The 57671-nt window shown below is 43.1% G+C and carries 55 protein-coding genes (1 of these 55 running past the window's edge); 31 read left to right on the top strand and 24 right to left on the bottom strand.

What is annotated here, in order from left to right; translation table 11 throughout:
• The 4 genes from AC2A4J_RS17130 to AC2A4J_RS17115 all read right to left on the bottom strand — a co-directional run.
• Window positions 1–96, bottom strand: the start of a protein-coding gene (locus AC2A4J_RS17130; protein ID WP_484176881.1) for an imelysin family protein. 963 nt of this gene lie to the left of the window's left edge; only the first 96 of its 1059 coding nucleotides appear in the window; the start codon lies at window positions 94–96; its stop codon lies off the left edge, out of view.
• The gene (locus AC2A4J_RS17125) at window positions 96–1475 is read right to left on the bottom strand and encodes a di-heme oxidoreductase family protein (protein ID WP_484176880.1); all 1380 of its coding nucleotides are present in this window, start codon (window positions 1473–1475) and stop codon (window positions 96–98) included. The genes AC2A4J_RS17130 and AC2A4J_RS17125 overlap by 1 nt, the downstream gene beginning before the upstream one ends.
• Window positions 1476–1565: 90 nt before the next feature.
• Entirely contained in the window at window positions 1566–2816 is a 1251-nt protein-coding gene (locus AC2A4J_RS17120; RefSeq protein WP_484176879.1) for an imelysin family protein, read from the bottom strand.
• A 147-nt stretch (window positions 2817–2963) separates the two neighbouring features.
• The gene (locus tag AC2A4J_RS17115; protein WP_484176878.1) at window positions 2964–3548 is read right to left on the bottom strand and encodes a hypothetical protein; all 585 of its coding nucleotides are present in this window, start codon (window positions 3546–3548) and stop codon (window positions 2964–2966) included.
• 333 nt (window positions 3549–3881) lie between these two features.
• Here AC2A4J_RS17115 and AC2A4J_RS17110 point away from each other — a divergent pair, with 333 nt between their 5' ends.
• Window positions 3882–5072 carry a BaiN/RdsA family NAD(P)/FAD-dependent oxidoreductase gene (locus AC2A4J_RS17110; protein WP_484176877.1) on the top strand — a complete coding sequence of 397 codons (1191 nt, stop codon included), beginning with the start codon at window positions 3882–3884 and terminating at the stop codon, window positions 5070–5072.
• Window positions 5073–5156: 84 nt separating this feature from the next.
• Complete coding sequence (locus AC2A4J_RS17105) at window positions 5157–5708, top strand: histidine phosphatase family protein (protein ID WP_484176876.1); 552 nt, start codon at window positions 5157–5159, stop codon at window positions 5706–5708.
• 28 nt (window positions 5709–5736) lie between these two features.
• On the opposite strand, the gene AC2A4J_RS17100 is transcribed toward AC2A4J_RS17105, so the two are convergent.
• Window positions 5737–5889 carry an NAD(P)-binding domain-containing protein gene (locus AC2A4J_RS17100; protein ID WP_255824969.1) on the bottom strand — a complete coding sequence of 51 codons (153 nt, stop codon included), beginning with the start codon at window positions 5887–5889 and terminating at the stop codon, window positions 5737–5739.
• A gap of 58 nt (window positions 5890–5947) precedes the next feature.
• A complete protein-coding gene (locus tag AC2A4J_RS17095) occupies window positions 5948–6931 on the bottom strand; it encodes an NAD-dependent epimerase/dehydratase family protein (protein WP_255824968.1) in 984 nt (327 codons plus the stop codon).
• Between the two features lie 147 nt (window positions 6932–7078).
• Between AC2A4J_RS17095 and AC2A4J_RS17090 the strand changes: the two genes are divergently transcribed.
• Window positions 7079–7633: a TetR/AcrR family transcriptional regulator gene (locus AC2A4J_RS17090; RefSeq protein ID WP_255824966.1), complete on the top strand. Its 555-nt coding sequence runs from the start codon at window positions 7079–7081 to the stop codon at window positions 7631–7633.
• Between the two features lie 257 nt (window positions 7634–7890).
• Here AC2A4J_RS17090 and AC2A4J_RS17085 read toward each other — a convergent pair whose 3' ends face one another.
• Window positions 7891–8751 (bottom strand): NAD(P)-dependent oxidoreductase, encoded by an 861-nt coding sequence (locus tag AC2A4J_RS17085; protein WP_484176875.1) that lies wholly within the window; start codon window positions 8749–8751, stop codon window positions 7891–7893.
• Between the two features lie 122 nt (window positions 8752–8873).
• Window positions 8874–9803: a LysR substrate-binding domain-containing protein gene (locus AC2A4J_RS17080; RefSeq protein ID WP_484176874.1), complete on the bottom strand. Its 930-nt coding sequence runs from the start codon at window positions 9801–9803 to the stop codon at window positions 8874–8876.
• A gap of 112 nt (window positions 9804–9915) precedes the next feature.
• On the opposite strand from AC2A4J_RS17080, the gene AC2A4J_RS17075 reads away from it, so the two are divergent.
• From AC2A4J_RS17075 to AC2A4J_RS17065, 3 genes are all read left to right on the top strand, one after another.
• Entirely contained in the window at window positions 9916–11910 is a 1995-nt protein-coding gene (locus AC2A4J_RS17075; protein ID WP_484176873.1) for a CocE/NonD family hydrolase, read from the top strand.
• Between the two features lie 28 nt (window positions 11911–11938).
• Complete coding sequence (locus AC2A4J_RS17070; RefSeq protein ID WP_484176872.1) at window positions 11939–13456, top strand: BCCT family transporter; 1518 nt, start codon at window positions 11939–11941, stop codon at window positions 13454–13456.
• 195 nt (window positions 13457–13651) lie between these two features.
• The gene (locus tag AC2A4J_RS17065) at window positions 13652–15064 is read left to right on the top strand and encodes an 8-oxoguanine deaminase (RefSeq protein WP_484176871.1); all 1413 of its coding nucleotides are present in this window, start codon (window positions 13652–13654) and stop codon (window positions 15062–15064) included.
• A 175-nt stretch (window positions 15065–15239) separates the two neighbouring features.
• Here the strand turns inward: AC2A4J_RS17065 and AC2A4J_RS17060 are convergent, their stop codons facing one another.
• From AC2A4J_RS17060 to AC2A4J_RS17040, 5 genes are all read right to left on the bottom strand, one after another.
• The gene (locus AC2A4J_RS17060; RefSeq protein ID WP_484176870.1) at window positions 15240–16160 is read right to left on the bottom strand and encodes a DMT family transporter; all 921 of its coding nucleotides are present in this window, start codon (window positions 16158–16160) and stop codon (window positions 15240–15242) included.
• A 56-nt stretch (window positions 16161–16216) separates the two neighbouring features.
• Window positions 16217–16366, bottom strand: coding sequence for a hypothetical protein (locus tag AC2A4J_RS17055; RefSeq protein ID WP_484176869.1), 150 nt, complete (start codon window positions 16364–16366; stop codon window positions 16217–16219).
• A gap of 263 nt (window positions 16367–16629) precedes the next feature.
• Window positions 16630–17259 (bottom strand): OmpA family protein, encoded by a 630-nt coding sequence (locus AC2A4J_RS17050; protein ID WP_484176868.1) that lies wholly within the window; start codon window positions 17257–17259, stop codon window positions 16630–16632.
• Window positions 17260–17377: 118 nt separating this feature from the next.
• Window positions 17378–17800, bottom strand: a complete 423-nt coding sequence (locus AC2A4J_RS17045; RefSeq protein WP_484176867.1) for a VOC family protein — start codon at window positions 17798–17800, stop codon at window positions 17378–17380.
• Window positions 17801–17893: 93 nt separating this feature from the next.
• Window positions 17894–18211: a hypothetical protein gene (locus tag AC2A4J_RS17040; protein ID WP_255824929.1), complete on the bottom strand. Its 318-nt coding sequence runs from the start codon at window positions 18209–18211 to the stop codon at window positions 17894–17896.
• An 86-nt stretch (window positions 18212–18297) separates the two neighbouring features.
• Between AC2A4J_RS17040 and AC2A4J_RS17035 the strand changes: the two genes are divergently transcribed.
• Window positions 18298–19326, top strand: a complete 1029-nt coding sequence (locus tag AC2A4J_RS17035) for a nucleoid-associated protein (protein ID WP_255824928.1) — start codon at window positions 18298–18300, stop codon at window positions 19324–19326.
• Between the two features lie 42 nt (window positions 19327–19368).
• Here AC2A4J_RS17035 and AC2A4J_RS17030 read toward each other — a convergent pair whose 3' ends face one another.
• The gene (locus AC2A4J_RS17030; RefSeq protein WP_484176866.1) at window positions 19369–20013 is read right to left on the bottom strand and encodes an HAD family hydrolase; all 645 of its coding nucleotides are present in this window, start codon (window positions 20011–20013) and stop codon (window positions 19369–19371) included.
• A 150-nt stretch (window positions 20014–20163) separates the two neighbouring features.
• Complete coding sequence (locus AC2A4J_RS17025; protein WP_484176865.1) at window positions 20164–20355, bottom strand: hypothetical protein; 192 nt, start codon at window positions 20353–20355, stop codon at window positions 20164–20166.
• 163 nt (window positions 20356–20518) lie between these two features.
• Between AC2A4J_RS17025 and AC2A4J_RS17020 the strand changes: the two genes are divergently transcribed.
• Complete coding sequence (locus AC2A4J_RS17020) at window positions 20519–21001, top strand: DUF2947 family protein (protein WP_255824925.1); 483 nt, start codon at window positions 20519–20521, stop codon at window positions 20999–21001.
• Window positions 21002–21059: 58 nt separating this feature from the next.
• Here the strand turns inward: AC2A4J_RS17020 and AC2A4J_RS17015 are convergent, their stop codons facing one another.
• Window positions 21060–21707, bottom strand: coding sequence for a tRNA-uridine aminocarboxypropyltransferase (locus AC2A4J_RS17015; RefSeq protein WP_484176928.1), 648 nt, complete (start codon window positions 21705–21707; stop codon window positions 21060–21062).
• Between the two features lie 366 nt (window positions 21708–22073).
• Between AC2A4J_RS17015 and AC2A4J_RS17010 the strand changes: the two genes are divergently transcribed.
• Both AC2A4J_RS17010 and AC2A4J_RS17005 read left to right on the top strand, forming a co-directional pair.
• Complete coding sequence (locus AC2A4J_RS17010; protein WP_484176864.1) at window positions 22074–22838, top strand: DUF1499 domain-containing protein; 765 nt, start codon at window positions 22074–22076, stop codon at window positions 22836–22838.
• An 82-nt stretch (window positions 22839–22920) separates the two neighbouring features.
• Window positions 22921–23508: a TetR/AcrR family transcriptional regulator gene (locus AC2A4J_RS17005; protein WP_255824841.1), complete on the top strand. Its 588-nt coding sequence runs from the start codon at window positions 22921–22923 to the stop codon at window positions 23506–23508.
• A gap of 5 nt (window positions 23509–23513) precedes the next feature.
• On the opposite strand, the gene radD is transcribed toward AC2A4J_RS17005, so the two are convergent.
• Window positions 23514–25271: a DNA repair helicase RadD gene (gene radD, locus AC2A4J_RS17000; RefSeq protein ID WP_484176863.1), complete on the bottom strand. Its 1758-nt coding sequence runs from the start codon at window positions 25269–25271 to the stop codon at window positions 23514–23516.
• A gap of 118 nt (window positions 25272–25389) precedes the next feature.
• Between radD and AC2A4J_RS16995 the strand changes: the two genes are divergently transcribed.
• From AC2A4J_RS16995 to AC2A4J_RS16935, 13 genes are all read left to right on the top strand, one after another.
• The gene (locus AC2A4J_RS16995; protein WP_484176862.1) at window positions 25390–26082 is read left to right on the top strand and encodes a 2OG-Fe(II) oxygenase; all 693 of its coding nucleotides are present in this window, start codon (window positions 25390–25392) and stop codon (window positions 26080–26082) included.
• 126 nt (window positions 26083–26208) lie between these two features.
• Window positions 26209–27198, top strand: coding sequence for an oxygen-dependent tRNA uridine(34) hydroxylase TrhO (gene trhO / locus AC2A4J_RS16990; RefSeq protein ID WP_484176861.1), 990 nt, complete (start codon window positions 26209–26211; stop codon window positions 27196–27198).
• 164 nt (window positions 27199–27362) lie between these two features.
• Window positions 27363–28424 carry a putative periplasmic lipoprotein gene (locus AC2A4J_RS16985; protein ID WP_484176860.1) on the top strand — a complete coding sequence of 354 codons (1062 nt, stop codon included), beginning with the start codon at window positions 27363–27365 and terminating at the stop codon, window positions 28422–28424.
• A 192-nt stretch (window positions 28425–28616) separates the two neighbouring features.
• On the top strand, window positions 28617–30926 hold the full coding sequence (gene dnaX / locus AC2A4J_RS16980; RefSeq protein ID WP_484176859.1) for a DNA polymerase III subunit gamma/tau: 2310 nt from the start codon (window positions 28617–28619) through the stop codon (window positions 30924–30926).
• Between the two features lie 17 nt (window positions 30927–30943).
• Window positions 30944–31270, top strand: coding sequence for a YbaB/EbfC family nucleoid-associated protein (locus AC2A4J_RS16975; RefSeq protein ID WP_255829029.1), 327 nt, complete (start codon window positions 30944–30946; stop codon window positions 31268–31270).
• Window positions 31271–31279: 9 nt separating this feature from the next.
• Window positions 31280–31873, top strand: a complete 594-nt coding sequence (recR, locus tag AC2A4J_RS16970; protein WP_484176858.1) for a recombination mediator RecR — start codon at window positions 31280–31282, stop codon at window positions 31871–31873.
• A gap of 1 nt (window position 31874) precedes the next feature.
• Entirely contained in the window at window positions 31875–33017 is a 1143-nt protein-coding gene (gene rnd, locus AC2A4J_RS16965) for a ribonuclease D (RefSeq protein ID WP_484176857.1), read from the top strand.
• A 28-nt stretch (window positions 33018–33045) separates the two neighbouring features.
• Entirely contained in the window at window positions 33046–33339 is a 294-nt protein-coding gene (locus tag AC2A4J_RS16960) for a YcgL domain-containing protein (RefSeq protein WP_484176856.1), read from the top strand.
• A gap of 17 nt (window positions 33340–33356) precedes the next feature.
• Window positions 33357–33836, top strand: a complete 480-nt coding sequence (locus tag AC2A4J_RS16955; RefSeq protein ID WP_255829033.1) for a YcgN family cysteine cluster protein — start codon at window positions 33357–33359, stop codon at window positions 33834–33836.
• 57 nt (window positions 33837–33893) lie between these two features.
• Window positions 33894–35765, top strand: coding sequence for a VWA domain-containing protein (locus AC2A4J_RS16950; RefSeq protein ID WP_484176855.1), 1872 nt, complete (start codon window positions 33894–33896; stop codon window positions 35763–35765).
• On the top strand, window positions 35758–36558 hold the full coding sequence (locus AC2A4J_RS16945; protein WP_484176854.1) for a class II glutamine amidotransferase: 801 nt from the start codon (window positions 35758–35760) through the stop codon (window positions 36556–36558). Before AC2A4J_RS16950 ends, AC2A4J_RS16945 begins: the two co-directional genes overlap by 8 nt.
• 316 nt (window positions 36559–36874) lie before the next feature.
• Window positions 36875–39628, top strand: a complete 2754-nt coding sequence (locus AC2A4J_RS16940; RefSeq protein ID WP_484176853.1) for an AAA domain-containing protein — start codon at window positions 36875–36877, stop codon at window positions 39626–39628.
• A 119-nt stretch (window positions 39629–39747) separates the two neighbouring features.
• Window positions 39748–39996 (top strand): hypothetical protein, encoded by a 249-nt coding sequence (locus AC2A4J_RS16935; RefSeq protein WP_255828987.1) that lies wholly within the window; start codon window positions 39748–39750, stop codon window positions 39994–39996.
• Window positions 39997–40148: 152 nt separating this feature from the next.
• On the opposite strand, the gene AC2A4J_RS16930 is transcribed toward AC2A4J_RS16935, so the two are convergent.
• From AC2A4J_RS16930 to cysK, 3 genes are all read right to left on the bottom strand, one after another.
• Entirely contained in the window at window positions 40149–41156 is a 1008-nt protein-coding gene (locus AC2A4J_RS16930) for a CobW family GTP-binding protein (protein WP_484176852.1), read from the bottom strand.
• 108 nt (window positions 41157–41264) lie between these two features.
• Window positions 41265–41705, bottom strand: a complete 441-nt coding sequence (locus tag AC2A4J_RS16925; RefSeq protein ID WP_484176851.1) for a hypothetical protein — start codon at window positions 41703–41705, stop codon at window positions 41265–41267.
• A 190-nt stretch (window positions 41706–41895) separates the two neighbouring features.
• On the bottom strand, window positions 41896–42861 hold the full coding sequence (gene cysK / locus AC2A4J_RS16920) for a cysteine synthase A (protein WP_484176850.1): 966 nt from the start codon (window positions 42859–42861) through the stop codon (window positions 41896–41898).
• Between the two features lie 264 nt (window positions 42862–43125).
• Between cysK and hrpA the strand changes: the two genes are divergently transcribed.
• The 4 genes from hrpA to AC2A4J_RS16900 all read left to right on the top strand — a co-directional run bounded on the left by hrpA (window position 43126) and on the right by AC2A4J_RS16900 (window position 51767).
• The gene (gene hrpA, locus AC2A4J_RS16915; RefSeq protein WP_484176849.1) at window positions 43126–47001 is read left to right on the top strand and encodes an ATP-dependent RNA helicase HrpA; all 3876 of its coding nucleotides are present in this window, start codon (window positions 43126–43128) and stop codon (window positions 46999–47001) included.
• 69 nt (window positions 47002–47070) lie between these two features.
• Window positions 47071–48021 carry an MlaA family lipoprotein gene (locus AC2A4J_RS16910; protein ID WP_484176848.1) on the top strand — a complete coding sequence of 317 codons (951 nt, stop codon included), beginning with the start codon at window positions 47071–47073 and terminating at the stop codon, window positions 48019–48021.
• Between the two features lie 463 nt (window positions 48022–48484).
• Window positions 48485–49465: an ABC transporter substrate-binding protein gene (locus AC2A4J_RS16905; protein ID WP_484176847.1), complete on the top strand. Its 981-nt coding sequence runs from the start codon at window positions 48485–48487 to the stop codon at window positions 49463–49465.
• Window positions 49452–51767 (top strand): EAL domain-containing protein, encoded by a 2316-nt coding sequence (locus AC2A4J_RS16900; protein WP_484176846.1) that lies wholly within the window; start codon window positions 49452–49454, stop codon window positions 51765–51767. The genes AC2A4J_RS16905 and AC2A4J_RS16900 overlap by 14 nt, the downstream gene beginning before the upstream one ends.
• 9 nt (window positions 51768–51776) lie before the next feature.
• Here AC2A4J_RS16900 and AC2A4J_RS16895 read toward each other — a convergent pair whose 3' ends face one another.
• The 4 genes from AC2A4J_RS16895 to dusA all read right to left on the bottom strand — a co-directional run bounded on the left by AC2A4J_RS16895 (window position 51777) and on the right by dusA (window position 55705).
• Window positions 51777–52895 (bottom strand): PQQ-dependent sugar dehydrogenase, encoded by a 1119-nt coding sequence (locus AC2A4J_RS16895; RefSeq protein WP_484176845.1) that lies wholly within the window; start codon window positions 52893–52895, stop codon window positions 51777–51779.
• 190 nt (window positions 52896–53085) lie between these two features.
• Entirely contained in the window at window positions 53086–53607 is a 522-nt protein-coding gene (locus AC2A4J_RS16890) for a sugar O-acetyltransferase (protein WP_484176844.1), read from the bottom strand.
• Between the two features lie 116 nt (window positions 53608–53723).
• Window positions 53724–54674: a transaldolase gene (gene tal, locus AC2A4J_RS16885; RefSeq protein ID WP_484176843.1), complete on the bottom strand. Its 951-nt coding sequence runs from the start codon at window positions 54672–54674 to the stop codon at window positions 53724–53726.
• Window positions 54675–54679: 5 nt separating this feature from the next.
• Window positions 54680–55705, bottom strand: coding sequence for a tRNA dihydrouridine(20/20a) synthase DusA (dusA, locus tag AC2A4J_RS16880; protein ID WP_484176842.1), 1026 nt, complete (start codon window positions 55703–55705; stop codon window positions 54680–54682).
• A 184-nt stretch (window positions 55706–55889) separates the two neighbouring features.
• Here dusA and AC2A4J_RS16875 point away from each other — a divergent pair, with 184 nt between their 5' ends.
• The 4 genes from AC2A4J_RS16875 (at window position 55890) to AC2A4J_RS16860 (ending at window position 57595) form a co-directional block, all read left to right on the top strand.
• The gene (locus AC2A4J_RS16875; protein WP_484176927.1) at window positions 55890–56369 is read left to right on the top strand and encodes a Rha family transcriptional regulator; all 480 of its coding nucleotides are present in this window, start codon (window positions 55890–55892) and stop codon (window positions 56367–56369) included.
• Window positions 56370–56507: 138 nt separating this feature from the next.
• Window positions 56508–56690, top strand: a complete 183-nt coding sequence (locus AC2A4J_RS16870; RefSeq protein WP_484176841.1) for a hypothetical protein — start codon at window positions 56508–56510, stop codon at window positions 56688–56690.
• Between the two features lie 113 nt (window positions 56691–56803).
• Window positions 56804–56998, top strand: coding sequence for a hypothetical protein (locus tag AC2A4J_RS16865; protein WP_484176840.1), 195 nt, complete (start codon window positions 56804–56806; stop codon window positions 56996–56998).
• Between the two features lie 171 nt (window positions 56999–57169).
• Window positions 57170–57595 carry a GIY-YIG nuclease family protein gene (locus AC2A4J_RS16860; RefSeq protein WP_484176839.1) on the top strand — a complete coding sequence of 142 codons (426 nt, stop codon included), beginning with the start codon at window positions 57170–57172 and terminating at the stop codon, window positions 57593–57595.
• Window positions 57596–57671 lie beyond the last annotated feature (76 nt).

The following is a 57671-nucleotide window of genomic DNA, read 5'->3' as shown; positions in this document are numbered from 1 at the left end:
GATGCCATCAAGTGGGCCTTGCCACTGACCAGCAGACGCTAGTAACGGTGTGGACGCGCTAATGGCTATGGCAATTAGTTTTGGAAAATATTTCATTACAGCGACTCCAAAAAATAGATGAGTTTTTCACGTTGTTCTTTATTTAGATTTTTGTAATATTCTTTGCTCTGATTCGCTTCTCCACCATGCCAAAGAATGGCCTCTTCGATGGTTTGAGCTCGGCCATCGTGTAGAAAACTCACACGGCCTGACACTTTTTCTGATAGACCAATTCCCCATAAAGGCGCTGTTCGCCACTCGCTTGGGCTTGCGGAAAAGCTTGGAAATCCACCTGCGAGCTCAGGCCCCATATCGTGCAACAACATATCGGTAAAAGGGTAGAAAGTGCGATTATTTAAAACGGCAAATTCTGAGCTATTTCCTGTTTCCATCTTTGGGGTATGACAGCTTGCACAGCGGCCATTATCAAAAAAGCGTTTGCCCTCTAAAAATGTTTTATTGGTTAGATTGCGCATTGCAGGAGGGGAAGACAATGATACAAAAAGGTCAACGAGTCTAGTTTGCTGTTTATCAACTTCTAAATTGTCTAAATGTGAGCTATTGCCATTTGGGCTTTGCATGCAATCGCGTTGGAATTCAGTGCAATCACCTGATGGTTTTGGATTGAGAGGGGTAGATAATCCCAAATCCGAATTAAACGCTGACTGATTTTGGGCACTAACGCTTGTGGCTGTTGCTTTGTAGCCAAAACGGCCAATAACTTTTTCTTTGTCACTCAGCACCCAGCTTACGCGGCCACTAATGCCGTCGTTGTTTTTATCATCTGGATCGGCGCCAGATATAATGAGTTTGTCCGGAATATTATCTAATAACCCCATACCAACTAAGGCGGGTGATACCAGCATGGTAAAGCCAGTGCTGTCTTCGAAGTCGCCATAGTTCAGTATGGTCCAATGAAGGTTCGGCTTTCTAAGTATAACCTCAGTACCATCGTTTAGTGTTTCTGTGTGTGTGCTGTAAGTGAGGTAATAATCGCCTTCAGGCAAAATGCCAGGCGAACTTTGGCCTTGAAATTGATGTCCGTAGCGTTTGTCACCAACAGGAGAAAAGATTTTATTCGTTTGGATGTTGGAAGCAGGATAAGACTTTCCAAGCTTAATTAAAAAAGAAGGTACGGATGTGCCGTTGATATTTGCTTCTGGAGCATGGCCGCGACCACTATTCAAATGGCAGTTGTTGCATGAGCGAGTGTTGAATAGTGGGCCTAAGCCATCGCTAGCGGTAGTCGAAGATGGGGCTGGAACCCACAACTTTTGAAAAACATTTTTACCAATATGGAAGTCTAGTTTGTCTTCAACCGTAATACTGGCAAGAGGTGTGGAATAATCACTGGCAATAGCTGTGTTCTGGAAACAAAAAAAGCTGGCGTAAACGCCAGCTACTAAAAAAATACCATTTTTTAAATTTGCAGTCATAAATAGACAAATACCATTAACTGACTAAATGACACATCTTCCATGGCATCTCATTCGTTTATTTTATAGTGGAGCAGTTAAATCTGCTCTCTATTGAAATACGGCGCTTGGATTGTCCAAACTATCAGACCCTTCTAGAGCAATGCCTTCAAGGTTTAGTTCATGAATAACGTCTTCCGTAGAGCGGGTTTCATTAACCAAGGAATCTACAAAAGTTTGCACGAGCTGATTGCCTTTAGTGTTATTCATGGCGATTAAAACATCAAACGTTTGACCTTTTGCTGCCGCATCGACCATTGCTTGAGCAGCGGCTTCGGTTTGATTAAGGTTTTGTTTCATTTCCTTATCTAGCTGTGGGTTTTGTTTAGCCACCAAGTTAGATAAAGATGCGCCTTTAACCCAGCTACCATCGACACGTTTGTATTCACCTAGGTAAGCATTTTTGATGCCTTTAGCATCATAGTAATGTGACCAATGGGTATTGTCTGAGAAACAATCATGTTCTTCTTCTGGATCGTGTAGCATCAAACCAAGTTTGGTTCTTTCGCCACCCAATTCACCGTATGCCAAACTGCCCATGCCGGTCAGAATAGTAGAAAGACCTTGCTCTGGTGATTGCTCTAATAATGCAACACGAGCTGCGCCGCCTTGCTTCCAATTGTTCGCCATTTCTTCTAGGTCAGAAATAAGCAAATCAGTAGCCGCTACCAAGTAGTCACGACGACGATCGCAGTTACCATTTGTGCAGTTGTTAAGATCGAAATCGGTAGCAGGGCGTTCGCCAGCACCTGGGTTTGTACCGTTTAGATCTTGACCCCATAGCAAAAATTCAATGGCATGATAACCACTGGCAACGTTTGCTTCTACGCCATCAGCTTCTTGAAGGCTGTCGGCAATCAATTCAGGCGTAATGTCAGTTGTATCTACTTTTACACCACCAATTGTTAAGCTTTTAGAAGCGATAACATTTGCAGCATAAAGAGGATTTAGATCAGATTCTGTACCGTAGCTGTCTACCGCTACATAATCGATCAAGCCTTCGTCTAGTGGCCAAGCATTAACTTTACCTTCCCATTCATCCACAATTGGATTACCGAAGCGATACACTTCGCTTTGCTGATAAGGAACGCGAGCGGCAACCCAAGCAGTTCGAGCGGCTTTTAAGTTTGCTTCTGTTGGATTAGCTAAAAAAGTATCAATAGAGGAGCGAAGCGCTTTGGCTGTTTGTAAAGAGTCACCGTAAACAGCTTCTGCAATATCAGCATAGTGAACGACAACGGAATTCGCTGTGACTGCTGTAGATTCTTGTTTTACGTTTGCTGGTCCGCAAGCGGTAAGCATCGCACCGGTAACGCAAATGGCGATGGGGGTTAACAATCGTTTCATGTCTGAAGCTCCAATATTATTTTGTGCAAGTATAATATTGGAAATGAAAACGATTATCAATGAGTAAGTTTGCACATTTTTTACATGAATAGTGCGGAGGTGTTAATTGCCGCACTGGTATTGAAAAGTATTGCCTGTCGTTTTTTGTAGATCGTATTCACAGGCTTTGTCTCTTAAAAGGCTCTGCCCCTCCCAAGAAACACTCATGCTAATAGGTGATTTGTTCTTATAGCTAGGAATAAATCGATAAGCCGCCACCACATCAATACTACTATTTGCTCCCAACTGAACAGATTGCCCAATGAGTCGCTGACGAGTTTCTGTGTTGTACAAAGTGTAATCTGTTGTGTATTCCTGATCACCATTCTCGTGAGAGAAGTTTAACCAAATTTTACGGTAAGTTTGCGGCTCAGATGTCGGGTTAGTAAAGCGTAATTTAGTATAGATAATTTGAGAGCGAGATAAGCTCGTCTGTGCATTTTGACTTACTTTTAGATACGAAGTGTTTGATTCCTGCCAAGGCATGTTCGTACCAAAAGAAGCATCAACAATCTGAATCGTTTCTTTTGCAAAGTGCGCTTCTGCAAATTGAAGCAGATCCTTTGCTGGCGCGTACAAAGCCAAGGCAATAACACCCAGAAGTGCCACTTTATGAATTGTATGAGTAGGGCTTAATAGCTTGATCATATCCACATCCTTAAAATATCTTTACTGTTTATTTATACAGTACTGTATATCCAAACAGTAAATTTGTATAGCGTCTTTTTCAAAAATAGTTTGCAATTCTCAAAAAAATTCTTGATTTTGATCTAGATGGGATTTTTTGAATATTTAAAAAATAATGTTTGATTTTATTTACTTGATTGAATTTAAAGGGGATTTTAATGATTCCCACAGCCTTCTTAACGGTTTCTGTGGACAAGATTTCTTTGTTCTTTTTTTGTCGGCAGATGATAGAAAACTCACCGTATTCGATGGTAATAAATGTGTCAGACACTATAATGCAGCCACAAATGAGTAATGAGGTTGGTTGTGGATAACGTTGATGTGATCGTAATTGGTGCCGGAGCGTCTGGTTTAATGTGTGCAGCAACAGCTGGCTACCGTGGGAAAAAAGTAGTGGTGTTGGATCACGCAAACAAAGCAGGTAAAAAGATTCTTATGTCCGGTGGTGGGCGTTGTAACTTCACCAACATGGATGCGGCACCTAAGCATTTTTTATCTGACAACCCCCACTTTTGCATTTCTGCACTACGTCGCTTTTCATCTCAAGACTTTGTTGATCTCGTGGATCGCCATGGTCTGGATTATGTAGAGAAAACACCGGGACAATTATTTTGTGAACATTCCGCAAAAGATCTACTTGATATATTGCTGACAGAGCTTGAATGGTCTGGTGCAGAGCTAAAGTTAAACACAAAAATTCATAATATTGATTTTCAAGACGGACAGACCGTTGTCAAAACTAATCAAGGAGACTTTGCTTGTGAATCTCTTGTGGTTGCCACAGGTGGTTTATCAATTCCTACCATGGGCGCGACAGGTTTTGGTTACGATATAGCCAAGCAAGTTGGACATGATATTTTATCGACACGTGCTAGCTTGGTACCTATTACTGTACAGCCAGATCGTAAAGCACAATTTTCTGAGCTATCAGGTATTGCCTGTGAAATATCCGCAACGGCAAATGGCGTCACTTTCCAAGAGCCAATGTTGTTTACTCACCGTGGCGTGAGCGGTCCATCCATATTACAAATCACCAATTTCTGGCAACCAGGTGAAGCCCTTAGCATTAATATCGCTCCGACCTTGTCGTTAGTCGACTTACTTGATGTTCGCCAAAGTACTCCGAAAAAGAGCTACGAGGGTTTCTTGTCTAATGTTTTGCCAAAGCGATTGGTAGAGCTAATAAAAGCCGAATTCCCTTGGTTGACTGAACGCAGCGCACAAACCTCGAACGAACAGGTCGACAGTTTGTTCAATTATCTCGCGAACTTTGACATCGCACCGAATGGAACAGAAGGCTATCGCACCGCGGAAGTTACCCTTGGTGGTGTTAACACCAACGAAGTGTCTTCGAAAACTTTTGAATCACAAAAACAAAAAGGTCTCTACTTTATAGGTGAAGTCCTAGACGTGACTGGCTGGCTTGGCGGCTATAATTTCCAATGGGCCTGGGCGAGTGGCTTTTGTGCTGGGCAGTATGTTTGATGGTTTACCGATATATAACTTAATTTATTGAACTTATTGTTGTGCCATTGCGTACAGTTAAGAAAGGCTGTGAGGGTGGTTATGATGCGATGGTTTATGTTGTTGATGTTATGTGTTTGGCCGTTAGTCAGCTGGGCAGATGCGACCGCTTGGCAGGCATGGCGTGATGGAAAGGCGGTTTTTATCATGCGACATGCTTTAGCTCCTGGTGGCGGTGATCCCAGTGGGTTTGCTTTAGAGGATTGCAGTACTCAACGCAACCTCAATGATATAGGACGAAAACAGTCCGTCGCTTGGGGGGAATATATTCGAAGCCAACATAGCGGCCCGGTTCAGGTTTATAGCAGTCAATGGTGTCGTTGCTTAGAAACGGCGCAGCTGATGTCGCTGGGTGAGGTGGAATCATTGCCAATACTGAACTCATTTTTTGCAGGCCAAGGAGATAGGGTTGCTCAAACAGAAGGTGTACTGCGGATGTTTTCCCATGAGTCTGTGGGTAAACCCACTATATTGGTCACGCACCAAGTGAATTTCACCGCCTTAACACAAATCTACCCAAGTTCTGGTGAAGCCGCCATTCTTGCACTGCCTCTCACGATGCCAGTGAAAATTTTGGCTCGCATTGAGCCAAGATAAATGTGATGGACGACTGTGGCAGCGGGCGCTACTTTATGATTTTATAAACCGCGGCAATGTCTTCTTCCGCAAAGCCAGCTTTTATGGCTTGTTTGAACGCTTCATTGGCAATCGTGGCGGTTGGCACAGGTTGCTCTAGTTGATCGTCTAGGGCGACAGCAAGGTGCGTGTCCTTTTGCATATGCTTAAGCTGATTGAAAGCTGCTGACCACTGCAAGAAACCAACTCTGCTCGTTATATTACGATAGCTGCTTGGTCGACTTTGTTGTTTTTAATTCATCTAGTCCTGCTTGAAATGTCATCATTGGACGATAGCTTAAGTCTTGTTTAGCTTTGGTAATATCTAGGGTAACCTCTACAGCGCTTGTGGCGTATTCTTGGAAAGTAACAGGAAGTGGACTGCTTTTTGGGGCTAGACGACGGCGTAAGCTGTCTAACTTTGCAATTACGAGAGGGATAAAAGCAGGGATGTTTTTATCTGGCACAGTTAGCCCGTGCGCTTCGATTATGCCGGAAATGGTCTCTCGGAATGGTCTATCATCGCCATCGCTAATGAAATAGATTGCCTTAGGGGCGCCGTAATAGAGAGAGGCTTCAATTGCATTGCATAAGTTAGCAATGTGTGTCGTTGACGAGAGATAGTGTCCGCCGCCGATCCAGGCAAAAGTTTGATTTTCAATAGCCTTTAGTATTTGTGGCATGGCTGTTGTATCGTCGCGACCCCAGACAAAGCGAGGTCTCAGCACAATAACAGTGAAAGTGTCACAATTCGCATTCAACACTATCTTTTCTGCTAGTTGCTTGGTGTGTGAGTAGTCTCCTACACTTTTTTTGGGATATGAGGCGTCTTCCGATACATTTTTTATAGGCTTGCCTGTCAGTAGTACTGAATCAGTGCTGATATGAATGAACCGCTTCACTCCAGCTGCCTTTGCGGCTTTGAGCAGTTGGGCTGTACCATCGACATTAGTTTTAAATTGGTTTTTGGAAAGGTTCTTGTGGTCTGTATCCGCGGCTGTATGAATTACGATGTCGCAGTCTTTTAGGTCGTTCCTTAGTGTGTGACTAAGTAAATCCCCATATACGAATGTTAATTGGGTGTCTTTAAGGATTTTGGTTTTTTCTTTGTCTCGTGAAAGACCAACGATCTCATGAGACTGAGCTAAGTGCCTAGCAACATTCCGTCCAACATAACCTGTAACGCCTGATATAAAAATTTTCATAGAGAACCTATATTAACTTGTAGTTTAACATGTGAACATATTTTGTTATTTTGTTCACAAGAGGTAACTTAACAGGTTAACGCTTGATGTCAATGTGTTTTTCAGACATGCTTTCGTGTCTACAGAAGATGGATAGAATTTAACGTAATGATTCTCAGAGAAGCGCAAAAACTCATTTTGAAATATGGGTACCCTAAAGTGACCATGACAGACATTGCCAATGCCTGTCAGATCTCTCGAACCACTCTTTATAAATCATACCCAAATAAAGAGTCGATTGTCGTAGGGCTAATTAATGAATCACTAGAGCATAATATTCGTGAGACAGAAGGGTTAGCTTTGTCTGATCTATCGTTTCGTGGAAAGCTTGAACGTTTTTTTGATGTTTGGACGCTTCAGCCAGCAGCTTCAGTGATAGAGTTGGATACAGGGCGAGATATTTTACAAAATGTATCTTCTTATGCGCCTGACGCAGTTAATAATCACTATGAAATTTTTCAGGCTATGCTTGCTGAGTTAATCAGGGGTGTTCTGCCAACGGATTCTAGTTTGGATGCTCAAGATTTAGCTTACATTTTTTCAGTTACTTCTCGTGGAATTAAGGCTGATGCACAAACTTTAGAAACATTAACAAATCAAATTGACCTATTAATCGATATTATAATTAAAACGGTCAAACCTGTTTTTTTAAATATGACTTGAAGCGAAGGTAAATGCCGAACGGCTTAATTTAATAACTCTCTTAATGGAATGTTGTTTTGTATGGTGTTGTCGATTGCTGCTGAATTTTAAGATTTCACTTTTCTCAAAAAATGCTCACGTAAGGACGCGGCTTACAGGCCAAGAAAGCTCATATTCCAATTTTATGGAGCGATGAATTTAGATAGCACACTGAGAAGAGAGAAAAGGAAAGAAGGTAGAGGAGTACTCCATTACCTTCTTAAATGTTACTGCAATCACTACTTTATTACTTTATAAACTGCGGCAATGTCTTCCTCTGCAAAGCCTGCTTTTATCGCTTGCTTAAAGGCTTCATTAGCAATAGCGGCGTTTGGCAAAGGCTGCTCAAGTTGATCGCCTAGGGCGACGGCAAGGCGCATGTCCTTTTGCATGTGCTTAAGCGGAAAGCTGGTGGTGTAGTCTTCCTTTAGCAGCATGGCGCCTTTGCCTTTAAACATAGGGTTCGCCATGGCGCCCGCATCAACGATGTCTAAAATCTGCTGACCGTCTAAACCGGCTTTTTGTCCTAAAGACATGCCTTCACTGAAAATGCTTAGCATGCCGCCCATCATCATATTTACGACGAGCTTCATGTTTGCGCCTTGGCCGACTTCACCGAGGTAGGGTGACATTTTACCCATCACCTCAAACGCACTTTTTGCGTCGTCATAAAGCGATTGATCGCCCGCAGCAAGAATGATTAACGTGCCGTCTTCAGCGGGCTTTTTCGTACCTGAAACAGGCGCTTCTAAAAAGCGTCCGCCTGCTTGAGAAATTAAATCGGCAATGGCTTTTGAGGTTGTGTCGTCAACCGTCGACATATCAACGTAACCACGACCAGCGCCAATGCCTGCCGCGACGCTATCAGGGCCTTGGCAAAGCGCTAACGCCGCTTCAGGGTCAGACACCATGGCGAAGGTAATATCGCAACTTGCGGCTACGTCTTTTGGTGTTGCGCCTTGGCGAGCGCCTAGAGATACTAACTCAGCACATTTTACTGGGTTACGATTCCAAACGGTTACGTCAAATCCCGCTTTTACTAAATTTTCAGCCATGGCTTTCCCCATGATGCCTAAACCTAAAAATCCAACACTGTTCATAAAATGCTCTCTTATTTGGTGTTATTTCCATCAGTGTAACAAATAGAAAAAGTTATCGTCTGCAAATAATGGTGATACGTAAATCACGGTATTGTTGTGATTGGCGTGAGCGAAGGCGACCGCTAGATCATTGTGGCTTGCCTATGATCCGCTACCAGTTCCATAACCCAGTCAATAAAGCATTCGGCACTGTATTGGTTGGCATTTTTGGTTCGAGTTAAGAAGAAGGCGTTGTTTTTACATTCAACAGGAGGCGTGAGGGCGATTAAGCTGCCTTCGGCGATTAAGTCTTCCACATGCCAATCCCAAGCAAGGGCAATGCCTAAGCCATTTTGAGCAGCATGAACGACGGCGATTTGGTCTTCCATCTGAATTTCGTTTAATGGTTCTTGGTAATCTATTCCTGAGTGAGCGGCCCATGTTTGCCAGTTTTCCCAGAAGTCGGGGGCATCTTTGAGACCAAGTAAGGGTTGTTGCCAGATATTTTTCAAATCGTGGCACTCGGGACGCTTTTCTAGAAAGCCTGGGCTGCACACTAATAGCATTCGTTCGTTAAACAACAAAAAATTGTTTTTATAAGAGGTTTTTAATGATGAGTAATAAAACGCCACATCGTATGCGTCGCTGTTTACTTCGCTCATGTTACGCTCATTATTGATGCTTATATTAAGCATGATATCTGGGTATTTATCGCGAAAACTATCTAAATGCGGAATGAGCCAGAAGTGGCTGAAGCACGCGCCAATTTCTAAATTAAGCGGCAGAGGAGATACTTTATCATCCATTTTTTGCGATGCTTCTGCCAAGGCAGCTAGAGTTTGTCTAACCGTTTCTAAATAATTTTGTCCCTTTTTTGTCAGTTCCAAACCAGTTTTTTTACGAATAAATAATTTGGTATTCAGAAAACTTTCAAGCTGTTTGATTTGTTTGCTGACCGCCGTCGGAGAAACGCACAGCTCATTAGCAGCACTGGTTAACGTGCCAAGGCGAGCCGATGCTTCAAACAAAATAAGGCTGTTTAGAGAGGGAATTGTTCGGTTATTGATCGGCATGTAACTATCTATCCTGAACTTTTAGTTCATATGAGGCTAACAAAATAGCGTTTTACTTACAATTTCAGCTTCCTAAGATAAATAGACACTACAAATAGAACGAAAGGACGTTATGCAAAACATCAAACACATTCATCACGCCATGTTGCCATTACCAGATGGTACTAAGCTCGCCTATCGCGCGTGGCTACCAAGCGATGCTGATGATAAACCGGTTCCCGCGATTTTGGAGTTCTTGCCGTATCGTAAAAATGACGGCACGATTGTCCGCGACGAAATCACTATGGCGCAAACGGCCGCACAAGGTTATGCCTGTATTCGAGTTGACCTTCGAGGTTGCGGCGAATCAGAAGGTCACACAAGCGACGAATATACCGAGCAAGAGCTACAAGACGGTTTCGATATTATCGCTTGGCTGGCAGAGCAGCCTTGGTGCAGTGGCAGTGTTGGCATGGTAGGAATTTCGTGGGGTGGATTTAACTCACTGCAAGTCGCCGCACTGAATCCGCCAGCATTAAAAGCCATCATTACCCAATGTTCTACCGACGACCGTTACGCCACAGATGTGCACTACATGGGTGGCTGTTTATTGAACGATAATCTCGATTGGGCATCATTTTTTTGGGCCTACGCTCAAGGCCGCGCGCCAGATGCTAAGTTGGTTGGCGATGGTTGGAAAGAGCAATGGCTGGATCGTTTAAACCAAATGCCATTTTTAGCGAAGCCTTGGTTAACTGAACAAGTACGAAATGACTACTGGAAGCATGGTTCTGTATGTGAAAACTACAGCGATATTAAGATTCCCGTTTATGCCATGAGTGGTTGGGCAGACAATTATCGCAATACGGTTTTTAGCTTACTCGAAAACTTAGACGTACCTCGAAAAGGTTTAGTGGGTCCTTGGGCGCATAAATACCCCAATATAGCCTATCCAAATCCTAAAATGGATTACGTAAAAGAGTCTGTTCGCTGGTGGGATCGTTGGTTAAAATGCATTAAAAATGGCATCGACGATGAGCCAGAATTAACCTACTACATGCAAGACAGTGTGCGCCCTCAATCAGATTATGAGCACCGTGCTGGGCAATGGATTTCGGAGCCTGTTTGGCCATCACCGCAAACCGAATGGAAAACCTTGTTTCCATCGAATGGGCAGTTACTCGATACAAAACACGATAATGCCGTAACTCAGCAGATTTGCTCGCCACAAACAGTGGGGTTAAATGGTGGTCGTTTGTGTGTCGGGATTCGTTTAGAAATGGAGCAACCAGCCGATCAACGTGCTGATGATGCGGGTTCATTATGTTTCGATACTTTACCTCTTGAAGAAGATTTGGCGATTGCAGGCCAAGTGATGGCGAATTTAGCGATTCGTAGTGACAAGCCAACAGCAAACCTTGCTGTACGAGTCTGTGATGTGCATCCCGATGGCGCAGTCACACGTATCAGTGTGGGCGTGTTGAACCTAACTCATAGAGACAGCCACGAGTTTGTCGAGCCGTTGAATCCAGGTGAGCTTTACCATGTTGCCATTCCGGTTAACCATGTGGCCTATAAAGTGCCAGCAGGGCACAGATTGCGTATCTCCGTTTCGACAGCCTGTTGGCCGTTAATTTGGCCATCTCCAGATCATGCCACGATTACACTTGAGTCTGCTTTAAGTCGTATTGAAGTGCCTTATAGAACGAGCTTGGTGACAGAAGTTCAGCCACCTCTATTAGAGGAACCTGTTGCGATCGATGGTGAAACTCTTCGCCCAACGAACAGTGAGCGAGTGGTGCATCAGGATTGCAAAACGGGCTTGGTGACGTTAAAAACCCACGATGATTTCGGCCGCCAATATTACAACTCTTGCGAAAGCATGATTGATATGTCCATGAGTCAGTGGCAGACCATCCATCCTGACGATCCGCTCACGGCAGAATCCAAGCTGATATTTGACTTAACTATGGGGAGAGAAGGCTGGTGGACAGGCTTAAAGGGCGTCTATCACATGCGCTGTGATCATGATTATTTTTATGTCACCAGTACGTGGCAAGCCTTCCATGATGATGAGCTGATTTTCAGCAAAGAGTTCGAGGAAACCATCAAACGAACAGGCGTTTAGTCGATGATCTCTATTAGGATACTAATTTATGTTTAAATCACTACGACCTTTGGTCTTTTTTCCAACCTTTATCATATTGGTTGGTGCGTTAATTTTCAGTTTGGTGGACTTGGCGCTTTTTACTCAATACACCAAAATAGCCAATAATTTTGTCTTATCGCATTTTTCTTGGCTGTTCAGCTTGGGCAGTTTCTATCTGCTGGTGCTGATTGCTATTACCTACTTTTCCAAATTGGGAAATGTCAGAATCGGTGGCGAACATGCCACGCCAAAACTCAAAAAATCTCGTTGGTTTATGATTGTATTATGTACAACTCTGGCCGTGGGAGTGTTGTTTTGGACCACGGCTGAACCACTGTATCATTTGCATTCTCCACCAGAAAGCTGGGGTATTGAGAGCAATAGTCCGAACGCTGTGTTGTTTGCTTTCTCGGCGATGTTTTTGCACTGGGGGCCAACGCCTTATTCTATTTACGCCGTTCCAGCGTTAATTTTTGCCTTGGTGTTCCATAATTTAAAACTGCCATATTCTATCAGTAGTTCATTACGCCCCGTTTTTGGCAAATACGTGACTGGTCGTATGGGCGATGTGATTGATGCGCTGGCGTTGTATTCGTTGGTGGTTGGTATGGCGTCATCGTTAGGTACTGGCGCGTTAACTCTTCTGGGTGGTGTGAGTCAGTATTTACCGGTTGAGCGTAATGCGCTGACTCTGGGTATTATTATCGGCGTGATTGTGCTGACCTTTGTATTGTCTGCGGCACGTGGCTTGATCAAAGGCATCGCGCGTCTATCTATGATCAACTTTTGGTTATTGATTGGTTTGTTTGTTTTCACTCTGATCTTTGGGCCAACTCTGTATATGCTTGGCATTGGCGTGGAAGGCTTTGGCGCTTTCTTGCAAAACTTCTTCCGTCTCAGCTTATTTACTGGGCAAGCGGCCAGTGATCCATGGCCGCAGTGGTGGAGCGTGTTCTACTGGGCAGTTTGGTTCGCTTGGGCACCCATTACCGCGATGTTCCTAGGTAAGATTGCCCGTGGTTACACAGTGCGTGAGTTTATCCAAGTGAACGTTATTTTCCCTAGCTTGTTTGTGCTGTTATGGATTTCTGTGTTCTCGGGGGCGGCCATCTTTATGGATCAAACCAGCAACGGCGGCCTGTATGCCATATTAAACGATGGTGGCATTGAGCAATTGCTTTACCATATTTTTGGTGAGTTACCGCTTGGCTCAATAACGTCATTGATTTTGGTATTTATTGCGTTTATCTCTTATGTAACAGCAGCCGATTCCAGTACCGACGCCATTGGTGATTTGTGTGTGAAAAACTTCAATGCCGACTCACAAGAAGGAACGGGATTGCCAATTAAAGTGTTATGGGGAACCATCATAGGTTTGGTCGCTTGGATTATGGTCAGCACCGTCGGCGTGGCTGGCGTTAAGTCCTTATCGAACCTTGGCGGCTTACCCGCCACATTGATTATCCTTTGTTGTAGTTTTACCTTGGTTAAATGGATCAAGAATCCCGCGTTATTAAAAGGTTAACTAGATAACTTCACCTCAGTAAACAAAATGGCTTAGCACTTTCGCTAGGCCATTTTTAGTTCCCTAGCTACTTAATTTGCATCATATTAAATTTTGTGTAGAGTAAAGACATGCGTTTCATAAACGCCCCTGGATCAGCAGACAGGGCATAACTGAGCTGGCAAATTGACGATACTCAACATCAAGGAGCCTGCTATGTCTGCGACACAGCCAAATAATATTTATCAACAAGACCTTAAAAAGCCACTTAACTCTTCATCTAAACGTATTTGGATTAAACAACCCCTTGCGTGCTTTACGGCCAATGAACTTGATGCACGTGGTGGTATTGTTATTGAAAATACCCAAATTAAAGAAGTGCTGGCATTGGATCAATTACCAGCGAATCCAGTGGATGAGGTGATCGACGCCAGTGAGCTGGTTATCTTGCCCGGGCTAATTAACACCCACCATCATTTTTATCAAACCCTCACTCGCGCTTGGGGACCGGTTGTTAGCGAACCTTTATTTCCTTGGCTCAAAACACTTTATCCAGTATGGGCGCGACTTACGCCAGAGGCGCTGTCATTGGCGTCACAAGTTGCCATGGCGGAGTTACTTTTGTCGGGTTGTACCACAGCGGCAGACCACCATTACCTTTTCCCAACGGGCATGGAAGACGCGATAGATGTGCAAGTTGATGTGGTTAAACAACTTGGCATGCGGGCCATGTTGACCAGAGGATCAATGAGTTTAGGGGAAAAAGAAGGCGGCTTACCGCCGCAGCACACAGTGCAAAGTGGTGATGTCATATTGGCCGACAGTCAGCGTTTAATTAAGCAATACCATGAGCGAGGCGAGGGCGCGCAGATTCAAATCGCACTGGCACCGTGTTCTCCTTTTTCCGTTACTCGAGAGATAATGGCGGACAGCGCATTATTAGCGCAACAGGAAGACGTGCGTTTACACACTCATTTAGCCGAAACATTGGACGAAGAAGACTTTTGCCTAAAGACCTTTGGGTTACGCACCGTGGATTATTTGGACAGCGTCGGTTGGTTGACCGACAGAACTTGGTTGGCTCACGGCATTCATTTTAACGAGCAAGAGATCAAACGGCTGGGAGCAGCAGGCGTAGGGGTTTGTCATTGTCCTGTCTCTAATATGCGCTTGGCCTCTGGAATATGCTCTACGTTAGACCTCAGTGCAGCAGGTGCTCCTATTGGTCTTGGCGTGGATGGCTCTGCGTCCAACGACGCTTCAAATATGATGTACGAAGCCAGACAAGCACTTTACCTCCAGCGCCTGAAATACGGCGCTGAAAACATCACCCCAGAGCGAGTGCTTGGCTGGGCAACCAAAGGCTCAGCGACCCTATTAGGGCGTAACGATATTGGCGAAATTGCCCCAGGTAAACAGGCTGATATCGCCTTTTATAAGCTAGACGAACTGAGGTTTTCGGGGAGTCACGACCCAATCGCCGCGTTATTACTATGCGGTGCTGAAAAAGCCGAACATGTCATGATAGCCGGGCAATGGCGAGTCAAAGAAGGGCAAATCATTGGCCTAGACTTACCAGCCTTAATAGAAAAACATAAAGCCTGCGCCAAACAACTGGTTGCGGGTTAGCGATCTTGATCGAAAATTAGCTTCCTATGATACCAAGCTGAAAGCATTGTCATTCAGCTCTATGATAACAATACTGACCAATTTAGGATTGGTCAGTATTGTTTCTTGCTTTCACGACAGCACCATTTACTCAAACGCAGCTATCTGTCCCAGTGATCAGATCATCCTACATCAATTATGTGACCGCTCGTTTTTTACGTTCCGACAGCCAGATTCCTGCCAGTACCATGGCCAAGGCGATCGCATGGTAAACATGGAATGTTTCGTGCAGCAGTAGCACCGCTAAAATGGGGCCGAAAATCGGTACAAAATTGATAAACACCCCAGCCCTAGCCGGGCCGATCAATTCTACCCCACGCATAAAAAACACCTGCGAGATTAACGAAGGAAAGAATGAAATATACAGCACAATCAGCCAACCTTTCGGTGTGGGCCAGTAGGCTGCGCCAGTAGCGACTTCATAGGCCAAAGCCGGCAGCGCTGTGATGGCACCAATACAAGACAAAACAGTAAAAAACACCATGGCGGAGACATCGGGTTTACTGCGCAGGGCCAAGGTGTAGATGCCATAACAAATACAGGCGATCAATATTAAGCCGTCCCCAGGGTTAATGGACAATTCTAACAGCGTACTCAGGTGACCCCGAGTAGCCACTAGCGTCACTCCCAATAAGGTGAAAATAATGCCAGTGGCTTGCAAAAGATGGACCTTTTCCCGAAACAGTAACATGGCGCCGAGCAGTACCAGTACAGGGACACTGCCTTGAATGATTCCGATATTAATGGCGGTGGTTTGATAGGCTGCAATATAAAACAGGGAGTTAAAACAGGTGAAACCGAGAGTCGCCATCAGCACCATTTTCAATAAATGAGGACGCAGCAGGTGCCATTCCTGACGTACCTGACGGCCATAAAAGAACAACATCACGCTACTCACAATCAACCAGCGTAGAGACACCACGGATAAGGGTGAGACCTGACCAATCGCCAAACGGCCCGCAATGGTATTTCCGCCCCAAAACAGAGTGCATAAAATCAGTAATATATAGGCATTGGAGTGAATACGAGTAGTGAAGAAGCTCAACAAAGCGGTCATTATCAATCCTTAAAACGGTAGAGCGGATCCCAGATTTTCTTGGTGTACAAGCATACTCATGCAAGCTTAGGGAAGAAGGTAGCAATCTCAACTTTTTCTATGTCATTGGAGTCAAACAGCTGCTTGGCTTTTTGCTTACTGATTTTTTCCTCTGTTTTCGCGAGTTCTATTTGGTCAGTGATATTGAGTTTGTTTTCCAATAGCATGTTACATGCCCTCTGTTTTTGCTAAGTCTTCTGGTTGGAAGTATTTTCTAATTCTGGTCGAAAATTCTTCTTCTATCTTTTTGAGTCTATGTTTTTGATCTTTAAAGTATGTTCGTTACGATTACGGATATTGTATCGTAACATGAGCTTGGTGAGATCATTTCTCATGATTAAAACCAGAATGTTAATAACCCAATCTCCAAACGAAAAAAAGCCAGTCATTCATCATGACTGGCTTTTAGGGGATTCTATTAACTAAGCGCTTAGTTTCTGTTGTTTAGCGCGGTGCTGGCATTTTTGTCCACGCTGTAGATTGTCCAGCGTTCGTTGGCAAATTGTTGTTTTGCAAAGACTTCTGCAACGACTCGACGGTTTAGCTTACGCCCGCTTTCTGTGTCGTTGTCAGCGATAGGACGGGTTTCACCATAGCCAATGCCTTTTACTCTATCAGCTTTAATTCTAAAGCTGTCTATGAGTACATCTGCAATCGCAGTTGCTCGTCGTTGAGATAAGTCGCGGTTTAGTTCTGCAGAACCTTGGCTATCTGTATGTCCTTCAATAACCACTGTACTTTTAGGGTGGTCTTGTAAGAATCTTGCCAGATCTTTTAGTTCTGAGTAAAAGCGCGATTTGATGTCTGCTTTACCGCTATCAAATAGAACGTTTAATTCTACCGATAATAATTTTGTACTTTGGTTGGTGCAGCCGTCGTTGTCTACCGCTGCACCTTCCGGAGTATTAGGGCAAAGGTCGCGAGCATCAATAACACCATCTCTATCTGCATCAGCCAGGCGTGACTGTACATTGGAGGCGTACAAGCTTTCTGCTGCTGCGAGCTGTCCACAAAGCAGTAGTGTTCCTGTTAATGTGATGGTTTTAATGAGTGTCTTCATGACCCTATTGCTACCTTTAAGTTTTTCGATTCTGTTAGCTTAAGAAATACTTGCCCAGATAACTATTGGATATTTGTATCTTTGTTTAATTATTTTGGGCTTTTGTAAACTTATGTAACTACCAGCTACCTGTGTTTTCCATAGAAGCCCATGGCTCAGCACTTTCAAGAGATCCATCTTTTTGTAACAATTCAATGGAAATGCCGTTCGGGTCTTTAATAAAAGCCATATGACCATCGCGCGGTGGTCGTAAAATAGTCACGCCCATGGATTGTAGCTTTTCACACACTTGGTAAATATTGTCGACTTCAAAGGCTAGGTGGCCGAATTGGTCGCCGCCAGTGTAGGCGCGATCGCTCCAGTTATGGGTCAGCTCAACTTCTGGTGCGCCTTTTTCTGTGGCGTAGTAGATAAGTGAGAATTGTCCTTTCTCACTGTCCATACGTCTGGTCTGGATGAGTCCTAGACCTTCTGTATAGAATGTATGACTTTCCTCTGGCTTATCTGTTCTTATCATGGCGTGTAGGTATTTAATGGACATGATAACTCCCTAATTTTGTTAAAAATGTGGGAGCATTATTGCAGTATCAGCCCAGTAATTCAAAGTCATAGAGAGAAGACTCTTTTTATCTTCTTATTCTTCCCAAACCCAGCGAAGGGGGTCACCAAAGTCATCGTAGATGATTTTTTTCTTAGGTCGCTTCTTAGGAGGTGTTACTGGTGGGGATTTGCTGTGTTTTCGTTGTTGAATAGCAGCAACAACGTGATTTAATGGGGTACGATCTTGTTTTGGCTCGTTAAAGCCTATGTGGCTCGTGTTATACTTGCCATCAACTAAACCGGATTCACCCATGTCGACTTGCTGGATCGTTCCGTTTTTCTTGATAAATTGATCTACCAGAGACTCAAGTTCTTCGCGTGTGTCTCTTTTGGTGGTTTTGGGTTTTATCATGGCGTTTTGGTTTCGGGTTGTCCTTTAGTGAGTCGATGGGTTAAAAAATGATCGTAATCATCCATATTAAACGTAAGAGGTAGCTGGTGTCTATTAGCAACTTAATTGTGCATGAGATTCAAAAGCATGAAGGCGAGCGTAAGGCGATACTTATTGCACGTCCCAATGAAAACCCTGTTGATGGGCAAGCCGAAGCATTGTCTGCTCAGGTGACGAATCTATTTAATCGTTCTGGTATGAATACTGGACGTTTTGTAAATCCTCAGGGAAGTGAAGAGGGCGCACAATTACCCGCTTTGCTGTTTAAGCATTTTAAGAACGATACTTTTGTCGATTTTGCAGGATTTACTAAAGACTGTGCGGCAGAATACTTAAAGTATTTAGAGCCTGTTGAAGAAGCGGAAGGTGGCTTGTTGTGGTTTAACCATTACGAACTTCACGATACGCATTTCTTGTACATAGTGATGCTGAAACGCAAAAAAGGCATTGGCCTTGGTGCGGATCTGAGTTTGTCGCAAATCGAACAAATTGAGATGGAAAAACTTCATATGTCGCTGCGTATCAATTTGACTGCGTGGCAAGCGGGCGATGAAGGTCGCTATATTTCTTTTCGTTTTGGTCGAGCGCCTAAATTTGAGAGTGAATACTTTACTCAGTTTATTGGTTGTGATGAACCGAAGGTCGCGGCAAAAGAAACGCGCAAGCTGGTGGATTTGACTGCGGCGTTTTGTCAGTCTGAAGGTTTGCCTTCTAAGCAGGCGAATGAATTTAAGAAAGTGGTTTCTGAGCATTGTCAGGCGAAAGCGCAAGACCGCGAGCCGTTGGCGATTAAAGAGATTGCTTCTCAGGTTGAGTCTCGATTCTCTGTTGAGCAGGCAAATAAGTTTTTAGAAATCGCCGATTCTGATAGCTTCAAGATGGAGAAAGAAATCTTCGTTGAAAAAGCCGCGCTGAAAAAGTTGACGCGCTTGTCTGGTAGTTCACGTGCTTTGACGATCAGTTTTGATAGTGAACTCTTGGCAGAGTCTGTTGTGTTTGATGCAGACTCTGGCACATTGACGATTAAAGATTTGCCGAAGAGCCTGCTGAAACAGTTGCAGTCTATGTCTAACTAAGAGACAACACGACCTGTTTGAGATGAACGGGTAGAAAGCTTGTTATAGACCTAACAGACCTTCTAGTTCTTTCATGGATTTAAAGCACTCAGTCGCGCCTGCGGCTGTTTGCATTTTTTCATCAAGTGTTTCGCTAAAGGCGAGTACTCGCATTCCGGCTGCTCGTCCGGCGGTTATTCCTGCGACTGAATCTTCTATTACCAAGCAATCTTCTGGTTCCACATTGAGTGCTTTCGCTGCTTTCAAGTAAAGGTCTGGTGCTGGCTTGCCATTTTCTACGTCATCGACACAAAAACGCGTAGAAAAACGTTCTGCTAGCTGGATTTTTGTTAGCTTGAAATCCATTTCTTTACGACGTGCATTGGTCGCCATGGCAATTGGAGTTTTGATTTTACTGAGTAGATCTCGCACGCCTTTTATTGGCTCTAAATCTGCTTCGATGACGTTGTGAAAGCGTTGTCTGTAATCTTCATCGAAGTTCTCTGGGAGTGGTTTACCGAGTAGTTTCTCTGCGTTGATTAGGTTTTCTTGGTTGGTGAATCCGGTAAATTTTGCGTGCAGGGTCTCGTCGTCGAGTTCGAGGCCACATTCATTTAGCATAGATTTTAAAATAGTATTGGATATGTTTTCAGTGTCGACAATAACGCCATCGCAATCAAAGATTATTGCTTTGTAAGAGTAAGTCATAAAAGAAGATGTTTTGTTGTGAATGAGTATTGATGATAGCGAATTTGGAGGGGGTTAAGGAAGGGAGGGGTTTTATTATTTTTCTCCCCTTTAAAAGATCTATTTACGATACACTGTCACCCAATTATTATGGGCTTATTATTGTGAAGCTTAGTTGCTTGCTTGACCAAGTTGCTGAGGACGAGCGCTTGCTTTTTTGATGGCTTTTACAGAGTTCTTGAAAAAAGCAACAACAGCTTTGATGCGAAGAGCGCGTCTTTCACGGCGAGCCTGATCTTCAACAGAAGTGTCAGCGTAGCCCCATTTTGCTAGTAATGCTTCGTATTGTTCTTGAGAGTCCATAGTATTCTCCTGATGTGCGAATTAAGAAATGTTGTTTTATTACAACAATGCTAATACTAGTTAAGCTTGACTGAATGGACAAACGATCCTTTTTCACTCTATAGGTTAGTTTTTTTCATCATACTAAAGTCTACTAAACCAGAACACATTTAAGGAAATCTCCTTGTACCAATCGTTAGAACAGTTTTCAAAGAGTTGGATTTTTAAACGTAATGATCCAAAAGTCGAAACGGAAGATCTACAAGACATTCGCTTGTTGAGTGAGTTGCGTGCCAGTCAAATTTGGCGAGACTATATTAGTGATGAGCAAATACACCCAGATCACTTTACTGATCGTGATTGGTTGAAGAAAATCAGCGCTCAAGCCCCTGACGGTAAGCTACAATGGGAAAAAGCATGGGATAGCGAACAGCCATCATTGCCAGATGATGTGTTAGCGCATTTTTCTGCTTGGGGAGAAGATACTACGGTGTTTTTCTGCTGCCATAATGAGCTGGTTTTTGAACTTAGCTGGGGTGTGTTTAAGCGCACTTGGAAAGCGTTTTTGTTTTTAGATAATGGACCTGTTCTAGTGGGAAAGAAGAAAAAACAAGCGGCGCAGTTTCATTCCAACGGTTGGGTGAATTTGTTGTTTAGAGAGTCTTAATAGACGAAGTAATGGTATTTCGTTGTTTTAGTTAGCTTTCTATTTATGTAACTTTCTTTCACAAAGACTCGTTGTTACCGCGCTTTCGGCTTATCAAGCAATGTTTGTTGAACGCTTGGTAATAGCTTAGCAACTCTTGGCTTTGTTCGGGGTGATCAAGCGTATCTAGTAGCATGGCGGTCACTTCAGCGGTGGCGAACTGCATTTGATGGCTTGAATGTCTAACAAGAAAAGAGCGCTGGGCTTCACTGTTAATTTCAAAGTGAGGGATATCTTTAAGCCACTCACTTTGGTGAAACATTTTACTTGCCTGTTTCCATGTCCCATCTAAGATAATAAAGGTGTGTTTTTCATTGCCTTTATCGCTTGGTGGGGCGGCCATTCTTAGTAGTCTATTCTTGGCTTGTGCGGTTTCTGTGTTTGGGAACAATATCGTGCAGTTTCCTTGTCTGCTATTTATATGATCCAGTAAGGATTTATGTGGTTCGGTTCTGCTCCATAGGTAGGCTTGGGTATCGTTTGGAAATAAATCAGCGATGAGCCGGCCGCTATTGGTGGGTTTATGAATTTCATCGCGATGAAAAAGCAGAATAAATTCAATTGGCGAGACAAGGTTTTTTCTTAGGTGGCAAAAGCAGGCGAATTCAGCCATTAGGCAACTCGTACATCGAACGGCATTTGATCCCCTTGCTATGAAGGGTCTCATTGAGTTTGTTTTGCATTGCTCTCGTAATATATCGACACAATGTCTGTTCGGTATCGCCTTCATTTATTTTGCACTCTATTTTTTAACGGCGCAATTATCGGCTTTTTGTATTAAATGTCTAGTGGCAACATGACGCGTATTTTTTTGTTTGGCATGGCATTTTGGAGGAGTGAAATCGAGAGTTAGAAATAGAGTTAAATGTTTCAATTTGTTAACAAAAAGTGCCTTCTTTCAGGTGTTTTGCGGAAAAGTTTACACAAAATATGCAAATACAAAGGAATGCGTCGAAACAAGCCAGTTGCTTCTGTTCGTTATCATCAAGTCGCGATATGGTGTGAGATATTATTTTTTCGCTATGAGTTGTCTATGAGTCGTTATATCTCTCCGGTTTTATACCTTCTTCTCATGTTGGTTGGTTGTATTGCATTTATATCTATTGCCGGTGTTCGAGTTGGGATTTTTGAACCAATTACAGGCTTTTCTATGCTCCGTAAGAGTGTATTAGCTTCTTTGGTTTTGTCTTTGCTTGCTGCTGTGTCGCTAGGTGTTTGCTGGAAAGAAAGAAATATAGCGTGTCAGAGATTCTTCTTTTTGGTTCTAATTGTGTCTTTGGTCTACAGCTTAATGTGGATTGGTTTTTATCTACAACGCGCCAATTTGCCTGACATAAACGACATTACAACCGATACAAATATCCCTCCTGCTTTTCTCAATGCTAACTTCATCCGTAAATCTCAAGAAAATGATCTGAGCTATAATCGTGATTGGGCTCCTATTCAGCGTAAATATTATCCTGAAGTTGAGCCTTTGTTTTCTGAGAAAAGCAAAGAGGTTGTTTACTCTCAAATAGAAAAACTTGTTGAGGATAGAGGCTGGGATGTGTTGGCAACGTACTCTGGTGCCGGCATTATTGAGGCAACCGCTCGTACGCCGATTTTTGGCTTTCGTGATGATGTGATAATTCGTATCACACAGGTGGAGTCCGATAAAATTCGAGTTGATATGCGCTCTTGTTCAAGGGTGGGTAGTGGTGATTTTGGTGTAAATGCAGAACGTATTGTGTCTTTTATGTCGGATCTTTCAGAGTCCCTCGCTCGATCGTCTATGCCGAATCTAAGTTCAATGCGTTAATGTTCTACGCGTTAAATTATGCTCGTTTTCGAAAATTAGACAGGCTAGACTCTCCTGATATCTTACTTAGGGGAATGTTAAGGTGAGTCTTCGTCAGCAGCAAAAAGCCAATACTCGATCTAAAATCAAAACCATTGCCAAGCAAGCTTTTTTAACGCAAGGTATTGAGGCAACCAGTACTCGCTACTTAAGTGACAAAGCTGGCATCGCCGTTGGAACCTTGTTTGTACACTTTCCGGATAAACTTTCCCTAGTAAAAGATATCTTTTTTGATGAGATGGATGTGGCGCTTCGCGCGGCTGTTGCTTCTCAAAAAGCCAGCTCTTCGCCAATTGATTACCTTTTGCAGATGGCTCAAGTCTTATTTGACTTTTACGATGAATACGCTGAATTTACTCGGCAAGTATTGCTAGATAGCTTGGCGAAGGGTGGGTTTCATACCAATCAAATGGCGGTTATTTCAGAAGGTATCGTTAAGCGCTTTAAGCAAGTGGGTGTGGACGATAAAACCGCCGGTATTTTTGCGGAAAATATGATTGCTAACTATTGGTTTGTTTTGCTGACAGGGGTGCCAAAAGGTGTTTTGGGTGCGGCTGCAATCGACCACTTGAAACGAATGAATCTGCCGTTTGAAATGTCTTATCGTAATGCGTTAAAAGCCAAGGGTTAATGCTTTTAACTAAGCTCGTTGGCTTTTCGATAAGGTCCTTGGTAATCGAATAATCGTTCAGTGACCTGCCAATGTTGCTTTTGCTTTTTCGCGATGACGAAATCAGGCGCAGGAAGATACGGTAAAAAGCGTTCCACCTCTTCAAGATTATCAAATTCAATAGATTGACTGCCGTTGGCAATCCTCCGCGCAAATAGGTCGTTAAACGCTTGTCGGGACTTCTTGAAATTAAAACGAAATGTCTCTGCCAGTGTTAATCCATCTTCATCGTGATAGGTGATCTTAATGCTTTTTTCTTTGATGTTTATTTCTGGCGTAATCGCTGAGCAGCGCAATACTTTGTTGTTTTTTAGATTGAGTGCGCTTCTTAATAAATCGTCCGGATCAATGAGTTTTTCGGCGCAATGTTGGCACTGTCGTGCAGCGATGTCATTTTCTTCATTGCAATGAGGGCAGCGTTTGAAGCGAAAGCGATACGTGCATTGTTCTTCTCCGTGTTCGGTTTCCACTAGGCCATGGCAGCGGCGTCCAAAATGTTCAAGGATATTACCTTCGGCGTCTTTTCTTCCCCAGAATGTATTGGCAAAGTCGCACGCAGGGCAATGAATTTGCACTGCCACTGAATCTTGAGTTGGGCGCTTTTCGCCAATTTCAGGTTGAAATATATTGTAGCCATTATTGGTATAATCCAAGACCAAGCAGTCTTTTTTGCCAGGACTTAAACGCAAACCACGGCCGACAATTTGTTGGAATAAACTGATTGATTGCGTTGGCCGTAATATGGCGATTACGTCCACATGGGGCGCATCAAATCCGGTGGTTAATACGGAAACGTTAACCAAGTATTTGATCTCTTTATTTTTAAATGCAGTGATTAATGAATCGCGTTGTTTGAGCTTGGTTTTACCGGTTATTAGCGCGGTTTTATCTGCCGGTAAGTAGCTGGCGATTTCTTTAGCATGATCTATGGTGGCAGCAAAAATCATCACGCCTTGGCGATCTTGGCTAAGTTGTAATATTTGTTCGGTAACGGCTTCGGTGACTCTTGGGTGTTTATGAATCAGCTCGTTTAAGGCGATGTCGTCGGTGTTTTGCTCGCCATCCAAGCTCTCGGTTAGTAAGCTGAAATCATAATGAGCAATTGCGGCATCGTAATGTATAGGCGGCGTCAAATAGCCTTTTTTCACCATGTGTTGGAGTGGTAGCTCAAAAATACATTTTTTGAATAATGAGTTAGTGCAGCTTCGCGTGTAGCCATGGTAATGATTCTGGTAGATCCAGCCACTGCCTAAACGATAGGGTGTAGCGGTCAAACCGAGAATTTTTACCTTCGGGTTTAGTGCTCGAAAATGTTCGATGGTTTTATTGTATTGGCCACTTTCTTCCATGCCGACGCGATGGCATTCATCAATGATGATTAAGCTTGCGGGTTCGTTAAAATCATCAAGGTTTGCCGATAGTGATTGTATGCTGGCGAAAGTGGTTTTTTCTGTACTGGTTTTCTGACTTAGCCCAGCAGAGAAAATCCCCGCCGATGCACCGGTCGCCAAGAACTTTGCGTGGTTTTGTTCAACCAGTTCTTTCACGTGTGCCAGACAAATAACTCGACCTTTGGCTAATCGACTAAGCTCTGCTATTACTAAGCTTTTTCCTGCACCTGTTGGAAGTACAATAACGGCTGGGTCGTCGCTATTACGAAAGTGTCCCAAAGACGCCTCAACGGCTTGAATTTGGTAGTCTCGTAATTGAAAGGTTTGGGTCATTTTGTTTTAAATCTATCAGGTGAAATCTTGGTGTGTTGTGTCTTTGGCTACAGTATCATACCTGTTGTCGTAATTTTGCCTTTTTACAAGTGATCTTTTTTAAGTGACGAATCTATCTATGTCTAACAAAGTTCTGCCAGCTAAACGTCTGTATGTTGAAAATTCTATTCCCGCTTTCAGTAGGGAGGAGCCATTTGCTAATTTATTAATGGATTTACAGACCAAGGGGTGGAGCATACAGGACGACTTTTTTTCAACGGATTTTACTCAGGCGTTAATGGATGAGGCAGAAAGCATACAAAATGCGGTGATGTTGCAGGCGGGTATTGGTCGTAAGCAAGATCACCAAATTGTTTTGGATGCACGACGTGATTACATTCAGTGGATTGATCCAGACAAAGCTATTCGCACCGATTTTTTAAAAATGATGGCGGACTTGCGTGTCGCACTCAATCGTCGTTTGTTCTTAGGTTTGTTCGATTATGAAGCGCATTTTGCCCGATATGAAAAAGGGGCGTTTTACGAAAAACACATAGATGCCTTTAAAGGCGAGAGTAATCGTATTTTATCGACCGTTTTGTATCTGAACGAAGATTGGCAAGATGGCGATGGTGGTGAATTGATTATTTACGACGAGAATGATCCATCTGTCGAGGTAGGGCGATTCTTTCCGAAAAAAGGGCGCTTGGCGGTGTTTTTGAGCGAATGCTTTTATCATGAAGTGGTCGTGGCGAAACGGACTCGGCACAGTATTGCTGGCTGGTTCCGTGTTAATAGCACCACTGGGTCTACGCTTGATCCAGATCAGTAAATTTATTCCCTTTTGTTTGTATGGTTTTTTTAGGATTTGGCCTCGAAAAATGGTCTATAAATCTTTATAATGCGCGCCTTGTTTAATTGCTCTGGTTTTACGTTCCAGATCGCATAGGAGAATGTTATGTCTAAAGTCGTTGTGTGTGCCCTTTATAAATTTGTCGCTCTACCTCATTTTGAGTCCATTCGTGAGCCCCTCCAAAAAACCTTAGAAGACAACGCGATTCGCGGTACTTTGTTGCTAGCAAGTGAAGGTATTAATGGTACGGTAGCGGGTTCTCGTGAAGGTATTGATACCATGTTGGCTTGGTTAGATCAGCAGCCAGGTTTGGATAACATTGTCACCAAAGAGTCTTATGACGAAGGCATGCCGTTCTACCGCACAAAGGTAAAACTGAAAAAAGAAATCGTTACCATGGGCGTTGAAGGTATCGATCCTAAGCGCGTGGTCGGTACTTATGTTAAGCCGACTGAATGGAACGCTTTAATTTCTGATCCTGATGTGGTTCTTGTTGATACCCGTAACGATTATGAAGTGCAAATTGGCACGTTCAAAAATGCGGTTAACCCAAAAACAGAGACCTTTCGTGAGTTTCCTTCCTATGTGAAAGAAAACATGGATCCAGCGAAACAGAAAAAAGTTGCTATGTTCTGCACGGGTGGTATTCGTTGTGAAAAATCCACCGCTTATATGTTAGAACAAGGCTTCGAAGAGGTGTACCACCTTGAAGGTGGTATCTTGAAGTACTTGGAAGAAGTGCCGAAAGAAGAAACCTTATGGGAAGGTGAGTGTTTCGTGTTTGATAATCGTGTGTCTGTAAATCACGATCTACAAAAAGGCGAATACGACCAATGTCATGCGTGTCGTATGCCGATTACCGAAGAAGAGAAACAAAGCGAGCATTACATTCAAGGTGTGAGTTGCGTGCATTGCGTTGATAAATTCACCGATGAGCAGCGTCAACGTTTTATCGAGCGTGAGCGTCAAGTTCAGCTGGCCCGTTCTCGTGGTGAAGAGCATATCGGTGCGGAAGTGCTGGATGCAGTTGAAAAACATCGTTTGGAAAAAGCGCTAGAAAAAGAGCGTCAGCGCAAGGTTCGTGAACAAGCCTGATAATATTGTTTTGATTGAGTATTTTATAAGGCCAGCATTGATGCTGGCCTTTTTTGTTGGTGTTGAAATTAGAAGGTGATAGATCTAGTATTCTTACTCGCTCGGGCTGATTACCGTTTTTTAGGCCTGTCATTTATTGGATTAATTTTAGAAGGATTCTTTTCATGAAGTATTCGAAGTCCCTATTCGCCATTTCCGGCGCCGCTCTACTGTTGTCAGGCTGTGCTAGTCAAGTCGTCGATAAAACGCCCGTGGTTGATACAAGTGTGCTAAAAACCAGCATACGCACCAGTGGTCCTTTGGTACCTGATGGAACTCAAACAAGGGTTCGTTATACCGCTGGGAACAAAAGCACTGAAGAAGTAAAGACAGAGTATGATTCTTGGGTAACAAGTACCATTGCAGGCGATAATCACACGGCTGAAATTACTCGCTTAGATAAAAACTTAGTTTGGCAGGTCAATTATAGTGCAGAAAACTACGCTGAGTGTCCCTTGTCTGGTTGTAGCTCTTTGAGCCCTCTAGAAAAGCTTAAAAATAAAGGCGAAGGCGATGAGGAAGACTACAATCCTGCTGGAGATGACAGTTGTAAGGTCGTTGTGAAGAAATACGACTTTACTGTGACGCCCAAAGCGCGAGGTCGACAGATAAATGGATTTGTCGCTGACCAGTATGTTGCTCGATGGGATTTAGTGAGTGAAGATGATCAAGGTAATCGTGATGAACACGTGGTTACGATGGATTATTGGATGGCTGATGTGTCTAATAATCAGGCTTTGAAAGTGGCGCATGACTTTGATCAAAAGTATTTCAACAAAGTGATTGCTCCAACCCCTTTGGCTCGTTTGCTTGATCAAAATATGGAAAGCTCGATGGCTTTCTTTAGTGCGGGAAAAGAAAATGAAATGAAAAAACTGACATCCGTTGGTGGTGAGCCAATCTCTGTGAAACTTGAGTGGTATGCAGATGTGAATACTTGCCCAGAGACAGAAGCTAAAAAGGATGACCCTAAGTTTGATGCCAAAGACCCTGTTAACTCTTTGAAAGACATGGCAGGTAGTTTCTTTTCTGATCAAGCAGAAAAAGGTGCCAAAAAATGGATGGGGATGGAAGACGGTAAGCCGATTATTTCTTATATTCGAGAAGTGAAAGCCGCTAATATGTCCGGTGAACATACCAGCCGTTTTGAGGTTCCAAAAGACTTCAAATTAAAGGATCGTCAATAAATTCGACACCCCACTAGGCTGATTTAGCCTGTGGGGTATTTTGTTCTCTATAGTATTCCTGTCAGCTCATTTCTTTTTAAGCTGAAAAAGCTTAAAATTCAGCAAATTATATAACCATATGCGTTGACTGTAGTATGGTTAAACAATCAAACGCTGTGCTACACAGCCTCAATAATCATCAGATTGGATTGCATGAGCTACCAAGTACTCGCACGAAAATGGCGCCCACAGACTTTCCTTGAAATGGCTGGGCAAGACCATGTACTTCAAGCGTTGGTGAATGCCTTACGCCAACAGCGTTTACATCACGCTTATTTGTTTACTGGTACACGCGGTGTCGGTAAAACCACGATCGCGCGTATTTTTGCTAAATGCTTAAATTGTGAAACCAATGGCATTTCCCCAGAGCCTTGTGGAACCTGCGATAGTTGCCGCGAAATCGCTGAAGGTCGTTTTGTTGATCTGATCGAAGTGGATGCAGCATCGCGTACCAAGGTAGAAGATACCCGCGAATTATTAGAAAACGTACAATACGCGCCAACTCGTGGTCGCTTTAAAGTCTACCTGATAGACGAAGTACACATGCTGTCGACTCACTCCTTCAATGCGTTATTAAAAACCCTTGAAGAGCCGCCAGCCCATGTCAAATTTTTGCTAGCAACGACCGATCCACAGAAACTGCCTGTGACCATCTTGTCTCGTTGTTTGCAGTTCAATCTTAAAAATATGTCGCCACAGCGCGTGGTGGACTATTTGCAAACCGTGCTTAACACCGAGCAAGTTAATTTTGACCAGCCAGCGCTTTGGCAAATTGGACAAGCAGCCAATGGCAGTATGCGTGATGCCTTGAGTTTAACGGATCAAGCAATTGCTTTTGGTAATGGGACGATTTCAGAATCTGGTGTGACAGCAATGTTGGGCTTGGTGAATCAGGCGCAAGTGTTGGATTTATTAGAAAGTGTGGCCTCCAAAAACGCAGCGCAAGTGTTGAATAGAATAGAGCAACTTGCTGACTATCAACCAGATTTTGCGGCGATTTGTGGAAGTTTACTTGACGTGCTGCACCGTGTAGCGATTGAGCAACAAGTGCCCGGTGCCTTGATGGACCAGATGGGGGACTTGGCACGTATTCAAGCGATTGCCGCCAGTGTGAGCTCTGAAGAAATACAAATGATGTACCAGAGTTTGTTGATTGGTCGTCGTGATTTGCACTTGGCTCATTCAGCCCGCGCTGGGTTTGAAATGCTGATGCTAAGGTTGATAGCCTTCCGCCCAGCACCGCCAATGGTAGTTAGTCATGATGCGCCGCCAGCAATACAGGCTCACAAAGAAGTGGCTCCAGCACCAGTAGCGTCGTCAGATTCGCCGAATCAAACAGCTGAGCCTGATTATTCGTCGCAGACGACGGCGGAAAAAAAAACAGCCGTTATTGAGCAAGATGAACCAGTAGTATCTGAACCTGCTGAGCAAATGCCTGAGCCAGAACTTGCACAAGAAAAACCTGCTGTGCCAACAGTGCCTGCAGAACATCCACCTTGGGAAGACGCTCCTGAATCGGTAGCGGTCGAAGCGACTCTTGTAGAGCAAGATGCTGCTGAAAATACCGTGGCTGAAGGTGTTACCTCTGAAAACCTTCAGGATGAAGCACCTCAAGAGCATGCTGAAGACGTTGAGCATGTCACTCCGCATCATGTCGATGCTGCTGAAATTGAAAACGACGATCCATTAGAGCCTGTTGAGGCGATGATGGAAGAAGAGAGCACAGCAGTGAATGTTGCTGTTTCGCAAGAGCCAGACATACCGACAGAAACGGTTGAAAAAACAGGGCATGAGCCTAAACCTTTTGTTGTTGCACAAGAGACATTCGCAGAAGACGGCTTAGATGAAAGCGATGAAGATGAGGATGATGAAGAAGCGGAAGAACGCGCCATTGCCGATATCGTCGATCCATTTAATCCCGCTGCGGAATTGGTTGATGCTTTAGGTGCGGAACCTATTGACTCGCCCGTCGTCGAAGAAAGCAAAGAGCCTGATACACGTTTAGCGAAAGTACCGGATACAATCGCTCAACCTGCACTAGGCATGCCATTACCTGAGATGAGCCATTATAATGAGCTAACCATGAAACTTTGGTGGCTGGTGGCGCCTCGTTTGCCTTTGACAGGTTTGGTGCAAAATATTTTAATGAATTCCAGCTTGGTGGATGCAAGCGATCAAGGTGTTCGCCTTGAAGTGCCTTTAGAGTATGGGCACATGCTTAACCAAGTGCGTTATGAACAAATACAAGGTGCGTTGAGCGACTTCTTCGGGATGACGGTGCCTTTGATTATAGATACAGTGGAAGACACCACGGGTGTGACCGCAGAAGAATTTGCCGCCAGTAAGCGAGCAGAAGCCTTACAGGTTGCGATCACGCATTTAAATTCACATCCAGTTGTGCAAGCTTTGTCGGCGACGATGGGCGCACAATTGGTTTACGATACGGTTAAAGTTAAAGCTTAAATTGGAGAGCAAAAGTTATGTTTAAAGGTGGTATGGGTAACATGATGCGCCAAGCGCAGCAGATGCAAGAAAATGTGCAGAAAGCACAAGAAGAAGTTGCCAATATGGAAATAGAAGGCCAAGCAGGTGCGGGTCTGGTAAAAATTCTAATGACGGGTCGTCATGATGTGAAGCGAGTTTCTATCGATGATTCTTTGTTTGGTGATGACAAAGAGATGTTAGAAGATTTAATCGCGGCCGCTGTGAACGATGCTGTGCGCAACATCGAAGTATCTCAAAAAGAAAAAATGGCTGCAGCGACGGCAGGTATGTCTTTGCCGCCTGGCTTTAAGATGCCTTTCTAGGAGCGAGCTTTGTTTAGTCCCTTAATTAAAGAACTGATCGAATCATTACGTTGTTTGCCGGGGGTTGGGCCAAGATCGGCGCAAAAGATGGCATTGTATTTATTAGAACGTGATCATCAAGGGGCAGATAGACTGGCAAATGCATTGCGCGAGGCGCTCGACAAAGTTGGGCGTTGTTCAAGTTGTCGCACTCTGACTGAAGAGACTGAGTGCCAACTTTGTACAGACCCAGAACGCGATTCAAAGCATTTATGTATTGTAGAAACGCCCGCAGATGTTGTCGCAATTGAATCTGCGGGTAGTTTTTCTGGGCGTTATTTTGTTTTGCTAGGACATTTGTCTCCTATCGACGGCATTGGTCCAGAAGAATTGGGCTTGGATCGTTTAGAAGCTCTGGTTCAGCATAATAAAGTGGAAGAAGCAATCATTGCTACTAACTCAACAGTAGAAGGCGAGGCAACTTGTCACTATATTGCTGAAAAATTAAAAACATTGAACATCAATGTCAGTCGTATTGCCCATGGCGTTCCAATGGGTGGCGAACTGGAATACGTTGATGGAAACACTCTAGCTTTAGCGCTAGAGGGACGGAAGAAGCTCTAGTATGAATGATCAAGATGATGCTCTGAATATTGTGTGGGTTGCGGACAATGAGTCCCTGGCGAGTTGGTGTGATTACTGGGCAGATTTGCCAGTCATTGCTGTCGACACAGAATTCATTCGCCGCACAACCTATTTTCCAATTACGGGGCTCATTCAAATTAGTGAAGGCGAGAAAGCCGTACTGATTGATCCTCTTAGTATCGACGAGTGGGCGCCGCTTCGTAACCTGATGGTTAAGCCTTCAGTAATGAAGGTTTTCCATGCTTGTTCTGAAGATCTGGATGTTTTTGAACGTTTGTTAGGTGTTTTGCCTGCTCCTTTTTACGATACTCAAATTGGTGAAGCCTACGCCAGCGCCCAATGGTCGCTGAGTTATGTGAAGCTTATTCATGAGTATTTGCAAATTGAAGTGGCAAAAGATGAAACCCGTTCTGATTGGGTTCAACGCCCGTTAACCGATGCGCAAAAACGTTATGCTGCTCTTGATGTGGTGTATTTGGCGAAAGTGTACCCAATGCAAATTGCCCGTTTAGAAGAAAAAAACATGCTTGAATGGGCAATGGAAGATTGTGACTCATTGAAGTGGCAATACCAGATGAACTCTGATCCAGAGCAAAACTGGGACGGCGTGAAAACAGCATGGCGTTTGTCACCCGCTGGTTTGACGTTGCTGCGTTTATTGTTTATTTGGCGCGATGGACAAGCTCGTAAAGAGGATGTGCCAAAAGGTCAGATTCTCAAAGATCGGACTTTATGGTCATTGGCGAAAACCTTGCCGACACATCATAAAGCAGTTTCTGAAGCAGAAGAGTTAACAGGCCGTCAGCATCGTTTGTACGGTGAGGTGATTTTGCAGAATGTTGCCTTGGTAAATGAGTTGTCGCCTGATGAATATCAATTACCACTGGAAGTTCCTTTGCCATCTCAGGCAGGAGAATTGACGAAACGCATCAAGTCATTTGTTCGTGAAAAAGCAGACGCGCTGAAAATTGCACCAGAAGCTATGATGAAGCGTAAGCTGTTAGATCCTTTAGTGCGTCATTTGTATGATGGCACCGAGATTGATTGGCAGAACCCTGCCTTAACCGGCTGGCGACGTGACGTGATCGTTAATCCAGTACTAGAGACATTTAAAGAGTCCTAACATGGCGTTAAAGCGCCAAGGGTAAAATATGAAACAGCATTTAATCGTAGAAGTATTTCGTTCTAGCAAGCATGATGGAATGTACTTGTACGTGGAAAAAAGTAAGGGACTGAAAGATATCCCTGAAGAACTTATGTCTCGATTTGGCAAAGGCATCAGTGCGATGACCATGTTGTTAACTAAGGAAAGTAAATTGGCTCGAGCAACGCCTGAAAAAGTAATTGAAGGCATTCGTGAAAAAGGCTTCTATTTACAATTGCCACCAGCGAAAGATGACTATTTGTTGGATTTGTATAAAACACCGACAGAAGCGGTTTATTAATTACCTGGATTTAGATAATGATAGCAAAGCGTTACGAACCTTTTTGGAAAACCACGCCGCTAGAGCAGATGTCTCAAGCGGAATGGGAGTCTATCTGTGATGGTTGCGGAAAATGTTGTCTGCAAAAATTACAAGATGACGAAACAGAAGAGGTTTTTTATACCAACTTATCTTGCCATCAACTCAATATTGCTTCTTGCCAGTGTAAGGTTTACAACACCCGACAGGAAAAAGTATCGACTTGTATTACGCTAACCTCAGATCAGATTGATGAGTTTCATTGGTTGCCTGATACCTGCAGTTATCGCGTATTGCATGAAACCAAAGAGTTGCCAAACTGGCATCCTTTGGTGGTGGGGAATGACAAAGAGATGCTCCAACAAGGTCTTACGGTTCGCCATTACGCGGTGAACGAAAATACGGTTGACGAAGAAGATTGGGAAACCCATATTATCAAATGGGTACATGGTATGCCGGAGCCGTATGAAATAACGTGAGTATGACGAACGGTCGCTAATATCAGCAAAGTAAAGTAGTTCAAGGAGTTCGCAAACGTGAAGTGGTTGAAAATAAATACTGTGTTGTTAGTGGCTGTTTTATCCTTTTGGATGCCATCTAGCCAAGCGGATACTCAATTCCGTGTTATTGTTGATGCCTCTGGCAGTATGTTGATCAGTGATCCTGATAAGCTAACCGCTGAGGCATTGCGTCTTATTTCAAATCTTGCTCCAGAAGAAAAAGCGACTCTGGGAATCTGGTTGTTTGGTGAAGAGCCTCGTGTCCTTTTACCAGAAGCCGTTGTGAACAAAGCCAACAAAGCCAAACTGGCGAGCTATGTTGACAGCTATGTCACGCAAGACGTCAAAACCGATCTAGAAGCCATTGTTAAGTTGTTGTTAGAAACACCTGATTCGGGCGACCTAAAACCCGGTTTTAATCGTCATTGGATTTTAGTGACCGATGGTATGGTGGATATCAGCTTGGACGATGCAGTAAATAAGGCATCTCGTGATCGTATCCTTAATGAGCTGACTGACAAACTAGAAGAGCGCGGTATTCATCTTCATACCATTTCTATGACGGGCTACACAGATAAAGCTTTGCTCGAATCGCTTTCTCTTCGAACCAATGCGACGCACACCGAAGTCGCTATTCCTGAAGATTTATTAGACACCTTTGACCGCATTTTTACCCAAGCTTCGCCTTCGGATGAATTACCATTCAATGGCAATCGCTTTACAGTGGACGACGCAATTAAAGAACTGACATTAGTCGTGTTCCACGAGAATGGTATACAGCCTCATATCGTCAAACCGGATGGCACGCTTTTGTCTTTGGTGAGTAATAAAAATGTTTCTGTCTCTACATCGGATCATTACACCCTTATTACGGTTCGTGCTCCTGCTTCGGGGGATTGGCAAGTTAATAATGTCGATCTAGAGCGAAGCAGTATTAGGGTTATTACCGATTTAAGTGCTCAAGCAACGCCGGTCGCGCCAGTCATATTTCAGAATGAACCGATTTATTCCACTGTCGCTTTATTCCAAAATGACAAGGTTATAAAAGACGACAAAATATTGAACTTGCTGAACGTTAAACAAACATTAGTACGTTTAAGTGGCGAGCAAAAAGAAACGATTTTTTCTCATAAAATGGACAGAACGAACGGACAGTTTAAGCAGCGCTTGGAGGGTATTACTGAGCCGGGAAATTATGAATTAGTAAGCTTGGTTGATGGAAAAACTTTCTCTCGTCAGCTCAGTCAATTTTTCACCGTGCATCCTGCGATCAGTTTCGAGGGGAGTAATCCGAGCGGTAACTTGGTGTCTTTTTCCGCCAAACCGGTAAATTTAAAACTGAATATGCAGCGTTCTAATGTGAAACTTGAATTCACCTATAACAACGGCACCACAGAAATTGAGGAGATGCCGCTTATTGGTCAAGGCTATTGGGAAAAAATCATTCCTGTCTCTGCAAATGATAACGTTAAAGTCCGTGCGCAGCTAATTGGTTTCACTCAAACCGGACTGCGTTTTGAATATTGGACGCCAGTTTGGCACTTTAATCGACAAGGTAATGAAGATCCTTCGGTCGGACTAGGTGAAATGGCTCCGTTAGGAGCGGCTATTATCTCTGCTGCTGCCTCCAACAAAGGCGTAACACCAATGCTGGTTTCACCTTCTATCTCGGTGGTGAGTGATTCTGAAGAAAGCTCGGATACTTCGCCTGAAGAAGCGAGTATGCCAGCAGAGGAGTCGACAACAGAGAAGATTATAGATGAGGCGAACAGCCTGTCTAAAACAGAATGGCTTTTGTATGCTGGGCTAAACCTTGGCGGCATTGTCGTGATCGCAGGCGGTATTTTTATGTATCGTCGCATAAAGAAAAATAATTCGATTAAGAGAGATGACCTAGACGATGTGTGAGTTATTGGGCATGAGTGCAAATGTGCCAACGGATATATGTTTTAGTTTTTCCGGTTTACGTGCTCGCGGCGGGCGTACTGGTCCGCATAAAGATGGCTGGGGAATGGCCATGTATCGTGATGGCTATGTTTGGGCGATTCATGATCCAAGGCCTAGCGCCGATTCAGACATGGCGGAAGTCATCAGCAACACCTCGTTAAAATGCGATATTGTCATCAGTCATATTCGCCAAGCGAACGTCGGCGCGGTAAGTTTATTAAACACTCACCCCTTTAACCGCCTGTTGTGGGGTAAGACTTGGACTTACGCTCATAATGGTCAATTAGAGTCATCAGGCTCGTTGCCAATAGAGCATTATCATCCATTAGGCAGCACGGACTCAGAGCGAGCCTTTTGCTGGATCGTTGAACAGCTACAGACCCGTTTTGGCGACCAAGAACCCGCTTTAAATGACGTGTCGGCAGTACTTTCAGAATTAGCTTTACAGCTAAAAGCCATGGGCGTGTTTAACATGATGCTTTCTGATGGCGTGCGCTTATACTGCTTCTGTACCACCAAGCTGCATTGGATCACCCGTCGAGCACCCTTTAAAAAAGCCACCTTGTCGGACGAAGATGTGATTATAGACTTTAAAGAAGTCACCACAGACAAAGACGTCGTCACCATGATCGCCACGCAACCATTAACACATGATGAAACATGGCAACAAATGGAAGAGGGCGAATTGTGCGTGTTTGAAGGTGGCGAAGTGGTTTGTCAGATCAAAGCGGAAGACTTGTCAGAAAAGGCTTAGTTTTGTAGATTGAGATGTATACCGACAAAGATTTCTTTTATCTCCAATTGATCAGCTTATCTCGAAAGCCAAAGTAACCTCTCTCTCGCTAGACACTATCGTTTGATTTCACTAATGGGGTTTGCTTTGGCTTTTGTTGTTATGTAGATGGGACACTCTATATTAGTATTCTATGTCGAGCGAAATGGCTTCCAGCATTAAAAATGAAGTCTTTGCTCTTGGATAATTAGTAATTATTGGCCATTATTCAGCTTTTCAAAAAAGCACTTTTAATCCCTGTCCGATTATTCAAAAATTAATAGGAAATTAGCAAATTATGGTCTCGATCATCATGGACGGTCAGGATAAGACCAAACAGATTAGTGATTGGAAGATAAGCCAATCAGGTGAGAACCTGTGGCTTACATGTAGTTTCCCATCTGGAAAGGTGTTTAAACTCCCTCTAAGTAAGTGCAAGATAGCTCCTACAGAAGAAATGCAAAATAAGCTGCTTACACGAAAGGATAGCCATAGAGTTGAGCAGGTAGATCAAGCGGTTGTTTATGGAAATAAGTATGTTGTTCTACAGTACTCTGGTAAATCTAAGCGTTATTTAATGAAGTATGACGATGTTCATTTAGTTGAGCAGTCTGATGTAAGTGAGAGTGATGTTTTTCAATATTTTAAAGCCGTTTCACGAGAACGTATTGCTAAGTCAAATGGTGGATCAAATTCAGGTATTGCTGATAATATTTTGCGGCAACTGGAAAAACTCCCACTTTCAACTAAAACTGCATTATATGGATACTGCAAAGGGCATAGTCAGCCTATTCAGAGCCACCAAAACCTCATTTTTCCATTTGGTATAAATGAAAGTCAGCTTAAGGCTCTAGTATCAGTATTCTCTTCTCAAGTTAGTATTATTGAGGGCCCTCCTGGCACAGGGAAGACTCAAACAATATTAAACATCTTGGCAAACATTCTGTTGCAGGGAAAAACGGTTGCAATACTGTCTAATAACAATGCAGCCGTAGAAAATATCTATGAAAAATTAGCCAAAAACGGACTTGATTTCTTGGTCGCAAAGTTAGGAAGTGTAGATAAAAGGAACGATTTTTTTTCTGATCTCCCAGCGTTACCAACTTTTGAGCAAAGTGATGATCTAGAGCTATCGCTCGTAGAGGAGAAGGTTGAAGAATTAACGCAACTGCTATATGCCCAGAATGAAGCTGCTGGATTGAAATCACAAATTGACGAGCTGAGAATAGAGTATAAGTACCTACTTAAATGTAATTCAGAGTATCAAAGTGATAGTGCAAAACCGTTTAGCAGACTGTTAAAGAAATACCGATTATCTAAATCAAAAACTCTAGATTTAATATCCTATCTGACTCTTCTCAAAGATAGTCCAATCACCCTGAGAAATCGTTTCGAATTATTACTGAACTTTCGGATTTTTCGTACGGGTCCATTTAGCAGTGTTGATAAGTTAAATGCTATGACTTCTGCTTTACAACTGAAATTCTATAGTGATGAGCTAAAAGAAAAAGAAGAAGAGTTAGCTGCTTGTGAGAAGATACTAATAAAGGGCAATTTCGAGTCGCTTTTACAAGATGTTACGACATCATCAATGTCTTATTTTAAGCAACAGATCTCGCAAAGAAAGTGGTCCAAGGAAACTTTTAGCTCAGATAATTATCGCGTTAAAATCGACGATTTTTTACGTCGATACCCTATTATAGGTAGTGGGACGCATTCTATTGTGAATTCGATTAAAGCGGGAACAGTTCTTGACTATGTAATTATCGACGAAGCGTCTCAGCAGGATATTATCCCAGGGATTTTAGCGCTTGGCTGTGCTAAAAATCTGGTTGTTGTTGGAGATAGAAAGCAGCTACCACCAATATTTAATGAAACTGAAATACCTGCACCAGATGAAAGGTACGATTGTGGTAAGTATAGTTTGCTAGATTCTTGTCTTAAAGTGTTTGGTGGTACAGCTCCTGTTACATTATTAAAAGAACATTACAGATGTCACCCCAAAATCATTCAATTTTGTAACCAGCAGTTCTATAACAATCAGCTCATACCTATGACGCAAGATAATGGTGAAGTTGCTCTACAGCTGGTTGTTACGTCCAAAGGAAATCATACTCGGGGTTATAAAAATCTTCGAGAACTGGATTCTCTACTTGAAATACAGAAGCAGGGAAAAAGCAGCCACTGGGATGAGACTTCTAATATAGGTTTTATCGCCCCTTATAATGCACAAGTTGATCTATCTCAATTGCATCTGCCTGCAAATTTTATAAAGGATACAACGCATAGATTTCAGGGCAGGGAGTGCGACAAAATTATATTTTCGACTGTATTAGATGAGAAACCCAGCAATGTAAGAAGTTTGAGTTTCGTGGATAATTCTAATTTAATCAATGTTGCGGTTTCTAGAGCAAAACACCAGTTTACTTTGGTAACAGGAGATCGTGTTTTTAGTGCATTAAATGGCCCTATTGCTGCATTGATTCGCTATATTGAGTATTACGATAATGGCACTTCCAATATTTATAGATCTCCTGTTATTTCAGCATTTGATTTGCTGTATCGTGAGTATGATATTTCCTTAGATAAACTTAGGTCTCGATTGAGGCCAAACGACTCAGAATTTCTGTCTGAACAGATCGTCGCTGAATTGTTGCGCAAAATTTTATCCTCAGCACCCTATGATAGTGTGATGTTTCATATGGAGGTGGAGCTACATAAATTAGTAGCAAGAAATTATGAAGGCCTGACGGAATACGAACGTCGTTTTATGATTAAAAGCCGATGCGACTTTGTTATTTACCACAAAGTTGGTAAGAAACCTTTTGCCGTCATAGAAGTCGATGGTGGGAGTCATGATACGTCAGAACAGCAGAGAAGAGATGCTTTAAAAAACAGCATTTTGCAAAAGGCGGAGCTGACATTATTTCGATTGAAAACTGATGAAAGTCGAATTGAAGAAAAGATAGAGCAATTTATTGGCTCGGCATTAGGGCTGACACAGTCTAAAGAATCGGACTTTCATAAATTATCGAACGAGAATGTAATTTAGTAGCATGACTAGTCTCTTTGCTTGCAGAGTGTTTTACTCTTATATCCGTTTTGACCATTTTTCTCTCGCTCTCAGAACTGTTATCCTAGCGCCATTATTGGTGTAACAGAGTAGTAAGAATGATTAATGATAACGATGTGATCGAAACCTTAGACGAGCTTGAGACGTTTTTACGTTTGGTTGAGGTTGGTGGTTTGGGCCTTGATAACGTATCTGGTGTGGCGTTGGCGACAAACAATGCCAATGGTCGTCCGTTTGTGGCAGTGCTTGATGATAATCAACAGTTGGTGTTAGGGCGTTATGTGACGACCGAAGTCTTTGAGAATGGCAAAGACATGGTTCGTTACGGTACTAAAAAACCGCATTAATTAGACTTTTCTTTTTTAAGAAATGACCTCCTGAACCTCACCTTGAAGACATTAGGGAAGGGGTAAAAAATCCCCGCTTGGATTTTGATCCAAGCGGGGATTTTAGTTTTCTAGCTGGGTTATTTGACTGCACCAATTCGTTGTCTGTGAATTTAGCTATTTTGACAGGCCAGCATGTCTTTTTCGATTTGCTCCCAATCCAGTTCTCGTGGGCAGATGATTTCGATACGAGAATCGCGGCGGTAAGCAACTTTATCGAAATCGTGTTCATCTTTGACGCGGTTGAAAAACACCCAAGCGTGGCCGATTCGAATGACGCCTTTGATTCGGCTGATGCCTTCCAATCCATTTAATATTTTCTCTAGCGCCCAGTAATCAAAACAGTCCTCATGGTGAAATACCCAGCCACAGCTGAAGAGTCCGCTGCCATGGCCTGTTTTCCGGATCGGCTTGTGTGGCTCTGGGAGCGCGTTATCCTGATGCTCGTGGGAATGATGGTGATGAGCATGATGAGCATGAGCTTCTGGAAACTGGGCTTTGAGTTGGCCATTACGGACAATGTCTAATAAAGATGAGTCGATTACGCCGCGAGTAGTGCGGGCAATATGCTGCTTCGGTGGAAACATTTGGTTGAGGCTGTTCTCGACCACTTCGATCTGGGATTCTTCAGCTAGGTCGCATTTGTTGATTAGTATCACGTCTGCAAGGTTAAGCTGGTCGTGAAACGTTTCGCTGTCGAGTACTTCTTGCTGTTCCAATGAACGTGGGTCGAGCAAACAAATGGTAGCGCGTAGATCGAGTTTGTCCTTAAAACTTACGCTCATCAAGATATCTATAATGCCTTCTGGGTGACCGATCCCCGTTGGCTCAATGATTAATCGATCAGGATGAGTTTGCTCAATCAGTGCTTTTAAAGTGGGAGTTAAAGCGGAGCCTAGAGCACAACAGATGCAACCTCCAGGTAGCTCTTTAACGAACAGCCCTTGTTGCTCTGGCATCATTTCTTGATCAATGCCTACTTGACCAAACTCGTTCACTAAGATGGCCCATGATTCGCTTTCGGGTTTGTTGGCAAGAAGGCTATTGATGGCGGTGGTTTTACCAACACCTAGAAAACCAGTAATGATGTTAGTTGGAATGGTTTTGATATGATCCTTCATGGTGTCCCTTTTTGGTTTGTCTGGCGGCTATGACGGGGATAACGTGTGGCCAAAGTAACGTTGCCGTTCGAGCTGGCCATTATCTCATAATTATGTGTGACGATAGCATTAGGCCACTTGGCGCAATGCATTCTCAATGCTGGTTTCAAGCTGACGCAGCCTATTGAATTCTTCAAGAAGCCGTTGCTCTAGATTTTTAAAGTTCAAAGGTAAGCTGCGGTAACAAATATCATGGCCTTCGCCGATCACTTTGTAGTCTTTCCAATTACTTATGCGTTCTTCTTCTAGTGCGAGGAAAGCTTGAATAAATGCTTGTTGGTTTGGGCAGTCTTCTTCTGCGTGCAAACACACTGGAAATGCCTTCTTTTGTATTTGCGGGCCTTCAATGTAGGTTTCAAAATGAACGCCTCCTTGATTATGGTTGTACCATGTCTCTTTGTAGAGCTGGATATAGGGACCGCGATTATAAATTTCCCAACCGTCGTTAAACCAGCTGGACTGTCGTAAAGTTTGTTCAAGGTTGCGAAACATCTTTTTAATGTCTTTCATGCTTCTCTCTATTTTCTAAGAAGTTTTTATCCAGATCGATGATAAGCATTTATATCATAATGTTACATTGTAACAAAGCGGTGATTCCATACTTGATGGTTTGAGATATGTGGATGGTGCTCTAGGGAAGGGAAACTGTACGCTTCTCCCCTTAATAAGGGGAGAAGCGAGGTTTTATCAATGATATGAATTATTGAACCAATTCGTTGTCAGTAAACTCACCTTCAAACAAAGCGGTAGACAAGTAACGCTCACCAGAATCAGGTAATACCACAACGATTTTCTTGTCTTTAAATTCGTCCAATTGACCTAATCGTTCTGCCGCAACGACTGCTGCGCCACAAGAAATGCCACACAAGATGCCTTCTTCACGCATTAGGCGTTTTGCCATGGCAATGGCGTCTTCGTTAGACACTTGCTCAACGCGATCCACAATCGAAAGGTCTAGGTTCTTCGGAATGAAACCCGCACCTATGCCTTGAATTTTATGTGGTGATGGCGTTGGATCTTCACCCTTCATGGTTTGCGTAATAACTGGTGAACTAGTTGGCTCTACCGCCACACTCACAATGGCTTTACCTTGAGTATTTTTAATGTAGCGACTCACGCCTGTGATTGTGCCGCCAGTACCCACGCCAGCAACGAATACATCGATTTCACCATTGGTATCTTGCCAAATTTCTGGACCAGTGGTTTTTTCATGAATTTCTGGGTTGGCTGGGTTCTCGAATTGTTGCAGCAATACGAACTTGTCGTCTTGGGCAATTTCTTCGGCTTTGGCAATAGCGCCTTTCATACCTTTCGCGGGTTCTGTTAGCACGATAGTCGCACCTAAGGCTTTCATCACTTGGCGACGTTCCACACTCATGCTGGATGGCATGGTGATGGTAATCGGGTAACCACGAGACGCAGCAACGAAACACAAAGCAATACCTGTGTTACCGCTAGACGCTTCGACAATGGATTTGCCTTTGCTCAGAATGCCTCTCTTTTCTGCATCCCACACCATGTTGGCGCCGATGCGGCATTTTACTGAGAAAGCAGGGTTGCGAGATTCGAGCTTGGCCCAAATATTTCCATTACCGATGCGGTTTAAACGTACAAGAGGCGTATTGCCAATGGTAAGAGAGTTATCTTCAAAGATTTGATGAGACATACCATTTCCTTTTTGTGGTTGATCTGTAGTTAATTGGTCTTTAGAGAGTAATAGCAACATCGTATTAGATGCACCGTGAATGTTGTTCACTATAACCCTTAGGTTGGGATTGATGTTAGAATTTACAACTATATAGATAGAGGTTTTCGTACAACCACTTAGCTTCGCTTGAAGCTCTGTACCAAAGCTTCTAATACAAACGGCGCGTTATTTATTACCACTACTTTTTTTGCGCCACGTAAAAAGGATACAAGTTTACCTATCATGCCGACAAATGCCCTAATGACGCGCGATCGTCATCTAATTGACCAAAAACAAGCGCAGCTTACCAAGCGTCAAAAGGAAGGTTTGCCTTTTGACCGTATGCAATCTGAAGTGAATACGCTCATCGAAAAGTCTGAGACCTTGCATCAAGCTCGTTTATCTCGCATGCCAAAAATTACCTACGATGAAAGCTTGCCGGTTGCTGCTCGCGCCGATGAAATTATCCAGGCGATTCAAGAAAACCAAGTGGTGATTATTGCGGGTGAAACAGGCTCTGGTAAAACCACGCAATTGCCTAAAATGTGCTTGCAAGCAGGTCGCGGTATCGCGGGCTTAATTGGTCATACGCAACCAAGACGAATTGCCGCGCGCAGCGTGGCAGAGCGTATTAGTGATGAGTTGCAAGTTAACCTTGGTGAGCAAGTAGGTTTTCAGGTTCGTTTTAGTGACGAAAGCAACGAAGAAACCCTTATTAAGTTAATGACCGACGGTATTTTATTGGCCGAAATTCAGCAAGATAAGCGCCTGTATAAATACGACACCATCATTATTGACGAAGCCCATGAGCGCAGTCTGAATATCGATTTCTTGCTTGGCTATTTGAAGCAAGTCTTGGCGGCTCGACCGGATCTAAAAGTTATTGTTACTTCGGCGACCATCGACGTTGAACGTTTTTCTGAGCATTTTGAAAACGCACCGATTATCGAAGTATCTGGTCGAACGTATCCGGTTGAAATTCGTTATCAGCCTTTGCTAAGTAAATCTGACTCGGAAGAGTTGGATGAAGACCAAAGCATGGAACAAGGTGTTTTAGACGCCGTCGAACTTTTGATAGCGGAAGAACGCCAATCTGGCTATCGCGGTGCGGGTGATATTTTGGTGTTTTTACCGGGTGAACGAGAAATTCGTGAAACCGCCGAGATTCTTCGTCGTGCTGAATTGCGCGGAACCGAGGTTTTGCCTTTGTATGCTAGGCTCAGTGCCAGCGAGCAGCAACGTATTTTTAAATCTCATTCTGGTCGTCGCATTGTTTTGTCGACCAACGTTGCAGAAACTTCGCTAACGGTTCCCGGCATTCGTTATGTTATTGATCCGGGCTTGGCGCGTATTAGTCGCTATAGTGTGCGCTCCAAAGTTCAGCAACTACCAATAGAGAAAATTAGCCAAGCCAGCGCTAATCAGCGAGCAGGGCGATGTGGTCGTGTGGCGGACGGTATTTGTATTCGCTTGTATGACGAGGACGACTTTAACAATCGTGCTGAATTTACCGACCCGGAAATTTTCCGTACCAACTTGGCGTCGGTTATTTTGCAGATGGCCAACTTGAAACTGGGCGCGGTTGAAAAATTCCCTTTTGTTGAAATGCCTGAAAAACGCATGATCAACGATGGTTATCGTGCTTTGACGGAGCTGGGAGCTTTAAATAAAGAGCGACTTACACCGATTGGTCGTCAGTTGGCTAAGTTGCCAATTGACCCGAAATTAGGCCGTATCTTAATCGCTGCAGAGCAACATAGCGTGCTCAAAGAAGTGGCGATTATTGTCAGTGCGCTATCGGTTCCAGATCCTCGTGAACGTCCGCAAGACAAGAAAACGCAATCCGACCAAGCTCATGCTGTCGATAAAGACGAAGACTCTGACTTCGCTGTGTTCTTGAATTTGTGGGAACGTTTTGAAGAGCAGCGCCAAGCCTTATCGCAAAATCAATTGCGTCAATATTGTCGTAAGCAGTTTTTGAATTTCATGCGCATGCGCGAATGGCGTGATATTCATCGCCAAATCATGATTGCTTGTAAGCAGCTTGGTTTCAAAGAAACTCACCATGAAGAGCGTCATTATGAAGCCATTCATCGTTCTTTGCTGGCGGGGATGTTTACGCAAGTCGCCAATAAAATGGAAGACAGCAAAGAAATGCTTGGGTGTCGTTCGCGCAAATTGGCGATTTTCCCAGGCTCCATGCTATTCAAAAAACCACCACAATGGATTATGGCGGCGGAGTTAGTTGAAACGAGCAAGCTGTATGCGCGAGTGACGGCTCGCATCGACCCTGCTTGGATCGAAGAATATGCCGCACCGTTTGTCAAACGCCAATATTTTGACCCGCATTTCGAGCGTAACCAAGGCCGTATTATGGCCAATGAGCAAGTCTCGCTTTATGGTCTGATTATTGTTGCGAAGCGTCGTATTGATTACGGTCATGTGAATCCTGAAGAAGCGCGTGAGATCTTTATTCGATCTGGGCTGGTGGAAGGTGAACTGCGAACCAAACAGGCGTTCTATCGTAAGAATAAAGCCTTGATTGAGTCGTTAGAAACCCAAGAAGCTAAATTACGTAAACGCGATATTTTGGTTGATGATGAAACGGTATTCGCTTTCTATAACGCTCGCTTGCCAGAACACGTGCGCAACCTTAAAAGTTTAGAGCATTTCGTTAAAACCGAGCCTGATGCTCTGTTAATGACTCGTGACGATTTGATCAATCAGGATGTGAGTGTTGATGATCATGCCTTCCCAGATTCTTTTGGTCTAAACGGTGTTGCGCTACCTATTGATTACAAGTTCGATCCTGGCCAAGAAGCCGACGGTGCTACTCTAAAGGTCCCTGTTGGGTTGTTGCGTCAGTTGAGCTTAGAAGATCTAGGTTGGGCCGTCCCCGGCTTTATCAAAGAGCGCTGTGAAGCCTTGCTGCGTGCGTTGCCAAAAGCGCTACGCCGTCGTTTTGTGCCGATTCCGCAGTTTGTTGATCGCGTATACCCGAATTTGTCAAAAGACAAAGGCGATTTGCTTGAGCAACTTAGCTTGCAGATTAAACGCGAAACCTTGATTGATATTCCGCTTAATGAGTGGAATGCCGACAAGCTGGATTCTCACTTAACCTTGAATCTAGAGGTGGTGGACGAACGCGGCAAAGTGCTGGGTGTGGGTAAAAACTTGGCGCAGCTTCAGGCTCAGTTTAGTGACTTGGTTGAAGAGAGTTTTGCGAAATTTGGTACCAAGCAACATGAGCAAGAAGGTTTAACCTCTTGGCCGGAGCAGGGTATTCCTGAACGCCAAGAGATCAAGCAAGCTGGCATCAAGGTCACGGCATTTCCCGCTTTGGTAGCACAAGGCGATCATGTTTCATTAAAAATGTTTGATGATCAAAATACCGCATTAGAAACGCATCGAAAAGGTGTGATCACCTTACTTAAGCTAACCTTGAGCAAAGAGATGCGTTACTTACAAAAGAACTTGCCACATTTAAGAGAGTCGATGTTGATATTCTCGCCATTAGGGCAAAAAGAAACCTTGTTGGATGATTTACTTAATGCGGTTTTAGATAAGGTTTTCTTAGATGGCCGAGCTTTGCCGCGTACTAAAGCGGAATTTGAAAGCTGCGTCACTAATCATAAACCGCAATTAGTAAGCGTTGCGAATGATATGGCAGGGCAGCTTTATCGCGTATTGTCCTCTTATCAGGGGGTCGCAAAGCGAATGAAGGGAAGCATTCCTTTACCTTGGACGCGGGTTTATGGTGACATTAAAGTGCAATTAGAACAGCTTATTTACCCTGGCTTTATTGGCAATACGCCGCTGTTTTGGCTGGGACAATTACCGCGTTACTTCAAAGGAATTGAGGTGCGCTTAGAGCGTTTTCAGAATCATTTGAACAAAGAGAACCAATATGTGTCTGAATTAGAAAGCCTTTGGCAGACCTATTCTAGACAGAAAAAAGCTCATGACGAAAAAGCCTTGTACGACCCAGAGTTGATTAAATATCGCTGGATGTTAGAGGAATACCGTATTTCTTTATTTGCCCAGTCGGTTGGTACATTAGAGCCAATTTCAGATAAGCGCTTGTCTAAACAGTGGCAAGAAGTTAAAAAATTGGTTTGATTTTATAAAGATATAATGTTTTTTAGTCAGACTCTGAGTGTGAAGTCTTACAAGTTAAGGATTGTGAAAATGTTTAAGGTAATAGGCACTTTGCTTTTTGGTTCTATGTTATTGCTTGTGCAATCTTGTGCACAGGTGCCAGTAGAAACCAAAGAAGATCCATGGGAAGGCTTCAATCGCTCAATGTTTATCTTTAATGATGCGGTAGATGGGGCTGTTTTAAAGCCTGTTGCCAAAGGGTACAAAGCCATTACGCCGACGCCAGTACAAAAGGGTGTGAGTAATTTTTTCTCCAACTTAGGTGAAATCGGAAATATCACCAATAACCTTCTGCAAGGGAAGTGGGATGCGACAGCGTCATCCACCTTTCGTTTTCTGATTAACAGTACCGCGGGTTGGTTTGGTATTTTTGATGTGGCCAGCGAGCTGGGGTTGAAAAAGTATGATGAAGATTTTGGGCAGACTTTAGGGTATTGGGGCGTGTCATCTGGTCCATATTTGGTTTTACCATTTTTAGGCCCATCCACTGTCCGTGATGGATCGGCCTTTGCCGTCGAATATACCTATGTCGACGAAACGGGTATGTTGGACTTGAACAGTGATGAAGAGTTAGGCTTATTTGGCTTGGATGTGGTTGATACTCGCGCACGATATCTGAATGCTGAAGGTATGATAGTCGGCGACAGATACAGCTTTATTAGAGATGTCTATCTGCAAAACCGAGCTTATGAAGTTTATGATGGCAATCCTCCTCAGAAAAAGAAAGCGACTGATGCGGCACCTGCAGACGGTAGCTGGGGGGATGATGGTACTGATGACAGCTGGGGCGATGAATCTGCAAGCGACAGCTGGGGTGATGAATCCGCAAGTGACAGCTGGGGCGATGAATCAGCAAGTGATAGCTGGGGTGATGAATCCGCAAGTGACAGCTGGGGCGATGAATCAGCAAGTGATAGCTGGGGCGATGAGTCTGTGTCTAATGATGATCAGCAGCCTATCGATAGTAGCTGGTCTGAATAAGGTGTTCGAATGGTAGGTTCCGAGGAAAGCGGCTGCTTTCCTCGTTCATCTATCACAAAGTATAAATATTGATATTCATGAAGTAAGAATGACGAAATTCTCTTTCTTTTGTGAGCAAGTACAGGAATAAAATACCTACCAAAACATTGGGTGAATGTAGAGATGTTGATGCAAATGTGGTTTTGTATCGAATGGTTGGTATTTGTAACTTTACTTTACAGATTGGTGTTTTTTATTTAAGTCCTATTAACAATTCCATTTACATGAGCTAAGTTTAACTCTTGATTTAACTTCATTTTTTTTATGTCTGTTTAACTTTAAAGCATAGAAAAATCTTATTTTGTTTCCTTTTTAGCTGATAAAAATTATGAAAAATGCTCGTTTTCAAAGGAAAGCCATTTTTATTAGTTGTATCCTTTATCTTTGTTTTCTTCTTATATCCTTTCGTACCCATGCTAATGGTGTGAAAACGCTTAATATCTTGAATTGGGATGACTATGTCTCAACGGATGTTATTAAGGCTTGGGAAGACCAGACAGGTGCAAACGTACGTATTATCATTTATGACGATGAAGTTGTTCGTGACGCACTTTTGACTGATCCTAGGCAGAATCAAATTGATTTGGCCATTGTTGATGCCCAGTCAGCTCAAAAACTGGCCGAGTTAAACTATCTAATAAATTTAGAAGACACTAGTATGCAAGAAAGTATCGACCCACGTTGGCTGAACCAATGCGGCAAGTTTGCAACGCCTTACTTGTGGGGAACGTTCGGGATCGCATATAGAACTGATAAGGTAACCTCGGATGTCCGCTCTTGGGGGGATTTATTTTCATCAAGGGAGGATTTAACTGGCCACATAGGCATGCTTAGTGATTATTACTCACTGATAGCACCAGCCTTGTTGGTTTTGAATTTGCCAGCAAATACAGATGAAGAGCAAGATCTAAAACAAGCTTATGAACTATTAAAACAGCAAGCTGGTGACGTGCTGACTTATGAATATGCCCCTTCCTATTTGTTAAATTCCAATAAACGAGACAGGCTTTATGCCGCTGCTGTATACAGCGGTGATCAATATTCAATGAATGATTTGGTAGGGAGCGAAGTCTGGGACTATGTTTTACCTGACGAAGGTTCCTTTGTTTGGTTAGATTGCTGGGTGGTACCGATAAAATCTAAAAAGAAAAACCTAGCGATGTCTTTCTTGAAATTTATAGGGCAGCCAAGTATTGCTGCTTCGAATTCAGAAAGTTTAGGTGTGGCAACAGTGAATCGGGATGCTTATTATTTACAGAGTGAGTCATTTCGTGAAGATGAATTAATTTACCCTACAGAAGACGTGTTCAATAAATTACTGCCATTTGATGCATTGTCAGATGTTAATATACGACTTCGTACTCGAATGATAGAAGCTGTTAAGGTTATTCATGAATCTAAATAAACGGCTTATTTTTTTGCTCCTTCCTGTTATTTTGTTTGGCTACGGGCTTTCTACTTATTTTGTATATCAATATCAAAAAAGTAATATATTTAAGTTAGAACAAGCAAAATTAGAGCAGCGAATGTTTAAGCTGCAAAGCGTCTTCAAAGAGGAGGCGTCAGTTGTCGATAATCTGATGGCGTTGTTTTTAGAAGGCCGTTACTTGTCTGATTTTTTATTGTCAGCGCCATCTGATTATCGCCACTCTGCTTTGGGGCAAAATTTAAGCTTACTAATTTCTCAGTCATTAATTAATAAATCTAGCCCTATTTCCTTTGCTGTTTTTAGTGGTGATGGTGCAGAGTTGTTTTATTATGAGCGTAGCTCAGAGCCTTTTGACAAGATCAGTGCTGTACAAAAAGAAATGTCTATTGAGATGATTAACAATAGGGTTATTACTAAATGGAAATTTTTTCATCATGGAAGTGATTTCAATGTAGTGGCAGGGCGTTTACTCGATAGTGTCGCGTTACTTCCCTTTAAAGGTCGAGATATAAATAACAGCGTGCAGTTATCTTTTTCTATTAGTATGGATCAATTTTATGAAGAGCTGTTGGACTTAACTTCATTTTATAAAGCTGAAGTTATTTGGACGGACAGAAGTCCACCTTCAGAGCATGAGTTAAGTTACTCTATTCAATTCTCGCCAGGTCAAATTTTGACTGTGCGTCCTGATAAAGCGATTTTAGATAAACCACTTTTTGCATTTTTTAGTAAATTGACTTTTATCGCCATCTGTCTTGGTTTGTTTACTTATCTATTACTTGTTTACTTAATTTCTCGCTTTATAACCGCGCCAATAAGCCAGTTAGATAATGAACTTGACCTAGTTATAAGCTATAAAAAAGATAATATTTCTCCCACTCCCAATAAAAGTGAGGTGGGAAAGTTAAGTAAAAAATTCTTTGATTTGTTTGAGCAGTTACAGAACAACTTGAAGAGTACTCATGAGATGGCCATTACAGATGCGCTGACGGCTTTACCTAATCGATTCCGATTTTATGAATATGCCAAACATATTTTAGTTCGAGCTGAGGAAAATGGGGCTTTAGTCTCTTTTGTTTATATTGATATTGATAATTTTAAGTTTGTTAATGATAAGTTAGGTCATGAAGCAGGAGATGAGCTGTTGTTCTTTCTTGCCAGAGACTTGCATAAGCTAATCGAGAAACAGCCTGACTGTATGGTATCGCGTTTATCAGGAGATGAATTTGCGATTGTGATGACGCATCTAGAACCAGTAGAGGTCGATGAGTTAGCACTATCTATTGTTGCATTGTTCGACGGCGGTTATGAATCAGATAATTATTACTTTCCTGTCTCTGCTAGTATGGGGATCGCATCTTTTCCCAATGACGGCGTCTCTCTCAATGAGCTCATTGCCAATGCCGATATGGCAATGTATCACGCAAAGCGTTCAGGTAAAAATCAGTATAAACACTACTCAACGAGCATTGCCACACAAGCTCGCCGTTTAAAAATTATTGAAAATCACTTAAAAACGGCGAATTGCGAAAATGAGTTTTTTTTGGTTTATATGCCTTATACGTGCAGCAAAGATCAAGTTAAAGGCTTTGAGGTATTAATCCGTTGGCACTCTTCAGAACTGGGTATTGTAGACCCTGATGAATTTATTCCTATTGCTGAACAAACAGGAACCTACGCAAAAATAGACAACTGGGTTTTTGAAACTGCTTTTAAAAGTCTTCCAAAGATAAAGGCTATTTTTGGTGAATCTTGTGTTTTATCTATTAATATTTCAGCGGCTGAATTAAGTCATCATGCGGTATTAGATCGTCTGAAAGAGCTAAAAGAGCAATATCAAATAGACGATTCAAGTATAGAGTTAGAGTTAACAGAAACCTTTAGTTACGTCCAAACAGACTCTGTGTTTGAAATATTAAATGGCATGCAGAGTGCGGGTTTTAATATTGTGATAGACGATTTTGGTGTCGGTTATACTCCTTTGTTGCACCTGATTGATTATCCCGTTAATAAGGTGAAATTGGATAAGGTACTTACAGAAAGAGTCACCAATCCAGACTATAAAAAACTCTTGTCACCGCTTATCCAATTATGTCATTTGCAAGATATTGTTGTGACAGCAGAAGGGATAGAATGCGAATCACAGCTGCAGTGTTTAAAAGAGGCGGGCTGTGACTTTTTTCAAGGTTACTTATTATCTAAACCAATGGTTTTAGATGAGCTAGAAGGTTGGTATAAAAACTACCAACCTTGCATAACAGCCCAAAGCAAAGACTAGAGCGACTCGCTAACTTGCAATGGCTATATTCTCAGCGAGTGATATTTTCAATAATTTCCCTGAGTCTGTGCCTATGTACAATATGCCAGCAGAGTCTTGGGCCATCGAACGAAGACGCTCATCTAAATGTTGCAGATAACGCGTTTCGGTAGTCTCGCCATTTTTATCAATTCTGATTTTATTTAAGTGTCTCAGTGCAAGCGCGGTAGATAAAAAATCTCCGTTCCAATTTGAGAACAACATGCCTTTATATCGAATCAAGCTGCTTGGTGCGATAGAAGGAATAAACACTTTAGCTGGATTGTCTATGCCGTCTTTTGTTTCTCCTTCTCCTACGCTAATTGGTCCCCAATACTCTTTACCATAAGACACGATCGGCCAGCCGTAGTTGGCGCCGGGACGAATTAAATTTATTTCATCACCGCCTCTTGGGCCATGTTCATTAGACCAAAGTGTTTCTGTATCCGTATCGTAAAATAGGCCTTGGGGATTACGATGACCATAGCTCCAGATTTCATTGCGTATATTGGCGTGAGTCACGAACGGATTGTTCGCAGGCACGCTGCCATCTAGATTTAAACGGATAACGCTACCAGCATGGTTTGTCAGGTCTTGAGCGTTATCACGAACACCTCGATCACCGACAGAGAAGAAAACGTGTCCTTTATCGTCAAAGGCGATGCGACCACCATAATGCTTAGACTCACTGGTGGCAGAATCTGTGACTAATAAATCATGCCATGCGGTCAGCTTGTTACCATTTAGTTTTGCTCTGGCTAACGTTGTTTTTGCTCCCTCATCCGTTGGCTTTGAATAAGTGAAATATAGCCAGCCTTGCTCTTTGAACTCTGGTGATTTTGCCACATCCAACAAACCGCCTTGGCCTCTGTTGTCGACTTCTGGAAGACCTGTCAGAGCTTGCTTTTTACCCGTGGATAAATTGACCTTATAAGCAGAGCCTTTTTTGACGGTAACGATGGCTTCTTGATCATTTATAATAGAAATACCCCAAGGGATACCATCAAACTGAGTGACGGTTTGTACCTCCAAGGAGTTATCTGTAATGGCGTCTGAGGCGCTAGCATTTAGCGCCATAAGGCTAGCTAAAAATATAATCCAAGTTTTCATAGGGCGACCTCTTTATTCGCTAATTTCCATTCAGTATATAGAAAATAGACGCAATGAGAGGGCTTGGAAAGGCATTTCCTTCACAATTGCCGATTGCTTACCTAGTTGAATGAAGTATTCAGATCCACTCTAATTAAGGCTGTAAAGCGTGTTTTTTGGTGAAATTATGCACAAATATTACTGACCAAGCCTAGCCAAAATAGCGTTCGTTGTCGGCCACATTTCGAGTCACAACCGCATTAGCGGCAATAATCGCGTTATGACCAATTTCAATGCCGGGAAGGATCTTGGCGCCGCCACCAATCCAGACTTTATTACCAATCGTAATCGGTCGAGCAAAACACTCGCCAGAGGCACGCTGTTCAGCGTCTCTAGGATGATCCACTGTATAAAGGTGAACACCAGGGCCGATTAATACATCGTCGCCAATATGGATCTTGGCGCAGTCTAAGAATATGCATTGGAAATTAATAAAAACACGTTCGCCCAGATGAATCTGCGAACCATAGTCACATTGAAAGCCTGGCTCAATCACCACGCTGCCAAACTCGGCAAACAAGCGTGTCACATGACGAAGGTTGCCCTTGCTTGGATGAGCATTGAACTTAGCGCATGCAAGGCGTGCCGCTTCTCTGCGCAGGCGAAGGTCTAGGTCGATGGCATTAAATGCCTCGCCATGGATCATTTTTTCAAATTCCGTTCGTTCGGTCATTTTTCGTTCTTCTTGAGGAAATAAAAAAACGCGACCTAGGCCGCGTTTTTAGCATAACTTACTTACCTTTGCTTAATAGTGTTATCTCTAAGCAGCAGCAAGCGCAGTTGTCATGATTAAAGCATAGACGCCAAAGTGACTTCTAGTTTAGCCTGATCCGCTGCGAAGTTACGAATGCCTTCAGACAGTTTTTCAGTTGCCATCGCATCTTCGTTCATTGCCCAACGGAATGCTGTTTCTGTGATTGCTGCAGGAGCTGGTTTCACATCTGTCGTTGGCACCAATTTGCGCTCAAGTTTGCCTTCGTCTTTTTTCAACTCTTCAAGCAGGTTAGGGCTGATAGTCAAACGGTCACAACCAGCAAGTTGTTCGATTTCGCCGATATTACGGAAGCTCGCGCCCATCACAACGGTTTTGTAGCCATGCTGCTTGTAGTAGTTATAGATTTCAGTCACAGAAACCACACCTGGATCAGTCTCAGCTGTGTATTCTTGGCCAGTGGATTTTTTGTACCAATCAAGAATACGGCCAACGAATGGAGAAATCAGGTAAACGCCCGCTTCAGCACACGCTTGTGCTTGAGCGAAAGAGAAAAGCAATGTTAGGTTACAGTTGATGCCTTCTTTTTCTAGCTCTTCTGCGGCTTTAATGCCTTCCCAAGTAGACGCGGCTTTGATAAGAACGCGGTCACGAGACACGCCAGCTTCTTCATAAAGCGCAATCAGTTTACGCGCTTTCGCTAGTGTTGCTTCTTTGTCAAAAGACAAGCGTGCATCTACTTCAGTAGAAATACGGCCTGGAACATATTTTAGGATTTCAGTACCAACAATAACGGCAAGCTTGTCACCAGCGTCTAGAATTTGCTGATCTTTGTCGTTACTTTGCGTTTTTGCCCAAGCAATCGCTTGATCAAGGAAAGGGGCGTATTCAGGAATTTGTGCAGCTTTAAGCATCAAAGATGGGTTAGTTGTCGCATCTTGTGGTAAAAAATCTTTGATTGCCGTGATATCACCGGTGTCGGCCACAATGGTCGTGAACTCTTTTAATTGAGATAACTTATTGCTCATTGCTCTTATCCTTTGCGTTGATGATTTTTGACCAATTCAATGGCCTCTAATAATACATTTACCTTTGCGTCAGCTTTGTGACCATTTTCAGATAGGTAGCGACGGAACTGTTTGCCGCCGGCTTCGCCCTGAAAAATACCCAAAATATGTCGGGTGAGGTGCATCAAGCGTTCGCCTTCTTCCAGCTTGCGTTCAACATAAGGAACGAAAGCTTCTAGTGCCTCGTAGCGATCATGAACCAAGGCCTGACCGCCGAATAATACCTCGTCGACTTGGCTTAATATCCAAGGGTTGTGATAAGCCTCGCGGCCAACCATCACACCATCGACGTGTGCCAATTGTTCTTGGCATTCCTCTAGTGTTTTTATGCCACCGTTTAGAATGATTTCAAGGTCAGGGAAATCTTTCTTCAACTGATGCACATAGTGGTATTTCAACGGTGGCACTTCGCGATTCTCTTTCGGACTCAAGCCTTCCAGAATCGCATTGCGAGCGTGGACAATAAAAGTCGTCACGCCAGTGGTGGCGACATCGCCAACAAAATCTCGCACCACGCTATAATCTTCTTGGTCGTCTAAACCAATGCGGTGTTTGATCGTCACCGGAATATCGCAGTTATCCTGCATGGCGCGCATGGCATCTTTTACCTTATCAGGGTAAGCCATTAAACAGGCACCGATTAAACTATTCTGCACTCTATCGCTTGGGCAACCGACATTAAGGTTAACCTCATCAAAGCCAGCTTGCTGCGCCATTTTTGCGCATTTCCCCAACGCAACCGCGTCAGACCCGCCTAATTGCAAAGCAATAGGGTGCTCGCAACCATCATGACGTAAGAATCTTTCAGGATGATTGCCTTGCAGCAACGCGCCCGTCGTCACCATCTCGGTATAAAGCAGCGTATTCTTGCTAAGTGTTCTAGCGAAAACCCGGTAATCGGATGTAGTCCAATCCATCATGGGTGCAATGCTAAATCGACGATCAAGCTCAGCGCTTGAATTTACTGGGTTAGACCCATTATCTAGTGACATTCTTCTACTATCGAATAAGTTCAAAAAAGCGTCGCGACATAAGAGAGCAACTCCCTGCGACTGATGCACAACATTATGTCATAAAATTACAAGATATCTAAGAGACAAGAGGATCTAGTTTTAAACTAATGGAAAAAGAATAGGAAAAATTTCGTAATGCGAAATAGCAGCTGTTTAGGGGGAGATTATAAGCTGCCAAAAATATAGTGCTGAATTTAAAGTGCTCAATTTTGAGCTGATAATAATTGATGTGGAAGTAGGCAAAGGCGCAACTCGCCAAGATCGAGCGTATCGCATCACCCGCGACGGCTTCGTCTTCTTGGCCATGGGCTTCACCGGCACCAAAGCAGCCCAATTCAAAGAAGCCTACATCAACGCCTTCAACCAAATGGAAAAACAGCTCCACGAGCAAAAACAACTTCCCGTCACCTCGGTCGACACCGCCATACTGGAAACCGAGAAGTACAAACTGATCAACAACATCGTTACCTCCATGAAACTGGAAAGTAACCCCGTCGTCCTCCCCGCCAGCGACCTAAACGACATGGTACAAGCCATCCGCATGTACCAACAGCAAATCGCCCAACTACGCACCCCCGACTGGGTAAACGACAACGTCGACCACATCAAGGAATACGCCAACCGCACCTTCCTAGACGAGTAAGCGACAAGCAACTAAAGCCCACGAAAGTGGGCTTTAGTTGTTGTTTTTATTGGGGTAAGGGAATAAGTTAAGTTAGGGGTAGATGTTGTTTAGCATCTATTGATAAACGTGACTGTTTAAGCGGACTGGGTATACAAAATGTTAGAAAAATTTGTAGGAAAAAATGTAAAAGTTGTGATGTGTGGATCTGATGGTGATTCTGTAAGTAGTTTTACAGTTCAAAGTGTTGAAGGAACATTGATATTTGTTGAAGGTCCAGCGGGAGTTCTTAAGGCAATTAATACTGCTTCATCAAATTTCGTTGAGATTTCTACCAAATAAGTAGATTTTTTGGGGCTAGATATACTTTTATCAGCCCCAAACAATTCAACGAGCAAAAACAACTTCCCGCCACCTCAGCCGACACCGCCGTACTGGAAACCGAGAAGTACAAATTGATCAACAACATCGTTACCTCCATGAAACAGGAAAGCAACCCCGTCGTCGTCCCCGCCAGCGACCTAAACGACATGGTACAAGCCATCCGCATGTACCAACAGCAAATAGCACGACTCCAAACACCCGACTGGGTAAACGACAACATCACCCGCGTCAAAGACTACGCCCAACGCAACTTTGTAGACTTCTAAGCGACAAGCCTTTCCAATCAGCAAAAGCAAGCCTACTTATTAGTGGGCTTTAGTTGTTGTTTTTATTGGGGTAAAGAGATAATTTTGGGATTGGGTTAGATGGAATTAAGCATACTTAAAGTGGCTTATTAATACTTGCGAATCATTGCAAATACTAAGTGATAAAAAATTATGATTTACTTTGTGCAAGGTGAGATTACTAAAAAAATTAAAATTGGCTATACCGCGAGTGACTTTTTAGAAGATAGATTGCAACCAATGAGGTCATCGTCTCCAGATCGACTTATATTTCTTGGGGGAATGCCCGGAAATAGAGAAGATGAGAAATCGCTACATCTTATGTTTAAAAAATACCATTCGCATGGAGAATGGTTTAAGGAGCATATAGAAATTTATCAATACATTGTTTTTAATTGCATTAAAACTATTGAGTGCTTGGAAATAGTCTTACCAGATATAGAAAAAGGAAAGCTAAAATTCACAGAGGTGTTATTGATGACTGATGAAGAGATATTTGGTATTCGAAGAAACCGAATTAGTAATGCATTCAAGAATCATCTAAAAGATATAAAGCTTCCAATGAGAGACTGTAACTAATTTTGTGTAACTGCCTATCACAACATATTCTATTGAGAATTAAGGATAGGTAGATGCAAATGAACAAAAAAGAACT

The sequence above is a fragment of the Marinomonas sp. ATLA20 genome (assembly GCF_057180105.1).
The sequence above is the reverse complement of the archived record's forward strand: the minus strand, read 5'-3'. Positions and strand labels throughout refer to the sequence as shown.

Coding starts and splice junctions, on each gene's coding strand:
- AC2A4J_RS17125 (WP_484176880.1), bottom strand. CDS start 1,475: ATGACTGCAAATTTAAAAAATGGTATTTTTTTAGTAGCTGGCGTTTAC.
- AC2A4J_RS17120 (WP_484176879.1), bottom strand. CDS start 2,816: ATGCTTACCGCTTGCGGACCAGCAAACGTAAAACAAGAATCTACAGCA.
- AC2A4J_RS17115 (WP_484176878.1), bottom strand. CDS start 3,548: ATGATCAAGCTATTAAGCCCTACTCATACAATTCATAAAGTGGCACTT.
- AC2A4J_RS17110 (WP_484176877.1), top strand. CDS start 3,882: ATGAGGTTGGTTGTGGATAACGTTGATGTGATCGTAATTGGTGCCGGA.
- AC2A4J_RS17105 (WP_484176876.1), top strand. CDS start 5,157: ATGCGATGGTTTATGTTGTTGATGTTATGTGTTTGGCCGTTAGTCAGC.
- AC2A4J_RS17100 (WP_255824969.1), bottom strand. CDS start 5,889: ATGCAAAAGGACACGCACCTTGCTGTCGCCCTAGACGATCAACTAGAG.
- AC2A4J_RS17095 (WP_255824968.1), bottom strand. CDS start 6,931: ATGAAAATTTTTATATCAGGCGTTACAGGTTATGTTGGACGGAATGTT.
- AC2A4J_RS17090 (WP_255824966.1), top strand. CDS start 7,079: ATGATTCTCAGAGAAGCGCAAAAACTCATTTTGAAATATGGGTACCCT.
- AC2A4J_RS17085 (WP_484176875.1), bottom strand. CDS start 8,751: ATGAACAGTGTTGGATTTTTAGGTTTAGGCATCATGGGGAAAGCCATG.
- AC2A4J_RS17080 (WP_484176874.1), bottom strand. CDS start 9,803: ATGCCGATCAATAACCGAACAATTCCCTCTCTAAACAGCCTTATTTTG.
- AC2A4J_RS17075 (WP_484176873.1), top strand. CDS start 9,916: ATGCAAAACATCAAACACATTCATCACGCCATGTTGCCATTACCAGAT.
- AC2A4J_RS17070 (WP_484176872.1), top strand. CDS start 11,939: ATGTTTAAATCACTACGACCTTTGGTCTTTTTTCCAACCTTTATCATA.
- AC2A4J_RS17065 (WP_484176871.1), top strand. CDS start 13,652: ATGTCTGCGACACAGCCAAATAATATTTATCAACAAGACCTTAAAAAG.
- AC2A4J_RS17060 (WP_484176870.1), bottom strand. CDS start 16,160: ATGACCGCTTTGTTGAGCTTCTTCACTACTCGTATTCACTCCAATGCC.
- AC2A4J_RS17055 (WP_484176869.1), bottom strand. CDS start 16,366: ATGCTATTGGAAAACAAACTCAATATCACTGACCAAATAGAACTCGCG.
- AC2A4J_RS17050 (WP_484176868.1), bottom strand. CDS start 17,259: ATGAAGACACTCATTAAAACCATCACATTAACAGGAACACTACTGCTT.
- AC2A4J_RS17045 (WP_484176867.1), bottom strand. CDS start 17,800: ATGTCCATTAAATACCTACACGCCATGATAAGAACAGATAAGCCAGAG.
- AC2A4J_RS17040 (WP_255824929.1), bottom strand. CDS start 18,211: ATGATAAAACCCAAAACCACCAAAAGAGACACACGCGAAGAACTTGAG.
- AC2A4J_RS17030 (WP_484176866.1), bottom strand. CDS start 20,013: ATGACTTACTCTTACAAAGCAATAATCTTTGATTGCGATGGCGTTATT.
- AC2A4J_RS17025 (WP_484176865.1), bottom strand. CDS start 20,355: ATGGACTCTCAAGAACAATACGAAGCATTACTAGCAAAATGGGGCTAC.
- AC2A4J_RS17015 (WP_484176928.1), bottom strand. CDS start 21,707: ATGAGACCCTTCATAGCAAGGGGATCAAATGCCGTTCGATGTACGAGT.
- AC2A4J_RS17010 (WP_484176864.1), top strand. CDS start 22,074: ATGAGTCGTTATATCTCTCCGGTTTTATACCTTCTTCTCATGTTGGTT.
- radD (WP_484176863.1), bottom strand. CDS start 25,271: ATGACCCAAACCTTTCAATTACGAGACTACCAAATTCAAGCCGTTGAG.
- AC2A4J_RS16995 (WP_484176862.1), top strand. CDS start 25,390: ATGTCTAACAAAGTTCTGCCAGCTAAACGTCTGTATGTTGAAAATTCT.
- trhO (WP_484176861.1), top strand. CDS start 26,209: ATGTCTAAAGTCGTTGTGTGTGCCCTTTATAAATTTGTCGCTCTACCT.
- AC2A4J_RS16985 (WP_484176860.1), top strand. CDS start 27,363: ATGAAGTATTCGAAGTCCCTATTCGCCATTTCCGGCGCCGCTCTACTG.
- dnaX (WP_484176859.1), top strand. CDS start 28,617: ATGAGCTACCAAGTACTCGCACGAAAATGGCGCCCACAGACTTTCCTT.
- AC2A4J_RS16975 (WP_255829029.1), top strand. CDS start 30,944: ATGTTTAAAGGTGGTATGGGTAACATGATGCGCCAAGCGCAGCAGATG.
- rnd (WP_484176857.1), top strand. CDS start 31,875: ATGAATGATCAAGATGATGCTCTGAATATTGTGTGGGTTGCGGACAAT.
- AC2A4J_RS16960 (WP_484176856.1), top strand. CDS start 33,046: ATGAAACAGCATTTAATCGTAGAAGTATTTCGTTCTAGCAAGCATGAT.
- AC2A4J_RS16955 (WP_255829033.1), top strand. CDS start 33,357: ATGATAGCAAAGCGTTACGAACCTTTTTGGAAAACCACGCCGCTAGAG.
- AC2A4J_RS16945 (WP_484176854.1), top strand. CDS start 35,758: ATGTGTGAGTTATTGGGCATGAGTGCAAATGTGCCAACGGATATATGT.
- AC2A4J_RS16940 (WP_484176853.1), top strand. CDS start 36,875: ATGGTCTCGATCATCATGGACGGTCAGGATAAGACCAAACAGATTAGT.
- AC2A4J_RS16935 (WP_255828987.1), top strand. CDS start 39,748: ATGATTAATGATAACGATGTGATCGAAACCTTAGACGAGCTTGAGACG.
- AC2A4J_RS16930 (WP_484176852.1), bottom strand. CDS start 41,156: ATGAAGGATCATATCAAAACCATTCCAACTAACATCATTACTGGTTTT.
- AC2A4J_RS16925 (WP_484176851.1), bottom strand. CDS start 41,705: ATGAAAGACATTAAAAAGATGTTTCGCAACCTTGAACAAACTTTACGA.
- cysK (WP_484176850.1), bottom strand. CDS start 42,861: ATGTCTCATCAAATCTTTGAAGATAACTCTCTTACCATTGGCAATACG.
- hrpA (WP_484176849.1), top strand. CDS start 43,126: ATGCCGACAAATGCCCTAATGACGCGCGATCGTCATCTAATTGACCAA.
- AC2A4J_RS16910 (WP_484176848.1), top strand. CDS start 47,071: ATGTTTAAGGTAATAGGCACTTTGCTTTTTGGTTCTATGTTATTGCTT.
- AC2A4J_RS16900 (WP_484176846.1), top strand. CDS start 49,452: ATGAATCTAAATAAACGGCTTATTTTTTTGCTCCTTCCTGTTATTTTG.
- AC2A4J_RS16895 (WP_484176845.1), bottom strand. CDS start 52,895: ATGAAAACTTGGATTATATTTTTAGCTAGCCTTATGGCGCTAAATGCT.
- AC2A4J_RS16890 (WP_484176844.1), bottom strand. CDS start 53,607: ATGACCGAACGAACGGAATTTGAAAAAATGATCCATGGCGAGGCATTT.
- tal (WP_484176843.1), bottom strand. CDS start 54,674: ATGAGCAATAAGTTATCTCAATTAAAAGAGTTCACGACCATTGTGGCC.
- dusA (WP_484176842.1), bottom strand. CDS start 55,705: ATGTCACTAGATAATGGGTCTAACCCAGTAAATTCAAGCGCTGAGCTT.
- AC2A4J_RS16870 (WP_484176841.1), top strand. CDS start 56,508: ATGTTAGAAAAATTTGTAGGAAAAAATGTAAAAGTTGTGATGTGTGGA.
- AC2A4J_RS16860 (WP_484176839.1), top strand. CDS start 57,170: ATGATTTACTTTGTGCAAGGTGAGATTACTAAAAAAATTAAAATTGGC.